Below are 56,783 nucleotides of genomic sequence, written 5' to 3'. Positions count from 1 at the left end.
CATGGCGAAGCCGCCCTGCCGCTGCTGGCGCAGGGCTTCGTCGTCGAGGTCGCGGATGTCCTTGCCCGCGAAGACGATGCTGCCGCCGTTCGTGCGCGCCGGCGGCTTCTGCAGCCGGGTCAGCGCGTAGCCGAGCGTCGACTTGCCGGAACCGGACTCGCCGACCAGGCCGACGAACTCGCCCTTCTTGAGCTGGAACGACACGTGGTCGACGGCCTGGACGGCGCTCTGGCCGGCCGATTCGTAGACGACCGACAGGTCGCGGACGTCGAGCAGGACGGAGGCGTCGCCTTGGTCGTGACGGGCGTCGGACTGGAGGCCCGTGGCGGCGCCGGTGGGCACCTCCAGGCCGTCTGCCGGGTGCGTTTCTGGCAAGCCGCTCATGCGCGCTTCTCCTTACGGGGCCGTGCGCCGTCGCGCAGCCGCGGGTTGGACACGGCGTCGACGCCGAAGTTGATCAGGGTGAGGCTCATCGCCAGCAGCGCGATGCAGAGACCCGGCGCGAAGAGCAGGATCCACTGCCCGGTGAGGAGCGCGTTCGAGTTCTGCGCCCAGTACAGGATCGTGCCCCAGCTGACGATCGACGAGTCGCCGAGTCCGAGGAACTCGAGGCCCGCCTCGGCGAGGATGGCGCTGGTGGCGGCTCCGAAGAAGCTGCCGACGATGAGGCTCGTCATGTTCGGCAGGATCTCGCGGAACACGATGCGGGTCGCGCCCTCCCCCGAGAACTGGGCGGCGGTGACGAAGTCGCGGCCACGCAGCGACTGCGTCTGGCTGCGGAGCACGCGCGCACCCCACGCCCAACCGGTCACGACGATGACCGCGATGATCACCGCGATGCCGCCGTTCTGCAGGTACGCGGCGATGACGATCATGAGCGGCAGGCCCGGGATGACGAGGAACAGGTTCACGATGAACCCGATGACCTCGGCAATCCAGCCGCGGACGTAGCCCCAGCTGAGGCCGATCGCGACGGCGACGAGCGTGGACAGGATGCCCGCGACCGCGCCGACCATGACCGAGATGCGGGCGCCGTAGATGATCTGGGACAGGACGTCCTCGCCGGCGGCGGTGGTGCCCATCCAGTGGTCGGGCGTTGCGTCGGCAGAGCGGGCGAAGCCGTTCTGGCTGGCGCCGTACGGAGCCAGGAGCGGGGCGAAGACCGCGACGAACACGAAGACGCCGAGGATGATGATGCCGGTCCGGGCCTTCCCGTTCGACCAGACGACGCCGAACTGGCGGGCGGCGGCGCGCCACTTGGACGGCGCTTGGGCTTCTTCTTGGGTACGTACTGCGATCGTGGTCATCGACGCGTCCTCGGGTCCAGGACGCCGTACATGACGTCCACGATGAAGTTGGCGATGAGCACCGACACGGTGATCATCAGGAAGAGGGCCTGCATGAGCGGGTAGTCCTGCCCGATCACGGCGTTGAACAGCAGGTAGCCGATGCCCGGGTAGCCGAAGACCTGCTCGACCAGGACGGAACCGCCGACCACGCCACCGAGCGCCAGACCGAAGCCGGTCAGGTTCGGCAGGATCGCGTTGCGGGCCGCGTAGCGGATGGCGACGGTGCGCCCGCGGAGGCCGTTGGCCTCGGCGAAGGTCACGTAGTCGTCACCGAGCGTGTTGATCATCGCGTTGCGCATGCCGATGATCCAGCCGCCGAGGCTCGTCACCAGGATCGTGACCGCCGGCAGCACCGCGTGCTGCAGTGCGTCGCCGAAGAACGCACCGTTCAGGCCCGGCGTCGTCGTGGCCGAGTAGGCGCCCGTGGTCGGGAACCAGTGCAGCACGTAGCCGAGGAAGAACAACAGCAGCAGGGCGGTCCAGAAGTACGGGAACGTCGACATGAAGCTGCCCGACAGGGTGGGCAGCGAGTCGAGCCAGGTGCCGCGCTTCCACGCCGCCGCGACACCGATCAGGGTGCCGAGGACGAACGCCAGGATCGTGACGACCCCGACGAGGATCAGCGTGTAGGGCAGGGCCTTCGACACGAGGTCACCGACGGGCTGCGGGTAGAACGTGTAGCTCGTGCCGAAGTCGAGGGTGATGACCTGGTGCAGGTAGCTGACGTACTGGTCCCAGAGGTTGCCGGTCGGCACCCCGAGCTGGGCCTCGATGGCCTTCTTTGTGGCGTCGGTGACCGGGCCGTTCTGGCTGAGCTTCGCGAGTGCGGCGTCGGCCGGGCTGCCCGGCATCAGGCGCGGGAGCACGAAGTTCAGCGTGACCGCTGCCCAGAGGGTCAGGACGAAGAGGACGAGTTTCTGGAGGATGTACTTCACTTCTGGTCCTCCTGCTCCGCGGCGTTCTGCTCCTGCAGGATCTGCTTGCCGGCGGCGCTGTCGCGGAGCCGGAGCTTGGTGAAGATGAGCAGCGGAGCCGAGTCGTAGTTCTGCGGTGCCATGTAGGGGTCCTTCGCGCTCGGCCAGCCGACGAACTTGCCGGTGTTGAACAGGCCCCAGAGCCCGCCGTAGTACATGCCGATGACGGGGAGCTCGTCGTAGACGGTCTGCTGCAGCTGGTCGAGGATCTCCTGCTGCTTCGCGGTGTCCGTCGTCGCCTTGTACTCGTCGAGGAGCTTCTGGGTGTCGGCGTTCTTGTACCGCTCGTAGTTGTTGACCGTCGACTTGCCGACGGGCTGGTAGAACTCGCTGCTGAGCAGGGAGTTGAACGCCTGGTAGACGTCGCCGTTGCCCATGCCGCCCATCGCCATGTCGAACGTGCCGTTGTTGATGTTCTGCTGGTACCCGGCGGGCTGCGGCGCCTGGATCGTCACCTTGATGCCGATGGCCGTCAGTTCGCGGCGGACCTCCTGCGCGGCGCGGAGCCAGTCGGAGTAGCCGTTCGCGGTCATGATCGTGATCGCGAGCTGCTTGCCGTCCTTGACGACCTTGCCGCCCTGCACGGTGTAGCCGGACTTCTCGAGGCTGGCGAGCGCCGCCTTCGTGTCCTGCGTGATCATGCCCTTGTCGGGGATGTCCGGGTTGAGGTAGCGCTCCTGGTTCGGCAGGATCAGGCCGGTCTGACCCGCCGCCGACAGGTTGCCCTCGGACGCGGTCTCGGCGATGGCGTCGCGGTCGAGCGCGAGCGAGATGCCCCGGCGGACGTTGACGTCGTTGTACGGCGCCTTCGTGAGGTTCGGGATGAGGCCGATCACACCGCCGGCCGGGAACCACCACTCGTTCGTCTTCGACGCGGCACCCCAGGTGCCCTTGACGTCGGAGATGAACGAGTACGCCCAGTCGTAGCCGCGGGTGACGGTGTCGAGCTGCGTGTTCGTCGCCGGCAGGATGAGGTGCTTGATGGCGATCTTGTCGGCCTGCCAGTACTTCGGGTTCTTGTTCATCGAGTACTGCTGGTCGGTGTAGTTGCCGAGGACGAACGGCCCGGTGCCGACCGGGTTCGGGTCGCGCCAGGTCGTCGGGTCCTTCACACCGCTCCAGTGGTCCTCACCCAGGATGTACGTCTGCCCGATGATCGTCAGGCTCGGGACGTCCTCGCTCTTGAGGTGGAAGACGACGTGGTCGCCGTCCTGCTCGATGCTCTTGATGTGCTGCCAGGCCCCCTTGACGTCCATGGCGGGGAACTTCTTGAGCAGGTCGAAGGTGAAGACGACGTCCTTCGCGCTGAACGGCGACCCGTCGGACCACTCGACACCCGAGCGGATCGTCATGTCGATCGTCTTCGCGTCGGGCTGGCTCCACGCGCTGGCGAGCCAGGGGTTGCGCTTGCCGTCGAGGGGGTTCACCTCGATGAGGGGCTCGTACATCCACTTGGAGGCCGTGCGGGCGTTCGCGATGTACGGGTTGAAGTTGCGGTCGAACAGCGGGTTGCCGCGGTCCGCGTTGATGAGCATCGTGTCCTTGCCGATGGTGGGATCGGGTTCGGAACGGACCTGGATGCTGCAGCCGGTGGCCACGAGGGCCACTGCGGCGAGGCCGGCGATGGCCGCGACGAGGCGGCCTCGGCGGCGGGGGCCTGGGTCACGCGTGCCGCGCGTGCGCTGTGGGGGAAGCGTCATTGCTCGGTCGACCTCCATGTCGATTCGGTACGTGCACAATGTATGCGCTTACATCGTGGCGTGCAAGCGCGGGCGTTGTTTCGCGGGGCGGCACGGTGGAGTGGGGGCGGCGGCGGCGAGCGTCGCATGGTGCGGCCGTCATCATTCGGTGCGAGGTTGCCGTCCTGAGGGCGGGCGGCGCACGGTGCGAGGTGCGCCGACTGGTGCAAGGTTGCCCGCTCTGTGCACTGCTGCGGCCTCGCACGGGGCGCGGAAGGCCGCACGGGATGCGCAACGCCGCACCGTGCGACCTCGCGACGGCACGCCCGCTACAGCGCGGGCGGGCAACTCTCGCGCAGCAGCACCTCGACGGGCAGACGCACCGCGCGCGGCGGCCCCTCGCGGCGTTCGAGCCGGTCGACGATCGCCAGCACGGCAGCACGCCCGAGCGCCCCCATCGGCTGGTGCACCGTGGTGAGCCGCGGCGACGAGAACCGACCGGCGTCGATCCCGTCGAACCCGGTCACGACGAGGTCCTCGGGCACGCGGAGCCCCCGGGCAGCGGCGGCGTCGAGCACCCCGAGGGCAGACTGGTCGTTCGAGCAGACGACGGCGCGCGGCACGTCGTCCGACAGCAGCGACGCCGCGAGCTCCCGCGCCCGGGCCCGCCCGAAGTCGCCGTGCACGATCCGCACCGCCGAGGCCGGCACCCCATGGTCGGCCAGCGCCGCGCGGAAGCCCGCCGAGCGCTCCATGTCATCCGGCGAGTCGATCGGACCCGCGACGTACGCGAGGGACCGGATGCCGAGGCGCCCGATCACGTGCGACGCCAGGGTCCGCATGCCCGCGGCGTTGTCCACGCTGACGGAGTCGAACCCGTGCGAGCGCCGGTCGTCGGCGAGCACCACGACGGGGATGCGGCGGGCGACGTGCTCGAGCAGGTCGTCGGGGACGGTCTGCGCCAGCACGGCGAGGCCGTCGACGCGGCCGGCGACGTCGTTCACGATGACGTCGCGCGACGATCCCCGGCCGGCGGCGACCATGAGCGCGAGACCGCGCTGCCAGGCCTCGGTCTCGGCGCCGCGCAGGACCTCGTCGAAGTACAGGTTGGACGAGAACGGCTGCGTCACGTGGCGCCGGTCGTCGACCACGCGGACGCCGCCGTCGGTGACCAGGTCAGGCCGCTCGTCGGGCACCACGTCGAACCCGGGCAGCAGCAGTCCGACGACGCCGGTGCGCTTGCCGGCGAGGGCCCGGGCGTTGCCGGACGGGACGTACCCGAGGCTCCGGATCGCCGCCTGCACGCGGTCCCGGGTGCCCTCGCGGACGGCGTCGGGGGTGCGGAGCACGCGCGAGACGGTGGCGATGGAGACGCCGGCTGCAGAGGCGACGTCGTAGACCGTGGGAGGTGCGGTGCGCTGGTCGGCCAACCCGTGCCTCCCCTTCGACGTCCGCTGGTGCCGCGCCTCGCGCTGTGCGGCCGGACCATCCTAGGCATGCCGTGTCCCGGGAGTTCTCCACACGGTGCCGGAAACGCTTGCGGGACAGCGGGGGTCGCGCGACACTGTTCCGACCTCAGTACGTCCCGTGAGGAAGCGCACCAGCGGGCCGCGTGCCCGCACCGATCAGGTTGCCCACACGCAGGGGAAGGACACGACATGTCACAGTCGACACGTTCCGGGAGCAAGCTCGCACTCCGCGCGAGCCACGACGAGGCCGAGGTGCGCGACGCGCTGCTCGAACGCACGGATTCGATCCGCACGTTCGACGACCTCGACGCGTCGCAGGAGACGACGGAGCTGCGCTAGCGGCTCGCGTCGGGCCTCCCCCGTCACGGCCAGGAGGCCCGGCGCACCTCGCACACGCCGCCAGCGTCAGCGCTCGGTCGCGCCCACGATCGTCATGCCCGCACCGCGCAGGCGTCGGCGCTCCTGGGCGATCCAGCTGAGCAGCCGGTCGTTCGTGCCGGCGACGTGCGCGGCCACGAGTTCCGCCGCTCGGTCGGCGTCGCCGTCCCGCACCGCGTCGATGATGGCGCTGTGCTCATCCCAGGCGGCGTCGCGCGCCTCGGGAGTACGGACCTCGATCCACCGGGTGCGCTCGAGCCGCGTCAGGGCGTCGGCGATGGCGTCGGTGACGAACCGGTTGCCCCCGAGCGCGGCGAGGTCGAGGTGGAACGTCGACCCCATCCGGATCCCGGCCTGCTGGTCGGGGGTGGGCCGGAGCGCATCGAGGTGCCCGCGGACATCGGCGAGCTGCTCGGGGGTGGCGCGCTGGACGGCCAACCGCGCAGCAGCGGGTTCGAGGATGCCGCGCAGTTCGGCGAGCGAGGCGATCTCGTCGAGGTCGATGGGCGTGACCGTCCACGAGCGCCCCTCGTGCAGGATGAGGCCCTCGCGCTCGAGCCGCGACAGTGCAGCGCGGACGGGTGTGCGTGAGGCGTGGAACCGCGCCTCGAGGCCGCGCTCGGAGATGCGCTCACCCGGTGCGATGTCGAGGGTCAGGATGGCCGCGCGCAGGTTGTCGTAGAGCTGCGCCGTCTGCGACACGGGGGCATCGTCGGTCGGGTCGGTCACGGCGGACAAGCCTAGCGGCGGGATGGCGGGAATGGTATACCGTGATGGTATACCAATCCGTTCCGTGACGAAACGATGCCATGTCGACGACCGACGCCCCGCACCGGAGCACTCCGACGACGCCGGTCACCGGCCGCGCCTGGACGATGCTCGCGCTCGGGGTCGCGGCCCAGGCGGCGGGGACGCTCGTCGTGTCCGCGCCGGCGCTCCTCATCCCCCACCTGCTCACCCGCGGCACGTCCCTGCCGGTCGCCGGGGTCCTCGCCGCCGCCCCGACCTTCGGCATGGTCCTCACGCTCATCGCCTGGGGCGCGATCACCGACCGCTTCGGCGAGCGCATCGTCATCGCCGGCGGACTCGTGCTCACCACGCTGGCCGTGGTCGGCGCCTGGCTGGCTGCGGGTGACCCGGTGCTGCTCGGCCTCGCGTTCCTGGCCGGCGGCATGACGAGCGCCTCGACGAACGCGGCGAGCGGCCGGGTCGTGGTGGGGTGGTTCCCGAAGGAGCGCCGAGGACTCGCGATGGGGATCCGGCAGATGTCGCAGCCGCTCGGGGTGACGCTCGCGGCGGTCACGGTGCCGCAGCTCGCCGAGGGCTCCGGGATCCGCGCGGCCCTGGTGCTGCCGATCGTGCTGTGCGCGGTGCTCGCCGTCTGCTGCGCGATCGGGATCACCGACCCGCCACGCCCTGCCCGAGCCGCGGTGGCGACGACGGCGACCGCGAACCCCTACCGCTCGAGCAGCTTCCTGTGGCGGGTGCACGCGGTGTCGGTCCTGCTCGTGGTGCCGCAGTTCACGCTGTCGACGTACGGACTCGTCTGGCTCGTCGGTCTCGGCTGGTCGACGCCGGCGGCCGGGCTGCTGGTCGGCGCGGCGCAGTTCGTCGGGGCGATCGGCCGGATCCTGGTCGGTGGTTGGAGCGACCGGGCCGGGTCGCGCGTCGGGCCATTGCGCATCGTCGCGGTGAGCGCGGCGGTGGTGATGGCGGTGCTCGCGGTCGTCGACGCGACGCACCTGGCCGGGGCTGCGGTGTTCCTGGTGCTCGCGACGAGCGTGACGGTCGCCGACAACGGGCTGGCGTACACGTCGGTCGCCGAGGCAGCCGGACCGTTCTGGTCGGGGCGCGCGCTCGGGACGCAGAACACCGGGCAGTTCATCGCGGCGAGCGCCGTCGGTCCGGGCATCGGGGCGCTGGTCGGTGCGCTCGGCTTCGCGGCGTCGTTCGGCATCGTGGCGGTGCTCCCGCTGCTCGCGGTCCCGCTGGTGCCCCGACGCGACCGTTCGCACGACTGACCGTTCGCGCCGCCCCCGTCAGCCCTGTTCGTGGTCGGCGCGCTCGGGATCGTCCTGGGACTCCCGTCGGCGGTCCTGCATGAGCTCCTTCGTCCGGAGCAGGCGCAGCGCCGTCACGAGCACCAGCCCACCGAGGACGTTGAACAGCAGCGTGTACCCGAACCAGCCGAGCCACTGCCCGTAGGTGATGTCCGCGCCCGACTGGATCGCCCCGAAGACGAGCAGCGAGTCGAGGATCGAGTGGAAGAGCTGCAGCCCGGCGAGCAGGAAGCCTCCGGCGACGGCGGCGACGAGCTTCGCGGGGTCCGAGTCGGTGCCCTGCTGCATCCGCGTCATCAGGGTGATGGTGCTGCCGCCCAGGACCGCCAGCACGATGCTCTGCAGTCCGAACGGCGCATCGACGTAGTGTTGTGCCGACTCCGAGAGCGTGGCGTGCCACTGTGGGAACGCCTGGACGACGAGCCACATGAACACCCATCCCCCGGCCAAGTTCGCCACGAGCGTGCCGCCCCACAGTCGCACGAGCTGCAGCACGGTCCCCTCGCGGGCGACCACGGCGGCGACCGGCATCAGGAAGTTCTCGGTGAAGAGTTCGCTGTGCGCCAGGTGCAGCGCGATGAAGCCGATGCCGAAGGCCAGCCCGGCGAGCAGGTGGCTGTCGGTCTCGGTGAGCACGGCGAGGTACGCCATCACCCCGAGACCGACCTCGAGGCCGCCGAAGAACCCCGTGACGAGGACGGCCCGGGTCGTCCGTTGCAGCCGCTCCGCGCCCTCCTCGATGGTCGCGTCGAAGGACTCCGCGAGTTCGTCCTCCACGGGTGCGTCGCTGGTGCCGAGCTCACGTCGGCGGTCGTCGGTCATGGCCGGGACGCTATACGCGGCCGTCGTGGCGGCCCGCAGGATCGCGCCGAGACGGACGGGAGGCCCGGTACCAGCTGGCACCGGGCCTCCCGTCCGTCGTCCGGTCACCACTCAGGCGGCCGGCACCGCCGGTCCCACCGGCCACCGCAGCAACGCCGCGGCCGGCGCGCCGTTCGGCAGCGACGCGGCGTTCACGAGCAGCAGCTCCGCGTCGGTGAGGGCGATCGCCCGCACGAGCGCGCACACGGCCGGGACCGGTCCGATGACCGGCGCCCCGGCCGCCTGCTCCGGTGCCGTGGCGATCCACGGCACCGCTCCCAGCGCGAGCAGGGTGCGGTCGCCGATCGCGGCGGCGTCGATCGCGACGACCGAGGCCTGCGCCTGCTGCAGCGCCTCGACCACGGAGCCGATGCCGGCGACCGTCTGGTTGTCACCGCGACCGACGTGCGTGCGGAGCAGGTCCTCGAAGTCGTGCCGCCGGGTCGCGATCACCCGGGCGAGCGCGATGTCGACGTGCTCGACGAGGGCGGTCTCGGACGCGTCCGACGCCCGGGTGTCGACCGGGACCTCGGAGACGACCGCGCGCGCCTCGGTGGACAGCTGGTCGAGCAGGAGGCCCCGTGCGCGGATGTCCCCCGCAACGACGATGAGTTTCGGCTGCAGCCGTCGGAACGCCTCGTCGATGGCGGTCGCGACCTCGTTCTGGTTGTCGCGCCAGATCTCCTCGGTGTGGTGCTGCCACCGCAGGTGCGCCCAGCCACCGCCCTGGAACTTGTGGAGCGTGTCGGTGCGGCCCTGCACGCGGTGCTCGTCGCGCTGGTCCGGCACGTCGGCGTGGCCGAGGCGGTAGGCGCGGTAGCCACCGCCCTCGCGACCGACCTCGACGACCAGGAACGGCAGGTCGAGCGGCCGGTGCGCCAGGAGCGGCAGCAGGTCGGGCACGGGGTCGTGGCCGATCGAGGTCGGTGCGTGCATCGCGCCGGGCAGGACCTCGCTGAGCACGAGCTCGCCGTCGTGCACGAGCACGTACCGACTGACCGGCGCCGGCACCCCGGGCGTCTCCTCGAGCTCGGCCATCACGGTGTCGATGACGTCGGCGTCCGCACCGGCCGACCGGAGCACGTCCTCGGCCTTCCGGCGCTGCAGCGCGGCGAGGTGCTGCGGGTCCTCGCGGTCGCCCGATGCGTCCACGTACGCCCAGGTCCAGGTGCCGCCACGCTTCAGCCGCTCGGCGATGCCGGACTGCAGGTGCGGTGCCTCATTCTGCGTCAGTGCCATCGGTGCTGCCCTCCCCGGTCTCGGTGCGGTACACGGTGGCGTCGGCCCCGTCGCCCTCGCCGGAGGGCAGGGGGTCGGCCAGGTCCGCGTCGTCCTCGGGGAGGACGTTGGTGGCGTCGTCCTGCAGTTCGCCCTCGAGTTCGCCGTCGTACCCGGAGGCGGTGACCGTCTCCGGGGCGTCGGTGTCGTCGGGGACGGGCTCCGACTGTCGGAACTCCTCGACGTGCGCGTTGCTGCCGTGCCCCTGGACGATGCTCTGCGCCTCGTGCGCGAGCTGCTCGTCGAGTTCGGCGCGGTGGGTGGTGTTCCCGCGTTCGATCATCGCTTCTCCTCCCGGTCGTGCCACCGGCGGCCTTCGCCGTCCGGGGCGTCGGTGTCTGCTGGACCCACCGTCCGCGCCCGGGCCTGGGGCCGTTCCAAGGTCAGCCGGGAATGCGCAGTGTCGGTACGGTCACGAAACCACACCGCTGTTCGGTTCTGTGGTTGGGTGTGGGCAACCCCGATCAACGACGAACGGAGTGTGGCAATGGCGCCACCGGAACGACCCATCACGAGACGACACCTGTTGGGCTTCGGCCTCGGCACGGCAGCGGCGGGGCTCCTCGCCGGCTGCGCGGTCCCTGGCTCGACCAACGTGAACAAGGCGGCCCTCGTGCCCGCCGCGGCGTCGGGTGAGACCGTCCAGCTCACCTACTGGGCCTGGCTGAAGGACCTGCAGAAGGTCTGCGACGTCTGGAACAGGACGCACCCGGACATCCAGGTGACCGCGAACTGGATCCCCGGCGGCAACAGCGGCGGGTACCAGAAGATGTACTCCGCGCTCGCGGCCGGCGGCGGCCCGGACATCGGGCAGGTCGAGCTCCGGCAGATCCCCGAGTTCATGCTCGCGAACGGCCTGGTCGACCTGGCCCGGTACGGCGCGAAGGACTTCGAGTCGAAGTACGACGAGGCCGCGTGGGCGCAGGTGTCGTTCGTCGACGGCATCTACGGCATCCCGCAGGACACCGGCCCGATGGGCTTCTACTACCAGACCGCGATCCTCGAGCAGGCCGGCGGCGAACCCCCGACGACGTGGGACGAGTGGCGCGACCTGGCCGACAAGGTCCGGAGCACCGGCGGGCAGAACTACCTCGAGGTGTTCCCGGTCGCCGACGCGTCGCCGTTCGCCGCGTACGCGCAGCAGGCCGGTGCGCGCTGGTTCAAGGTGGACGGCGACGAGTGGGTCGTCGACATGACCGACGACAAGACCCTCATGGTCGCCGACTTCTTCGACGGGGTGATCGACGACGAGCTGGTCGACACGAGTGCCGGCGCGTACTCCCCCGGGTGGTACGCCGCGGCCGCGAGCGGCAAGATCGCCGCGGTCACGAGCGCGAGCTGGGGCGACGCCCTGATCGAGTCGGTGCAGGGCGGCGAGGGCAAGTGGAAGGTCGCCCCGATGCAGAAGTGGGGCGCCGACGGCTTCGGCTCGAGCGCCATCGGCGGGTCGACCGCCGCGGTCCTGGCGAACGCGAAGCACCCGAAGGAGGCGCTCGAGTTCATCACGTGGATGACCACCTCGAAGGCGGGCATCGACGCGATGATCAAGTACTGCGGCATCGGCTGGTCGCCCGCCGTCGACTACATCGGGGCACAGCGCCAGCAGCCGTCGAAGTGGTTCTCCGGGCAGAACTACAACGAAGAGGTCTTCGTGCCGGCGTCCCAGGAGCAGAACGTCGAGTGGTCGTGGTCCCCCGTGACCCAGTCGGCCTTCACGTCACTGCAGAACCAGTTCCGCCGCAAGCTCACCTCGGGCCTGAAGCTCAGTGACGCGGTGGAGCTCGCACAGCGGGAGATTGTCCAGTCCTTCAAGGACAAGGGCCTCAGCGTCAGGACGGCACGATGACCCAGCAGACCACGACCCGGCCGACGACCGGCCGGGCGACGACCACGACGCCTGCCTTCCGCACGAGCACGAAGGCCACGAGCGCGCAGAAGCGTGCCCCGTGGATCCTGCTCGCTCCGTTCCTGGCCCTGTTCCTGCTGACGTTCGTCATCCCGATCATCAGCGCCCTGTTCCAGTCGTTCACGACCGTCGACCGCGAGGGCCTGTTCGGCGAGGACGGCGTGGTCGGCCGGTTCGCCGGGTTCGACAACTACGCGATCGCCCTGCAGGACAGCGGGTTCGTCGCCTCGATCGGCCGCATGCTGCTGTTCGGCATCGTCCAGGTCCCGGTGATGATCATCGCCTGCACGATCCTCGCGCTGCTGCTCGAGTCGGCGAGCGCCCGCTGGCCGGGCTTCTTCCGGGCGATCTACTTCATGCCCTACGGCGTCCCCGGGGTCATCGCCACGATCCTGTGGTCGTTCCTGTACGTGCCCGGCCTGTCGCCGATCGTGTCGCTGCTGCAGTCGATGGGGCTGCAGCCGGACTTCCTCGGCGCGAACAGCGTGCTCTGGTCGATCGCGAACATCGTCACGTGGACCTACACCGGCTACAACATGCTCATCATCGTGGCGCAGCTGAAGTCGATCCCCGGCGAGGTCTACGAGGCCGCGAAGGTCGACGGCGCGAACGCGTTCCAGGTCGCGTGGCGGATCCAGATCCCGCTCATCGCACCGGCCCTGGTGCTCACGACGGTGTTCTCGATCATCGGCACCCTGCAGCTCTTCGCGGAGCCGCAGATCCTGTCGACGGTCGCCCCGGCGATCGACACCGAGTACACGCCGAACTACGCCGCCTACACGAACGCGTTCGCGTTCAACGAGTACGGCGTCGCGAGTGCGCAGGCGGTCATCATCGCGCTGGCCGCGTTCATCCTGTCGTTCACGTTCCTCGCGCTGACGAACCGACCACCCAAGGACGAACGCGACCGCCGCAAGCGCGCACGGCGCGACGGCCGGGAGGCCCGCACCGCGCTCCAGACGCGCGCTGCGGCGGGCAGCACGGTCACCACCCAAGCCGACCCGGGCCTCTCCCCAATGGCACGGCCGGAACGTCGCTCCGCCAGCTCCGCGACGCTCCGGAACCGGCCACCGGGGGCCCAGGCCAGGTCCGGTCTGCAGAACGGAACGAAGGGGGCGGACGCATGACCAGCGAAGCCATCGAAGCGCCGGCCACGGCGAAGACCGCCGTCCCCGTCGACACCACGTCGATCTCGGCGCACCAGCGACGGAAGCTCGACCGGTCGCCGCGCTCGCAGATCGTCGTGACGGGGATCCTCGTCGTCGTCGCGCTGTACTTCATCGTCCCGCTGTACTGGGTCGTCATCGCCGCGACGAAGACCACGGGCGCGCTGTTCTCGACCAACGGGTTCTGGTTCGGCGGCGAGTTCGCGCTCTGGAGCAACCTGCAGCAGGTGTTCACCTACGACGGCGGCATCTTCGTCCGGTGGATCGCGAACAGCGTCCTGTACTCCGGCGTCGGTGCGGTCCTGGCGACCTACTTCGCCGCGGCCGGCGGGTACGCGCTGGCGAAGTACGACTTCCGGGGGCGGCAGTTCGTGTTCGGCACGATCCTCGGCGGCGTGCTCGTGCCCGGCACCGCGACGGCGCTGCCGCTGTTCCTGCTGTTCTCGTCGATGGGCCTGACCGACACGTACTGGAGCGTGCTCATCCCGAGCCTGGTGTCCCCGTTCGGCCTGTTCCTGTGCCGCGTGTACGCCCAGGCCTCGGTGGACACGACCCTGCTCGAACAGGCCCGCATCGACGGCGCCGGGGAACTGCGGATCTTCCACACCGTGGTGCTCCGGCAGATGACCCCGGCGCTCGTCACCGTGTTCCTGTTCCAGGTGGTCGGGATCTGGAACAACTTCTTCCTGCCGCTCATCATGCTGGCAGACCAGAAGCTGTACCCGATAACACTGGGACTGAACAACTGGCGCTCGCAGGTCGACCGCCTGCCGGAGTTCTACCAGCTCACCACCGGCGGGGTGCTCGTGTCGGTCATCCCGCTCGTCATCGCCATCATCGTCCTCCAGCGCTTCTGGCGCGGAGGCCTCACGGAAGGATCGGTCAAGGGTTGACCCACTCCGCACTCTCGTCCACCGCACCCGGCTCCGACTCGCGGCTGGCACCCCGTGCCTGGCTGCACACCGACGCCCCGTCGCTGTCACTGAACGGCGACTGGCGGTTCCGGTGGTCGCCCGTCGCCTCGGTCTCCGAGGACTTCGCGACCGAGGGCGGGGAGGACGACGACCCGGCCTGGGGCGAGCTCCCGGTGCCGTCGCACTGGGTGCTGCACGGGCACGGGGCACCGAGCTACACGAACCTGCAGTACCCGTTCCCCATCGACCCGCCGCACCCGCCGGAGGAGAACCCGACCGGTGACCACCGCCGCACGTTCGAGCTGCCGTCGTCGTTCGCCGCGGCGGGCCGGGTGCTGCTGCGGTTCGACGGGGTCGAGTCGCACTTCCGGGTGTGGCTGAACGGGACGCTCGTGGGGTGGTCGACGGGCTCGCGCCTGGCGACCGAGTTCGACGTCACCGACCTGCTGCGGTCGGGGGCGAACGAGCTCGCGGTCCGGGTGCACCAGTGGTCGGCGGCGTCCTACCTGGAGGACCAGGACCAGTGGTGGCTGCCGGGCATCTTCCGCGACGTCACCCTGCTCGCCCGGCCCACGGCGCCGATCGACGACGTGTTCGTGCGCGCCGGTTGGCGAGCGGCGCTCGGCACGGCTGCCTCGGCGGGTACCGCGGCGTCGGGACGGCCGGAGACGGGGACCGGCACGATCACGTTCCCGACGCTCGACGCGGTGTTCCCGGTGCGGTTCGCGGTGCCCGACCTGGGCGTCGACGTGACCTGGGCCACGGCGGACGACGTCGCGCCGGTCGAGGTCGAGGGCGTCGAACCGTGGAGCGCCGAGCTGCCGAAGCTGTACGACGCGACGCTGTCGACGGGGAGCGCCTCGGACGGTGAGACGGTCTCGCTCCGGCTCGGGTTCCGCACCGTGTCGATCGTCGGCGACCGGTTCCTGGTGAACGGCGAGCGTGTGGTCTTCCACGGCGTGAACCGGCACGAGACCCACCCCGTGCGCGGCCGGGTGTTCGACGAGGAGCACGCCCGCGCCGACATGGCGCTGATGAAGCGGAACAACGTCAACGCCATCCGCACCTCGCACTACCCGCCGCACCCCCGCGTGCTCGACCTGGCCGACGAACTCGGGTTCTGGGTGATCCTGGAGTGCGACCTGGAGACCCACGGGTTCCTGTTCACCGACTGGGTCGGCAACCCCTCCGACGACCCGGCGTGGGCCGAGGCCTACCTCGACCGGATCGCCCGCACCGTCGAGCGCGACAAGAACCACGCGTCGATCGTGATGTGGTCGCTCGGCAACGAGTCCGGCACCGGCCGGAACCTCGCGGCGATGTCGCAGTGGGTGCACGACCGCGACCCCGAGCGTCCGGTCCACTACGAGGGCGACTACACGGGCGAGTACACCGACGTCTACTCGCGGATGTACCCGACGCTGCAGGAGACCGAGTCGATCGGCGGCGGCACCCCGACTCCCCTGCTCGGCTGCGGCCCGGCCGAGGCCGCACGGCAGCGGTCGAAGCCCTTCATCCACTGCGAGTACGTGCACGCGATGGGCAACGGCCCCGGGCAGATCGCCGAGTACGAGGCCCTGGTCGACCGCTACCCACGACTGCACGGCGGGTTCGTGTGGGAGTGGCGGGACCACGGCCTGCTCGCCAAGACACCCACCGGCGAGGACTACTACGCCTACGGCGGGGACTTCGGCGAGGTCGTGCACGACGGCAACTTCGTGATGGACGGCCTGGTGCTGCCCGACGACACCCCGACCCCGGGGCTCGCCGAGTTCGCGGCCGTCGTGGCCCCGATCCGCCTGGCGGTCTCGGACACCACGGTGCTGGTCGAGAACCGGTACCACTCGGCCTCGACCGCCGGGCTCCGGCTGTGCTGGACCCTGTCGCGCAACGGCGTCGTCGAGGCATCGGGGCGCCTGTCCACGGGCATCGTCGCGGCCCGGGAGTCGGCGACGGTCCCGGTGCCCTCGGAGGTGCTCGACGCGGCCACGTCCGAACTCGCACCCGGCGACGAGCTCTGGTTCGACCTGACCGTGGAACTGGCGGGGCCGACCGCGTGGGCGGACACCGGCCACGTCGTCGCACGCACCCAGCGGCTCGTCGCGGCGCGCGCTGCGGACGCACCACGTGCCTCCCGGCAGGGGTGGGACGGCGACCGACTCGGCGAAGGCGAGTTCACCCCCCGCGGGGACCTAGTGTCCTGGAAGGGCCACGAGGTCGCGGGGCCCCGGCTGGAGCTCTGGCGTGCACCGACCGATAACGACCGCCTGGCGTCGCAGGGCGGCTACGAGACCGCGGACCCGGTGCTCACGCACGGGGTCGGCGACCCGACCGCTCCCCCGTCGGCGTCGCGCTGGCGCGACCGAGGGCTGGACCGGCTGACGCACCGGCTGGTGTCGGTGTCGCGCACCGACTCCGGTCTGGAGCAGCGGGTGCGCGTCGCGGCGGCGAACAGCGGGTGGGGCCTCGAGGTCACGCACCGCTGGACCCTGACCTCCGACGGGCTCGTGCTGCAGACCGACGCCGTGCCGTTCGGCGCGTGGGACGTCACGTGGCCGCGGATCGGGGTGCGGTTCGACCTGCCGTCGTCACTGGCCGATGCGGACGCCACCTGGTTCGGGACCGGACCGCTGGAGTCGTACGCCGATTCTTCGCACGCTGCCCGTGTGGGCCGGTTCACCGCTCCGGTGCGGTCACTCGGGGTGGAGTACTCGCGGCCGCAGGAGACCGGGCACCGGCCCGGCCTGCGTTCGTTGTCCGTCGGGCCGTTCACCGTGTCGACGGTCGGGTCGCACCGTGCGGGGTTCACCCTGTCGCCGTGGACCGCGCAGCAGGTCGACCGGGCCGAGCACCCGTACGAGCTGCCGACGTCCGACCACCTGTACCTGTACCTCGACGCCGCGCAGCACGGGCTCGGCAGCCGGGCGTGCGGGCTCGACGTGCTGCCCGAGCACCAGCTCTGGCCGCAGGCCTTCAGTTGGAGCGTGCTGCTGGGCTAGGCGGCCCCCCGCAAAACACCGGTGTTCGCACGTTGCACACCCGCATCCCGCGGCGTGCAGTGCGAACACCGGTGTTTTGCGACCAGGCCCTAGGCGTCGGCGGACAGGGCGGGCAGCGCCTCGGGGTCGCTCGCGTTCAGGAAGTCGGTCAGGCGCTCGGCCTCGCCCGGCTCCTCGATCGCCTCGGCCGCACGGCGCAGGGCGAACAGGGCGCGCAGCACGCCACGGTTGGGCTCGTGCGACCACGGCACCGGCCCGACACCGCGCCAGCCGGCCTTGCGCAGGGCATCGAGCCCGCGGTGGTACCCGACACGGGCGTACGCGTAGGACTCGAGGGTCGCGCCGCGCGCCCACGCCTCGTCGGCGAGCAGCGCCCACGCCAGACTCGACGACGGGTAGGACACCACCACGCTGGCGACGGGGGCCTCCGCCTCGAGCGCGGCGGTCACCTCCGGCTCGGCGGGCAGCAGGGTCTCGGGGTTCGACGACGGGGTCGGCAACAGGTTCTCCGGCATGCCCCCAGCCTGTCATCCCTTGCGGGTGCGCGTGTCACGGGATTACCGTGGAGGTCACCTCGTCGTCATCGCGGGGCCGCCGGGGCGGGAGACCGACCGGCGGAACGGATGGCGGTCACGGGGGTCCCCCGACGGAAGCAGACGGATTGCTGTCGATCACCGGTACCGCTCAGCCCACGCGCTGACATCGTGATCGCGCGCCCCGTCGGGCGCTCCACCGCACCGCGGTGGCCTCGGTGTCGTGCGCCCAGCATCGACACCGGGAGACACCCCCATGCCCACCAGTCCGTCCGTCGTCCTGCACGACGTCACCTTCGCCTGGCCCGACGGCACCGTCGCGCTCGACCACCTCACCGCCGCCTTCGGGCGTGGCCGGACCGGCCTGGTCGGGAGGAACGGGGCCGGCAAGTCCACGCTGGTCCGGCTCGCGACCGGCCGGCTCCACCCCACGTCGGGCAGCATCGCGACGTCGGGTCCGGTCGACCACCTGCCGCAGCGCATCGCGACCGGGAGGGACGACACCGTCGCCGACCTGCTCGGCGTCCGGCCCACACTCACCGCGCTCCGGGCCGTCCTGGCCGGCGACGCCACGGCCGCACAGCTCGAGGCAGTCGGCGACGACTGGGACCTGGAGGAACGGGCCGCCGCGGTGCTCGACCGGGTCGGGCTCGACGGCGCCGACCTCGACCGGCCGGTGTCGACGCTGTCCGGCGGGCAGGCGGTGCTCGTCGCCGTCGCCGGGGTTCGGTTGCGCGCCCGACCGATCGTGTTCCTGGACGAGCCGACGAACAACCTGGACCGCCGGGCCCGCGGACTGCTCCTCGACCTGGTCGACGACTGGCGCGGCACCCTGGTGCTCGTCAGCCACGACCGGGAGCTCCTCGAGCACGTCGACGAGACCGTGGAGCTCCGCGCCGGGGCGATGACCGTGTTCGGCGGGACCTTCAGCGCGTTCGAGGAGCACCTCGCCGTGCAGCAGGCAGCCGTCGAGCGCGAGGTCCGGGTCGCCGAACAGCGGCACCGCACCGAGAAGCGGCAGCGCATCGAGGCGGAGACCAAGATCGCGCGACGTGCGAAGGCCGGCGAGAAAGCGGGCCGCTCGATGCCGAAGATCCTGGCGAACGAGCAGCGGAAGAAGGCGCAGGAGACCGCCGGCCGACTGCGCGTCGGGTACGCGGGCGACGAAGCTGCCGCCCTCGCCACCAAGCGCGAGGCCGAGCTCCGTCTGCGCGACGACGAGTCGATCCGCGTCACCCTGCCCGACCCGGACGTGCCGGCCTCGCGTCGGATCGCCACCGTGACCGTCCGCGGACGGGACGTCGTCGTGCAGGGGCCGGAACGGATCGCCGTCATCGGGGACAACGGGGTCGGCAAGTCCACCCTGCTCGAGCAGCTCGTCGGCGATCCCGCAGCGCGTGAGCATCCGCTACCGGACACCGGGGCCGTCGCCCACGTCGACCGGATCGCGTACCTGCCGCAGCGGAAGGACAGCCTGGACGACACCGCCACGGTGCTCGACAACGTGCGCCGGGACGCCCCGCACGTCCCCGTCGCCGAGGTCCGCAACCGGCTGGCGAAGTTCCTGGTGCGCGGGGACACCGTCGACCGGCCGGCCGGGGACCTGTCCGGCGGGGAGCGGTTCCGGGTGGCGCTGGCGGCCCTGGTGCTCGCCGACCCGCCGCCGCAGCTGCTCGTGCTCGACGAGCCGACGAACGACCTCGACCTGACGAGCGTCGACCAGCTCGTCGACGCGCTCCGGGCCTACCGGGGAGCGCTCGTCGTGGTGAGCCACGACGAGACGTTCCTGGAACGGCTCGAGCTCGACGACCGGATCGAGCTGCGGTAGCCGATGGTCGCCGTTAGCGTGTCAGCGCCGTCGGGTCGGCCGGATCGCGAGTGACTCGACGGTGCCGCGCTCGGGCAGGTCGACGACGGTGCGGACCGCGGCGGCCACGTCCTCGGGCGCCAGGTAGTAGTCGGTGTCGTAGGACTCCCCGAGCTTCGCCACGAGCTGCCGCTGCATGTCTGAGTCGGTCCGGCCCGGGTGCACGCTCGACACCCGCACGCCGTTCGCCCGCTCCTCTTCACGTAGGGCGTCGGCGAAGGCCCGCAGCGCGAACTTCGACGCCGCGTACACGCCACCGCCGGGGCCGGAGTGGAACCCGGAGCCGCTGTTGATCGGCACCACGATGCCCCGCGCCGCACGGAGTGCCGGCAGCGCCAACCGGGTGAGGTCGGCGACCGCGAACACGTTCGTCGCGAAGACCTGCTCCCACACCGCGCGCGGGGTGTCGGCGACGGTGGTGCCCTGCTCGACACCGGCCGAGTGCACCAGGACGTCGAGCCGATCGGGCAGCGCGGGGACCTCGCCCGCGCCCAGGTCACCGACGAACGGCGCCGCGCTCGGCAGCTCCTGGACGAGGGCGTCCACGGCGTCGGCGGACCGACCGCCCACGAGCACGTGGTGGGTGCGGCCGAGGTCGGCGGCGATCGCGCGGCCGATACCGCGGGTGGCTCCGGTCACCAGGGCGACCGGACGGTTCTGGAGCTGGTCTGTCGTCACGGAGGTCAGCCTACGGAAGCCGGGCCGGGCCTCCTGTGCGGTCGCGGCGACGACGCAGGACCGTCAGCGCGACGACGGCGGCGACCACGAGACCCGCGAGCGCCGCGATGCCCCACGGCGAGCCGGCGAGCGCCGCGACGACCGCCCAGAAGACGGCGAGCCCGACGGTCGCGTACAGGAAGGCCCACGCGACGCACCCCGGCACCATCGCGATCGTGTACCGCCACCAGGCGACCCGGGCGAGCCCCGCTGCGGCGTTCATCACCGTCTGCAACCCGACCACGACGAAGCTCACCGTCACGACGGGCAGGCCCCAGCGTTCGAGCAGCGCCGAACCGCGACGGACGGCCGGCGACCGCAGCCAGCCACCCCACCGCGATCGGGACGCACCCGTCACCGCGAGCCGCGCGACCCAGTACGTGGCCTGCGCGCGGCAGAACACGATCACGAAGAGCGCGAGGACGAGCCACCGGAACGGGAGCCCCTCGAGAAAGGACGGCACGCTCGCACCGTAGCGCCCCGACCCGGAGAGCGCCCGTCAGCGCCGATCGGACGCGCGACGGTCAGTCGTTGTCGACGTTCTGGCGGATGCGGATGCCCTCGAGCACGTCCTGCGCGCGCTTCTCGTCCTGCTTCTCGATCTGGCGGGTGTCGCGCTCGGGGAGCTGGATGTCCTCCTCCGCGCGGATGCCAGCCTGCAGTTCGCGGCCCCGCTCGATCTCGGCGTCGAACTCGGCACCGAAGAGGAGAGCGTTGTTCGTGATCCAGATCCACAGCAGGAACACGATGACCCCACCGAGGGAGCCGTACGTGGCGTTGTAGTTCGAGAAGTTCCCGACGTAGAACCCGAAGCCGACGCTGGCGATGATCCAGATGAGGAGCGCCAGGATCGAGCCGCCGCTGACCCAGGTGAACTTCGGCTGCTTGACGTTCGGCGACCAGTAGTAGAGCACCGCGACGACGATGATCGCGATGACGAGCAGGATCGGCCACTGCACGATCGACAGGACGGTGACGGCCACGTCGCCGAGGCCGATGACGTCGCCGAAGCTGCGGGCGAGCGGAGCGCTCACCAGGACCAGCAGACCGATCACGAGCAGGACGACGGTGGTCACCGTGACCCCGAGCATGGTCGGGCGGAGCTTCCAGATCGGACGGCCCTCGCGGACGTTGTAGATCCGGTTCATGGCACGGCCGAACGCGCCCACGTAGCCGGAGGCCGACCAGAGGGCACCGACGACACCGACGATGAACGTGATGGGAGCGGCGGGCGAGCGGACGAGTCCCTCGAGCGGCTCCCTGATCAGGTCCACGACCTGGTCGGACCCGATGTTGCCGATGATCTGCAGCAGGGTCTTGATCGTGTTGTCGGCCTGACCGACCAGGCCGAGCAGCGACACGACCGCCAGCAGCCCGGGGAACAGCGCGAGCACCGAGTAGTACGTCAGGCTCGCCGCCAGGTCGGTGCACTGGTCGCTCGTGAACTCGCGCAGCGTCTTCTTGAGCGTGTAGACGAGCGTCGGCTTCTTGAGGTCGGTGGGGTTGTCGGGCTTCCGGGAGTCGTCCGGATCCGGCTTCTGCTCTTCGTGCGCCATGTGCCTACCCTCTCGCCTTCGCGGCCTGCTTCGACCGCTTGACCGCCTGCTTGCGGTTCTTGGTCGCCCGTCGCTGGACCGCCGCGATGCCGACCTGCTGCTTCACCCGCGCCTTGTGCGCCGGGTCACGCTCGAGGGCTTCCTCGGCGGCCTTCGCCCGCGCCTTGCGGCCTTTCCGTCCACCCTGCGCCTGCTCCTTCGCCGAGGGGGCATCGCCGCGCACGCCGAACGGCAGCAACGCGGTGAACGCCGAGTTCGCGGGCGGCGCGGCGAGGTGCCCGGCCGGGCGGTTCCGCAGCGCGATGCCGAGGACGATCGCCGCGACACCGGTCAGCCCGGTGATGCCCATCGCCACCAGGGGCGTGGGGTCGCGGTGCCACCGCTGCTTCGTCTTGGCGACCGCGAGCCGCGTCCGGGCGGGCAGGTCCGCACGCCGCTTCAGCTCCGTCACGGTGTCCGTGATGCCCTCGCGGGTGCGCACGTTGGCGAGTTCGAGCTCGGGCAGACTGTCCTTGGCCATTCCCCATTTCGTACACGTCCCACCCGGGATCGTGCCCAGCAGGCCGCGTCTACCGTGCCGCACATGCTCTTCCGGGACGCCGCCGAGGGGATCCACCGCCTCGAGATCGCACACACCAACACGTACCTCGTCGAGACCGGCGATCAGTTGCTCGTCGTCGACGCGGGGTTGCCCGCCGCGTGGCCGCACCTGCAGCTCGCCGTGCACGACCTGGGCTACACCCCCGACCGGGTCGAGGGGCTCCTGCTCACGCACGGGCACTTCGACCACGTCGGCACCGCCGCACGCATGCACCGCGACTGGGGCACGCCCGTGTTCGTCCACCCGGGCGATCGGCACCTCGCCGCGCACCCGTACTCGTACCGACCGCAGACGAACCGCTTCGGGTTCGTCGCGCTCCACCCGGGTGGTCTGCGCCCCCTGGGCCGGATGCTGCTCGCCGGTGCGGTCACGGTCGACGGCATCGCGGACACCGAACCGCTGGAGAGCCGCGCCGACGTGCCGGGCAACCCGTGGATCATCGAGACCCCGGGGCACACCGACGGCCACGTGGCACTGCACTTCGCCGACCGCGACGCCGTGATCGCCGGGGACGCGCTCGTCACCTTCGACCCGTACACCGGCGGGATCGGGCCCCGGATCGTGGCACCCGCGGCGACCTCCGACGTGGACACGGCGGTGGCGTCGCTCGACCGGCTCGCGGACACCGAGGCGAAGCACGTGCTGCCCGGCCACGGGCCGGGCTGGTCACTCGGCGTGCGGCGGGCGGTCGCGCAGGCGCGGCGGGTGGCCGGCGCCGCCTGACGCGCGACCAGCTCGCGAGTCCACGCGCGCAGCGACACCTCACGGGCGCTCCGACGCGTGGACTGTCGGTCAGCGCGAAACGTCGCCGACGCGGTGGACGCGACCAGGGCCGGCCTGGAGGCACGGTGCGGGCCCGCCCCGCGCCTCCAGGCCGGCAGCCGGTGCGGTCAGGACGGGACGACGACGTCCTCGGGCAGGCCGGACGCCGCGGAGCGGCCTGCGGCCTCCATCAGGGCGAGGCTCCGCAGGTTGTCGCGGCCGCTCGTCTCCGGCGCCGGACCACCCTGCACGGAGCGTGCGAAGGCCTGCAGACCGCCCTGGCGGTCGGTGTGCGCGAGCACGGGGAGCTCGACCGGCTCGGCCGCGTCGTCCTGGGTTCGGCGGAGGGTGACCCGGTCGCCCTCCACGGCGTTCGGCTCGCCGTCGCGGCTCGTGAACCAGAGTTCGCCGTCCTCGCCCTCGATGCTCCACTCGCCCGCCCAGGCGGTTCGCGGGCCACGGCTCAGCCAGCTGCCGCGGTAGTTGACGACCGTGCCGCCGTCGAGCTCGATGATCATCGAGGCGACCGCTTCGTCCTGGTACTTGCTGTACGCCGGGTAGCTCGCCTTGGCGAAGACCCGCACGGCTTCCTGTCCGGTGATCATCCGGAGCAGGTCGAAGTGGTGGATCGCCATGTCGTTGATCATCGCGTGGGGGAACCGGTAGTGCGGGTACGTCGCCGCGGGCTGGTCGTTGTCCCACTGCCGGAAGTCGACGTTGATCGCGGAGACCTCGCCGACGACGTCCGCCTCGAGCATCTCCTGCACGACCCGGGGCGCCGGGTACCAGCGGTAGTTCTGGCTGACCTGCAGCACCAGGCCGAGCTGCTCGGCGCGACGGACCGCGACGACGGCCTCGGCCGTGGTGTTCGCGAACGGCTTCTCGACCAGGACGTGCTTGCCGGCCTCGAGGGCCTCGAGGGCGAGCGGCACGTGGGTGACCGCGGGTGCCGTGATGACGACGGCGTCGGCCTCGACCCCGGCGAGCGCCTCGGTGAGGGACGCGAACGCAGCGGAGGCCGGGAGCCCGAGGTCGGTCCGCACGGCCTCGAGCGTCGGCGCCGACGGGTCGACGATCCCGACCACCTGCACTTCCGACACCTCGGGGATGGCGGTGCGGGCCCAGTTGCCGCCCCACCCTCCGAGACCGACGTGGATGATCCGGACGCTCATGCGTGCACTCCTTCGTGGCTGCCGTCGTGGCTGGTGTCACACCACGGTCGCCGCGGTGCGTGCGTCCAGTCTGTCAGTGCGTGAAGGCGTAGGCGATGAGTGCCATGGTGACGATGAACCCGGCCAGGTAGTTGATCCAGAGGAACCGCTTCCAGCCGGCGTTCGCGGCCTCGGCCCCCTGGTCCGTGATGTTCCACCACGGCAGCACGTTGAGCGCGTAGGGGATCACGACGACGGCGGCGATCGGCCCCGGGAACGCCGAGAACAGCAGCGCGACCCCGGCGACCAGGTAGGCGACGAAGGCCAGGCGGACGGTGGCCCGGGCGCCGATCACGGTCGCGACGGATCCGATGCCGCCGGCCCGGTCGGCCAGGACGTCCTGCACGGCACCGAACGCGTGCGAGGCCACGCCCCACAGGAAGAACGCGATGCACACCGCGACGAGCTCGCCGGTCCAGTGCGGACCCGCCAGGGCGAGGCCGTAGACCGCCGGCGAGACGAAGTGGGTGCTCGACGTGAGCGAGTCGAGGAACGGCTTCTCCTTGAACCGCAGCCCCGGCGCCGAGTACGCGATGACCGCGAACACGCTGATCGCCAGGACGAGCCACGACCACGGGCCGTTGCCGCTCATCGCGCCGAGCACCACGAGGGCCACCAGGAACGGCACGTTCGTGACGACGACGGCCCACAGTGTCGTGCGGTGGACGCTCTTGTCGAGCAGGGCCCCCTCGACGCCGCCCTTCCGCGGGTTGCGCAGGTCGGACTCGTAGTCGAAGACGTCGTTGATGCCGTACATCGCCAGGTTGTAGGGCACCAGGAAGTACACGACGCCGACGAGGAACGCGACGAGCGAGAACCCGCCGCCGCCCTCGACGCCGACCCCGCTGCCGAGCAGGTACGCGGCGCCGAACGGGTAGGCGGTGTTCACCCAGCTGATCGGGCGCGACGACACGAACAGGGCACGCATGGTCGACGGCCTGGAGGCGGTGCTGGCGTTCACTTCGTGTCCTCCGCTGGTGCTGGGGTCGGGTCGGGCGCGGGGCGCGCGCCGGTCCGGTCGCGTCCGCCCGTCCGGTCGTGTCCGCCTGTCCGGTCGTGTCCGCCCGTCCGGTCGTGTCCGCCCGTCCGGTCGTGTCCGCCCGTCCGGTCGAACAGGACCCACAGGCTGGGCAGCAGCACGATGGCCGACATCGCGTAGGCGAGGTCCTCGACCGGGATCGCACCGATCTTCGCACCGCTGATGAGCGAGGGGTCGTAGGCGACGATGCGCAGGGTGACGATGACGTTGTCGAACACGATCGTCATCACCAGCAGCGCGACGCCGGCGATCACCGACGTGAGCACCGCAACCCGGCGCCCGATCGCAGGCCGTCGACCCGCCGCCCGGGCCCGGCGGGCGGCGACGATGCCGGCGACCACGGCCACGACGGCCGTGACGGCGAAGAACGGCAGGGCGAGGAGCGCGTACGCCCCGGCCCCGGTCACGAGCGCCGCCGATCGGTCGCGCGCTGCACGAGGGGCCGGACGAACCCGACCAGGTCCATCGTCGAGTAGCAGAGCAGCAGCAGGAAGAAGAGCTCCTCGAGCGGGACCTCGGGCGCCAGGAGCACCCCGGTGAGCAGGTTCTGCGGACCGATGAAGAAGATGCCGGCAGCGACACCGGCGACGTCCCACACCATGAAGAACGCGACACCGACCACCATCACGGCCGCCGCCCGCCACGGTGCCCGCCAGAAGAACAGGCGGAAGCGGGCGTCCAGCACGGTCGTGCCGACCAGGGACACCACCAGGCCGGCGAGGTAGAGCCCGGGCATCAGGCGGTCTCGGTCCGGTCCCGCGGAGCCCCGAGGGGTGTCGGCAGCGGCTCGGTGCTCCGGTCGCCGTGGATGCGCTTGAGCAGGACCTCGGCGCTGATCAGGCACATCGGCAGACCGATGCCCGGGATCGTCGAGGCGCCCACGTAGTACAAGCCCTCGACCTTCTTCGACGCGTTCTTCTCGCGGAAGAACGCGCTCTGCTTCAGGGTGTGCGCCGGCCCGAGCATCGAGCCGCTCCAAGCGTTCAGGTCGTCGGCGAAGTCGCGCGGTCCGATCGTGCGACGGACCCGGATCCGGTCGCGGAGGTCGGGGACCCCCGCTCGCTCGGCCAGCACGTCGATGGCCCGGTCGGCGATCTGCTCGACCTGGTAGTCCCCGGCACCGTCGATGCCGCCCTTGCCGATCGAGAGGTCGGCGGGCAGCGGCACCAGGATGAACAGGTTGCTGGTGCCGGGCGGGGAGACGGTCGGGTCGATGCCGGAGGGGGCGCAGACGTAGATCGAGGCGGGGTCCGGCACGTGCCGGTCGTCGCCGAAGATCGCGCCGAAGTTCGCCTTCCAGTCCGCGGTGAACATCAGTGTGTGGTGCAGCAGGCCCGGCGTCGGACCGTCGATGCCGAGGTACACGAGCACGGCGCTCGGGCCCGGGTCGCGCTTCTTCCAGTGGTCGGCGCCGTGGGTGCGGTGCTCACGGTCGAGCAGCTGCATCTCGGTGTGCTGCAGGTCGGCGGCGCTGACCACGAGGTCGGCCGGTGCCGTGTGCTGCACGCCGTCGCGGTCGCGGTGGACGACCCCGGTGGCGACGCCGTCCTCGACGACGATCCGCTCGACCTTCGCACCGGCGATGATCTTCGCGCCCTCGGCCCGGGCGACCCGCTCGACGGCGGAGATCACCTCGGTGATGCCGCCCTTCGGGTAGAGCACGCCGTCGGCGAGGTCGAGGTGGCTCATCAGGTGGTACATGCTCGGCGCCGCGTACGGGCTCGTGCCGAGGAACACCGCCGGGTAGCCGAGGATCTGCCAGAGCCGCCGGTCGCGCACGGCGGTCTCGGCGAAGGTGGAGAGCGGCTCGAGGAGCAGTCGCGCGAGCTTGGGCAGGCGACGCAGGACGTCGGGCGCCGCGAGCTTCGTGAGGTCCTGGAACGTCGTGTAGAGGAACCGGCGCACGGCCATCGTGTAGGTGTCCTCGGCCGACGCGAGGTACTTGCGCATCCGCTCCCCGGCACCGGGCTCGATCGACTCGAACAGCGCGATGTTGGCCTCGGCGTCGGCGCGCAGGTCGATCGGCTCGTCGTGGCCCTCGCTGTAGACGCGGTAGCCGGGGTCGAGCTTCACCAGGTCGAGCTCGGCCTCGGCAGAAGTACCGAGCAGCTGGAAGAAGTGGTCGAAGACCTCGGGCATGAGGTACCACGACGGCCCGGTGTCGAACCGGAAGCCGTCCTGCTCCCACGACCCGGCACGACCGCCGAGCTGCGTCCGCTGCTCGAGCACGGTCACCGAGAAGCCGTCGCGCGCGAGCAGCGCGGCGGCGGCGAGGCCGCTGATGCCGCCGCCGATGACGACGGCGCGTCGGGCGGGCACCTTGCGCCGGGTGGTGGTGGCGACCGCGTTCGGTCGGGAGGCGCGGGGCGGGGTCATGACGAGCCTCCCGGCCGGTGGGTGGTTGCGCGCGACCGCAGCGGTGCGCGTCCGGCGAGGACCTGCGCCGCGAGGCGCACCTTCACCGGGTTGGGCACGCGCACGCGTGTCGTCACCAGGCGGGTGGCCGGGGTGCGCGCGAGACGGTCGTTGAGTTCCTGGAACAGCGCGTGCGCGAGCCCGACCGCGTTGCGGGCGTCGGCCGGCAGGAGCCGGATCGTCCGTGCGGCGTGGTCGAGGTCGGCCTGCACGTCGGCGACCAGGCGGTCCTTCGTGGCCTCGTCGAACGAGCGGATGTCGACGCCCGGGAAGTACGAGCGACCGAGCACCTCGAAGTCGGCGTGCAGGTCGCGCAGGAAGTTCACCTTCTGGAACGCCGCACCCAGCGCGCGCGCACCGGCGACGAGCTCGGCCTGGTCGAACGTCGGGCGACCGGCGCGGTACACGAACGCACGCAGGCACATCAGCCCGACGACCTCCGCCGAGCCGTACACGTACGCGTCGAACGAGGCGTCGTCGTGCTCGGTGCGCTCGAGGTCCATGCGCATCGAGGCGAAGAACGGGGCGGTGAGCTCGGCGCCGAAGCCGGTGGTGCGGGCGGTCCGGGCGAACGCGTGGACGACAGGGTTCACCGAGAAGCCGAGCGCGATGGCCCGTTCGGTGTCGGCCTCGAGTTCGTCGAGCACCGTCCGGGCGAGCTCGCGGTCGAGTCCGGCCTCGGTCGCCGGGCCGTCGACGACCTCGTCGGCGACACGGACCAGGGCGTAGACGTTCCGGATGTGTTCGCGCGTGTCGCGGGAGAGCATCCTGCTCGCCAGGCCGAACGAGGTGGAGTAGCGGTCGATGACGACACCCGAGGCAGCCTCGGCCGTGGCGTCGTAGAGCTGGAGGCGAGCCGGACGGGATCCGGTCGCCGTGGTGGTGCTGTGGGTCACCGGGCGCGCTCCACGAGTTCGGTCACGAGGGCCTCCAGGCGGTCGGCGAGGTCGTACGGCAGCCGGGCGAGCTCGGCCCGGGCGAGTGCGGTGTGCTCCGCCACCCGCGCTTCGGCGGCGGCACGGGCACCGCAGGACACCAGGGTCGCACGGACCTCGTCGGCGCGGGCCTCGGTGAGGTCCGGGTCGCCGAGGTACGGCTCGAGGTCGGGCCAGCAATCGGTGGTCGCGGCGTAGGCGATGAGCATGGTGCGCTTGCCCTCGCGCAGGTCCCCGAGGACGGTCTTGCCGGTCATGGTCTCGTCGCCGAACACCCCGAGCAGGTCGTCGACGATCTGGTAGGCGATGCCGATCTCGCGGCCGAAGGCGCCGAGGGCCGTGACGACTTCCTCGTCGGCGCCGGCCAGCACGGCACCGGACTGCAGCGGCGCCTCGAACGAGTACACGCTCGTCTTCGCTCGCTCCATCGCCAGGACCTCGTCGACCGTCGGCATCACACCGAGGGCCAGGTCGACGTCGGTCATCTCACCGGCGGCGCTGGCGAACACGGCCTCGTCGAGCAGTTCGAGCAGTCGCTCGCGGCGGGTGCCGTCGACGCCCGCGGCCTCGATGAACCGGGGCGCACCGGCGAGCGCGAGGTCACCGGCGATGACGGCGGCGCTCATCCCCCGGTGTTCGGCGGTCGGCAGCGGGAGTCCGCCGGTGGTGCCCGTGTCGCGGAAGGACCCGGCGACGTTCGGCTGACCACGGCGCGACCAGTCACGGTCGATGACGTCGTCGTGCACCACGAGTGCGGTGTGCAGCAGTTCGTAGGCGGCAGCGACGTGGGCGCCGGCGTGCGCGTCGGTGCCGCCCATGCCGGCGTACGCCGTGAGGACCATGCGGGGGCGGAAGCGCTTGCCGCCCATGCTCGCCTTGCGGAGCACACGCCACAGTTCTTCCGACGGGCGGCCGTACCGAGCGGCGCGTGCCGACGACACGGTGAAGAAGCGCTCGAGGCAGTCGTCGACGAGCGCGAGGTCGATGTGCGGCACGGTGGTCGCTTCCTCGCTCATTGGCCTAACCTATCGACACAGATGAACGCTTTCCCTGAATCCGTGGTGCTCCTGGCCGACGACCGTACCCCGATCGGCACGGCTGACAAGTTCACGGTCCACACCGCCCACACGCCCCTGCACCTGGCGTTCTCGTGCCACGTCCGGAACACCGACGGCGACGTCCTGGTGACCCGACGAGCACTGTCGAAGAAGACCTGGCCGGGGGTGTGGACGAACACCTTCTGCGGCCACCCCGGGCCGGACGAGTCCTTCGAGGACGCCATCGCCCGTCGGGCCTCCCGCGAGCTCGGCATCACCGTGCGCGACGTCGAGGTCGTGCTGCCGGAGTTCCGGTACCGCGCGGTCGACGCCTCGGGCATCGTGGAGAACGAGGTCTGCCCCGTCTTCCGCGCCGTGACCGACAACACCCCGGCGCCCGCGGACGACGAGGTCGCCGAATGGGCATGGGTGTCCGAGGACTCTCTCAGACAGGCCGTCGCCGGCGCGCCGTTCGCCTGGAGCCCGTGGCTCGGGTGGCAGCTCGCCGAACTCGAGACCGCCGGGCTGCACGTCACGCGCTGACGCTCCTGCGCCTGCCGCTGTGCGGTTGCACCCTGCCGGCGCTTTGCTCATGCACGAGGTCGTTCGGGCCTGACAGGTGCGCAAGCGGCACCTGCCAGGCCACGGCTTGTCCGCTCAGGACCAGGCGTTCGACACGCACTTCGCGATGGTGCCCGTCGTGAAGCCCGCCGCCGCGGCGAGACACGGAGCGCACAGCACCATGGTCGCGCAGGCTGCGCCACACGCGACGCCGAGGACTGCGATCACCGCCCAACTGATCCCGATGCTGTTGAGGCAGTTGTTCAGCCGCTTCCAATCGAGGCCGTACGTCCCGATCGACGACGCCCGCTCCGCGTCGGATCCCTGCGTGAGGTCCACGTTCTTGGTCAGCTGACCGTCCTGCCACATGGCGAAGTGCACCACGGTGGTCGACGTCATGGCGGATGCCATCTCGGTGATCGCCGTCTCACCGTCCACGGTCACGAACGAGAGCTTCGTCATCTCCGGCACGTCGGTCCCGAGCAGCGGGACCGACACGACGTCCGCGCCCTCGTACGAGTACGCGGACGCACCGGCCCAGTCGGGTTCCAGCCCCGAACGCACGGAGTACCCCGTCTCCCGAGCCGCCGAGACCGCACTCGAGCCCCGGCTGCCGCCCTCGGCTCGGAGCTGAGACGCGAGCTGGACGAGATGTCCTGTGCCAGAGCGGTCCGTGGCCGTCACGGCACTCGACGCATCGGCCCGCGCCGGCGCAACGACGCCGACGAGCGCGATCGCCGCAGTGGCCGCGGCGACGAACGCCACCCCCGACAGTGCCAGTGTCCTCGTCCGGCGCCGCCGCCTCGGTCGTATTGCGCGCATCCACGCCGTGGTGACCCCGGCGGCGCCCAGGAGCCACCACACGACAGCGACGTCGCGGAATCCCGGGGCGAACGACAGGGCGATGCACCCGACTGACGCGACGATGATGCCGACGGTGGGCGATTGCTTCTTGACCATGACACTCCTTCGTGTTCGCATCCAGTGTTCTGGATATCAGGACATTAGCGTCCTCCCTGGTGTGCGGCAAGGGTCTTCGCGGCCATGTGGAACGTGGTGGTCGGTGTTGTCCGACCCGCGCCGCAGGCGTACGCTCGACCGTCGGCAGCGCTCTGGGCGCCGCCACGACGAGACGAGAAGGGCAGGTGAGGCGCGATGTCGGGTGACCATCCTCGATCGGGCCGGCCGCCCGTGTCGGTCGTCGCGCCCGCTCGCTGACCCTGCCCCGCCCCGGATCGCCTCCGGAGCGCCATCGCGCCCGCCTGCCCCCCACCGAAGGAGCACGCACATGGCACTGATCGACAACGCGATCTACGTCCGGGGACGCCGCGTGGAGTCTCCGTCGACCCTGTCACGCCCGGCTCGTGGCGACCTGACGTGGATCGGGCTGCTCCGGCCCGACCCGCACGAGCTCGAGGCCGTCGCCACCGAGTTCGACCTGCACGAGAACGCCGTCGAGGACGCCCGCAAGGGACACCAGCGCACCAAGCTCGAGCGCTACGGCGACACCCTGTTCCTGGTGCTCCGGCCGGCCTGGTTCGACCCGTCCGAGGGCACCGTCGAGTTCGGCGAGGTGCACCTGTTCGTCGGCGACCACTTCGTCGTGAGTGTCCGGCACGCCGCCCGACCCGACCTGGCGGTGCTGCGCGCACAGGTCGAGGCGGACCCGGAGTTCCTGGCGAAGGGGTCCGAGGCCGTGACCGCGGCCGTGCTCGACGAGGTCGTCGACGGCTACGGCCCCGTCGTCCAGGTGCTGCAGGAGCAGATCGACGCCATCGAGGACCAGCTGTTCGCCGGGCAGGTCGACCCCGGGGTCTCGAAGCGCATCTACCAGCTGCTCAGCGAGGCCCTGGCGTTCCAGCGCGCCACCACCCCGGTGCCGGCGATGGTCACGGGGCTGCTCCGCGGTGCCGACAAGTACGGCGTGGACGACGACGTCCAGCACCGACTCCGCAACGTGCACGACCACGCGCTCCGTGTCACCGAGCGGGTCGACTCGTTCCGCGCCCTGCTCGAGAACGCCCTGACCCTGCACGCCACCCTGGTGTCGCAGGAGCAGAACGAGGCGATGCGCCGGATGACCAGCGCGAGCCTGGCCCAGGGTGAGGAGAGCCGGCAACTCGCCCGGGCAGCACACCGCCAGGGCGAGGAGGTCAAGAAGATCTCGTCGTGGGCGGCGATCCTGTTCGCGCCCGGCCTGATAGCAGGTGTGTACGGGATGAACTTCGACCACATGCCCGAGCTGCACTGGCACTACGGGTACCCGGTCGCGATCCTCGGCATGCTCCTGCTGATGGGCGTGCTCCGGGCGATCTTCCGCAAGCGCAACTGGCTCTGAGCGGACGGCGGATCGGCGCACAGGTGGCGTCGATCCGCCGGACGTGCATAATGATCTGGCCCGGATGTGAACGTGCACATCGATGTGCCACGACACCCGGGCGGAAACGAGCAGCAATGGCGTCATCGCGGACACAGCAACCGCGTTCGCCCAGCATCCGTGACGTCGCACGGATCGCGGGCGTCTCACACCAGACCGTCTCGCGGGTGCTGAACAACTCGGACGCGATCCGGGCCGAGACACGCGACAAGGTCCTGGCGGCCATGGAGCAGCTGCAGTACCGGCCGAACCGGGCCGCACGCGCCCTGGTCACGAGCCGGACCCACACGATCGGCGTCCTGACGGCCCGCCGCGCCCACTACGGTCCCGCCGTCGCACTGCAGGCGATCGAGGACGCCGCGATGCTCCGCGGCTACTCGGTCACGACGGCGAACATCGCTGAGGCGACCGACGCCGCCGTGCGTGAGGGACTCGGGCACCTGCTCGACCTCGACGTCGAGGGCATCGTCGTCATCGCGCCCCAGCAGCGGGTCTTCGACCTGATCGCGGAGCTCGGCATCCGCACCCCCTACGTCACCATGCGCGCCAGCGTCGGCGAGGACCCGACGGCCCTGTGGGTGGACCAGATGGAGGGTGCACGACTCGCAACCGCGCACCTGCTCGACCTCGGTCACGAGTACGTGCGGCACATCGCCGGACCACAGGACTGGATCGAGGCCGACGCCCGCATGCAGGGGTTCCTGCGGGAGATGTCCGACCGCGACAAGGCCGTCTCCCCGCCGATCCTGGGCGACTGGACCGCCGACTTCGGCTACCACGCCGGCCGCGAGCTGCTGCGGTGGCGGGACTGCACCGCGATCTTCTGCTCGAACGACCAGATGGCGCTCGGCGTGATGCACGCGGCGCGCTCGTACGGACTCGACGTGCCGGGCGACCTGTCCGTGGTCGGCTACGACGACATCCCCGAGGCGAAGCACTTCTGGCCACCGCTCACCACGGTGCAGGTCGACTTCGCCGAGCTCGGGCGGCGCTGCGTGGACCTGCTGCTGCCGAGTGAGGGCGAACTGCTCCGCCCGATCGACATCGTCCCGCAGCTGGTCGTGCGCGCCTCCACGAGCGCGCCCCGCACGCGCTGACGGAGCTCCGGCCCCGGCGCCCCGGGGTACCTGCCACGAACTTCCGACCAGGTAGGCCCGAAACGACTGGGTACGCCCGGAACCACCAGGTACGCCCGGAACCACCCGGCCGCCCCGGAGTACCTGCCACAAACGGGCATACCTGCCACGAACTTCCGACCAGGGACGCCCGAAACGACTGAGTACGCCCGAAACGACCAGGTACGCCCGGAACCACCCGGCCGCCCCGGAGTACCTGCCACAAACGGGCGTACCTGCCACGAACTTCCGACCAGGGACGCCCGAAACGACTGAGTACGCCCGAAACGTCCCGGTACACCCGGAACCACCCGGCCGCCCCGCAGTACCTGCCAGGAACGGGCATACCTGCCACGAACTTCCGACCAGGTACGCCCGGAAGCACCAGCCAAGCCCGCTCCGACGAGGCGAGCGGGGCTCCGGACGCGACCACGAAGCGGAGGGGAGGCCCGTGGCGGGCCCGCCACGGGCCTCCCGTCCGCGCATGCGGATCCGCGCAACGAAACGGCCGCTCCCGAGCGCCCTGGCCCCAACCCGGGGGACGTTCCCTCCGGATCACGCAGCCCGTTACGAAAACGCGACCAAACCGAATTGACAGCCGCACCGAGGCTGTGCGTAAATTGCCTCCGTCCAGCCGATGTGACCGTTCACATGAGCGTCACACCGAGCCGGATCCGGACGCGACAACGAAGTCCACACAGGCCCCCTGTGCTTTCGCTGCCGCAGCAGAACCACCCGAACACACTGCCGCACCGAAGCGGCAGAAGGAGATGCACTGTGGCGTCAACCCCGATCGACACCGGCCTCGAGACCCGGTCGATCACCGCACCCGAGACGATCCTCGAGATGCGCTCGATCACCAAGGAGTTCCCTGGTGTGAAGGCGCTGTCCGACGTCTCGCTCAGCGTCCGTGCCGGCGAGATCCACGCGATCTGCGGCGAGAACGGCGCCGGCAAGTCGACCCTGATGAAGGTCCTGTCGGGCGTCTACCCCTACGGCACCTACGAGGGCGAGATCGTCTACGAGGGCGAGGAAGTCCGCTTCTCGAACATCAAGCAGTCCGAGCAGGCCGGCATCGTCATCATCCACCAGGAGCTGGCGCTCGTCCCGGAGCTCTCGATCACCGAGAACCTGTTCCTGGGCAACGAGCCGAGCCGCGGTGGCGTCATCAACTGGACCGCCGCGCAGCTCCGTGCGCAGGACCTGCTCGCCCGCGTCGGCCTGGCCGACGACCCGGACACGCAGATCAAGAACATCGGTGTCGGCAAGCAGCAGCTCGTCGAGATCGCGAAGGCCCTGCACAAGGACGTCAAGCTCCTGATCCTCGACGAGCCGACCGCCGCGCTCAACGAGAACGACTCGCAGCACCTGCTCGACCTGATCGTCGGGCTGAAGGCCAAGGGCATCGCGAGCATCATCATCAGCCACAAGCTCAACGAGATCGAGCAGATCGCGGACGAGATCACGATCATCCGCGACGGCAAGACCATCGAGACGCTCAACGTCAAGGCGGACGGCGTCAACGAGGACCGCATCATCCGCGGCATGGTCGGCCGCTCGCTCGAGTCGCGCTTCCCCGACCGCACCCCGAAGATCGGCGAGACGTTCTTCGAGGTCCGCAACTGGACCGTGCAGCACCCGATCGACCCGTCGCGTCTGGTCTGCAAGGCGTCGAACTTCCACGTCCGCAAGGGCGAGATCGTCGGCTTCGCCGGTCTGATGGGCGCCGGCCGCACCGAGCTCGCGATGAGCCTGTTCGGTCGTTCCTACGGCACCTGGCTCGACGGCCAGATCATCAAGGACGGCCGCGAGATCAAGGTCACCAACGTCCAGCAGGCGATCGAGAACGGCCTCGGCTACGTCTCCGAGGACCGCAAGGCGCTCGGCCTGAACCTGCTCGACACCGTGAAGCGCTCGACGGTCGCCGCCGACCTGAAGAAGATCTCGAAGGCCGGTGTCGTCGACTCGCTCGAGGAGTACTCGGTCGCCGAGAAGTACCGCAAGATGCTCCGCACGAAGGTGCCGAGCGTCGAGGACAACGTCGGCAAGCTCTCCGGCGGAAACCAGCAGAAGGTCGTCCTGTCCAAGTGGATGTTCACCGACCCGGACATCCTGATCCTCGACGAGCCCACCCGCGGCATCGACGTGGGTGCCAAGTTCGAGATCTACGGGATCATCCAGCAGCTCGCGGCCGAGGGGAAGGGCATCATCCTCATCTCGTCCGAGCTCCCCGAACTCCTCGGTCTCTCCGACCGGATCTACACCATCTTCGAGGGCCAGATCACCGCTGACCTCCCGGCCGACCAGGCCGATCCCGAATCGCTCATGCGCAGCATGACCTCCGCGCGGAAGGGCGCCACCGCCTCATGAACAACCTGAAACTGCTCTTCGGCAAGGGCAACAGCATCGGCCAGTACGGCATGATCATCGCCCTCATCGTGCTGCTGATCTTCTTCTCGATCACGACGAACGGGCTCATCCTCGAGCCGACCAACGTCATCAACCTGTTCCTGCAGTACTCCTACATCCTGATCCTGGCGCTCGGCATGGTCATGGTCATCATCGCGGGGCACATCGACCTGTCGGTCGGATCGGTTGCAGCGGTCGTCGGCATCGTCGTGGCACAGTCCATGGCCGTATGGGACTTCCCGGTGTGGGCCGCGATCATCCTGGGCCTCGCCTGCGGTGCCGCGATCGGTGCCTGGCAGGGCTTCTGGGTGGCGTTCGTGAAGGTCCCGGCCTTCATCGTGACGCTCGCCGGTCAGCTCATCTTCCGCGGTGTGAACCAGATCATCGGCAACTCGACGTCCGTCCCCGTGCCGGACGACTTCACCCCGATCGGCGCCGGCTTCCTCGGCGACTTCGGCCCCGACTTCGGCTTCAGCAACGGCACGCTGCTCATCGGTCTCGTCACGATCCTCGCGCTCATCATCATCGAGGCCCGTGGCCGTGCCCGCCGCAAGAAGATGCAGGCAGAGGTCCCGCCGCTGTGGGTCTCGATCGTCCGCACCGGCATCCTGGTCGCCGTCACCCTCGTCGCCACGTACCTGTTCGCCGCCGGCCCGGCCGGCACCTCGGTCCCGATCGTCGCGATCATCCTCGGTGTCCTGACCATCGTCTACGGCTTCGTCACGAAGAACACGATCTTCGGTCGCCAGGTCTACGCCGTCGGTGGCAACGCCAACGCCGCGGTCCTCTCCGGCGTCTCCGCGAAGAAGGTCAACTTCTTCGTCATGATGAACATGTCGGTCCTCGCCGCGATCGCCGGCATGGTGTTCGTCGCCTACTCCGGCGCCTCGGGCCCCGCGGACGGCACCGGCTGGGAGCTCGACGCGATCGCCGCCGTGTTCGTCGGTGGTGCAGCGGTCGCCGGTGGTGTCGGCACGATCTCCGGCTCGATCATCGGTGGTCTCGTGATGGCGCTGCTGTCGAACGGCCTGCAGCTGATGGGCCTCGAGTCCAACCAGGTGCAGATCATCCGCGGTCTGGTCCTGCTCGTCGCCGTCGCCTTCGACGTCTACTCGAAGTCGCAGGGTCGTCCGTCCCTCATCGGCGGCATGATGCGGCAGTTCCAGCGGAAGGACACCGAGGAGAACACGGTGTCCGCCCAGCAGCCGCGGTCCATCGAGGACCAGCCGGACAAGATCACCCTCCCCTAGTCCCAACTCCCCACACCGGGGCCCCGGCCCCACACCTCCTCAACGAAGAGAAAGCACTCACATGCGCAAGAAGATCGTCGCCGGCCTCAGCCTGGCGCTCATCGCGGGCCTCGCCCTCAGCGGTTGCTCGGCCCGCGGCTCGTCCGACGACGCCGGCAGCACCAGCACCATCAAGAAGGGCGACCTCATCGGCGTCGCCCTGCCGGCCAAGACCTCGCAGAACTGGGTCCTCGCGGGCGCAGCGTTCAAGAAGTCGATCGAGGACGCCGGCTTCAAGGCCGACATCCAGTACGCCAACGCTGGCAACCCGGTCCCGGACCAGCAGTCGCAGATCTCGGGCATGATCACCAAGGGCGCCAAGGCCGTCATCATCGGTGCCGCCGACGGTTCGCAGCTGACCGCGCAGGTCAAGTCCGCCAAGGACCGCGGCGCCGTCGTCATCGCCTGGGACCGCAACATCCTGAACACGAAGAACGTCGACTACTACGTGGCGTTCAACAACTTCAAGGTCGGCCAGCTCCAGGCCGAGGCGCTGCTCCAGGGCCTCGAGGAGAAGAAGGGCGACAAGCCGTACAACGTCGAGCTCTTCGCCGGTTCGCCGGACGACGCCAACGCCACCGTCTTCTTCAACGGTGCGATGGACGTCCTCCAGCCGAAGATCGACGACGGCACCATCAAGGTCGTCTCCGGCCAGACCACGTTCCAGAAGGCCGTCACGCAGGGCTGGCTCGCGCAGAAGGCCCAGTCGCGCATGACCGACCTGCTCGCGCAGTACTACACGGGTGACACCGAGCTCGACGGCGTCCTGTCGCCGAACGACACCCTCGCCCGTGCGATCCTCACCGCGACCAAGGCCGCCGGCAAGGAGAACCCCGTCGTGACCGGGCAGGACTCGGAGACCGCGTCGATCCCGCTCATCATGCAGGGCACGCAGTACTCGACGATCTTCAAGGACACCACGAAGGAAGCCCAGGCTGCCGTCGACCTCGTCTCCACCCTGTCGAAGGGCGACAAGCCCGAGACCAAGATGGACAAGACGAACAACTACAACGGCGTGAAGACGGTCCCCGCGATCGAGCTCGCACCGGTCCTCGTCACCAAGGACAACGCCGTCGAGGCCTACAAGGGCAACGACACCCTCGAGGAGCTCGCCAAGAAGGGCTGATCTCCCCAGCACCACGGACGGCCCCGTCTCGCCTCGGCGAGACGGGGCCGTCCTGCGTCGTCCGGTGGCCGGCCCCGGGCGGACGGGAGGCGCGGTGCACGTGGCGATCCGTGCCTCCCGTCCGACGCGTGGTCCGGCCAGTTCGCGCGATCGCGCCCGGTCCTCCGGAGCCGGTGGTCAGGGGTGGGCTGCGCGCAGCCGCCGAGCCGCGGCGGCGAGGTGCGGGACGTCGGTCCGTGCCGTCCCGAACACCAGCGCGCGGGTCGTGTCGAAGTAGCGGCGGGTGAGCCGCTCCCCCAGGTCGGACACCCGCAACCACGGGATGCTGGGTTCGACCGCGGTCACCGCCGCGGGGAGCACGCGGACGGCCTCGCCGATCTCGACCAGGCGCATCCGGACCGCGTCGTGCACCAGGTCCTCGGGCAGCCGCTCGTCGTCGACGTAGCGCCGGATCGCCTCGCAGGCTCGGATGACGTCGTCGAGGCGGTCCCGGACGTCGCGACCGGCGACCGGGATCACAGGGGCACCGCTGTCCGGACGACGGCGTCGCTCATGCCGGCCGCGTCGACCACGTCCACCCGGACCTCGAGCAGCCGCTCGGCGGCGTCCTGGATCCGCATCAACGCGAAGATGCCGAGCCCCGGGTCGACGTCGATCATCAGGTCGACGTCGCTGTCCGGACCGTCCTCGCCCCGGGCGACGCTGCCGAAGAGGCGGGGGTTCCGCCCACCGAACCGTTCGACGATCGCGACGAGGTCCTGCCGGTGGCCCGCGACGCGGTCACGGAGCGGCGGCGGCTCCTGCACCGGCTGCAGGTCGATCGTGGTCGTGAAGCCCGCGGCGCGGAGCATGCGCTGCAGCGCGGCGAGCGACGGTTCGCGCCGACCGTTCTCGTAGGTGCTGATGACGCTCTGCGTCACACCCGCACGCCGGGCGAGCTGGACCTGGGTCAGTTCGGCACGTTCGCGGGCGTCGCGGATGAGCAGTGCTGCCGACAGTGGCGGAGCGGACCGTGGGAGATCAGCGGACATGCTGCAACGATACACAGCATGCAACATTTCGTCCGCGCCGGAGCGGCGCGGGCTCAGTGGCGCCCGGAGACGTCCGCGCGGTGGAAGTTCTGCGCCGAGCGGGACGCGGTCGGGCCGCGCTGGCCCTGGTAGCGAGACTGGTACTCGGCGGAACCGTAGGGCTTCTCAGCCGGGCTCGACAGCTGGAAGAAGCAGAGCTGGCCGATCTTCATCCCCGGCCAGAGCTTGATCGGCAGGGTCGCGACGTTCGACAGCTCGAGGGTCACGTGCCCCGAGAACCCCGGGTCGATGAACCCGGCGGTCGAGTGCGTCAGCAGCCCGAGGCGACCGAGCGAGCTCTTGCCCTCGAGTCGCGCGGCGATGTCGTCGGGCAGCGTCACGACCTCGAACGTGGAGCCGAGGACGAACTCGCCCGGGTGCAGCACGAACGCCTCGTCCGGGTCGGTCTCGACCAGGCGGGTCAGGTCGGGCTGGTCCACCGCCGGGTCGATGTGGGGGTACTTGTGGTTGTCGAACAGCCGGAAGAACTTGTCGAGCCGGACGTCGATGCTCGACGGCTGCACGAGCGAAGCGTCGTACGGGTCGAGGCCGATCCGGCCTTCGGCGAGCTGGGCGGTGATGTCGCGGTCGGAGAGCAGCACGCACGAAGCCTAGCGGCAGCCGTCGCGACGCCGGTATGCTGCCAGGCTGCCCACCACCCGGGCGGGCGGCGTTCGGAGCAGTCATGACCACGTACACCGTCGACGAGATCACGGTCCCCGCCACCATGGATGACGACCCCGCGACGGTGGCGACCTTCGCCGCGTGGCTCGCCGTGTCCGACGGGGCCGAGGCCGCCGTGCACGGGCTGCGCGAGCTCGCTTGGACCCCGGAGGAGTACCTGCCGCTGTGCCGCGAGCCGGGTGCCCCGAGCCGGCTCGTCGTCGCGCGGGACGAGCACGGCACCGTGGTGGGTGCGGGCTCCTACGACACCAAGCAGGAGCCGGGCACGACGAACTGCTGGATGTCGGTCGGCGTCGCCCCCGAGCACCAGCGCCGTGGCGTCGGGACGCTGCTCGCCGACCACCTCGAGGCGATGGCCCGTGCGGACGGCCGGACGCAGTGGAAGACCTACGCCGTCTCACGGCAGGTCGGCCCCGCCTCGGGACCCGGGTACGTGCAGGCCCCGACGGGGTTCGGCGCAGTCCCCGAGGACGAGGCCGGGGTGCGCTTCCTGACCGCTCGCGGCTGGCACTTCGGCCAGGTGAACCGGATCAGCCGGCTCCCGCTGCCCGCCGACGCGTCCGTGGTGGGCGGCCTGCACGACCGGGCGTCCGCCGCCGCGGGTCCCCAGTACCGCGTGCACGCCTGGACCGGGCGTACCCCGGAACAGTGGCTGGACGGCATCGCGCTGCTCGAGACCCGGATGAGCACCGACGCACCCGCTGGGGACATGGAGGAGCCCGAGGACGTCTGGACCGCCGAACGCCTCCGGGAGCACGAGGACGAACTCGCCACGGCCCCGCGCGCCCTGCTGACCGTGGCCGTCGAGCACGTGCCCAGCACCGCCCTGGCCGGTTTCACGCAGCTGTCGGTGCCGAACGACCCCGCTCGTCCGGCACAGCAGTGGGACACCCTGGTGCTGCGCGAACACCGTGGGCACCGGCTCGGCTGGCTGCTCAAGGTCGTCGGGATCCAGGAGCTCGAGCGACGGTTCCCGGGGCGCCCCTCGATCATCACGTTCAACGCGGAGGAGAACCGCCACATGCTCGACGTGAACGAGGCCGTCGGGTTCGTCGGCGTCGGCTGCGAGGGCATCTGGGAACGGCGGGTCTGAGCGCGCATCCGAGGGGCCGGTTGCCAGCCGACGCGCCTACCATTGGACGGTCATGACCGTCACGTCACCCGAAACCCAGCCCACCGGGTCAGCGCCGGACGCCGCCCCCACCACCGGGCGCTCGTCCACGGTCGCGACGGTCCTCGTCATCGCGATCCCGCTCGCCGTCGCGTGCTCGATCCTCGGGCTGACGATCACCGGTGCCTTCAGCGCCAGTCAGCAGCTGGTGTCCGCCGGCGAGGTCGTCGAGTACGGCCTGCCGATCGCCCGCGTCGTGCACGACACGATGGCGGCACTCACCGTCGGGCTCCTCATCGTCGCCGCCTTCGCGCTGCCCGCGCAGAAGAAGGACCACGGTGCCCTGTCGAGCGTGCAGCACCGGGCCACCCGGTGGGCCGCAGCGACCGGTGCCGTCTGGTTCCTGGCGGCCGCGGTGAGCATCGTGCTGACCGGCGCGAACACCCTGGGCGTCCCGCTCACCAGCCCGGTGTTCGCGCGCAACTTCATGCTCTTCGCGTTCCAGGTCGAGATCGGCCAGGCCCTCGTCGTGTCCGCCGTCGCGATCCTGGTCGCCACGGTGATCGCCGCCTTCGCCACCCGGGTCACGTCCCTGGCGTTCGCCACCGTGATCGGCCTGTTCGCCCTGCTCCCGCTGGCGTTGTCCGGCCACGCTGCCGGGTCGCTCGAGCACGCGAACGCGGTGAACTCGCTCGCGATCCACCTGGTCGGGGTGTGCGTGTGGGCCGGCGGCCTGGTCGCCGTGGTCCTGCTCCGCACCCGTACCAAGGGTGCGACCGGCCGCGTGATCGCCCGGTACTCGACGCTCGCCGGCTGGTCGTTCGGGGCCGTGGCGTTCTCCGGCATCGTCAACGCGTCGCTGCGTCTGACCGGCCCGCTCGACCTCGTCACGACGACGTACGGCTGGCTCATCACCGTCAAGGCGCTCATCCTCGTGCTTCTGGGCATCGCCGGTGTCGTGCAGCGTCGGAAGCTCGTGCCCGGGCTGCTCCGCGCGCCGCTCGACCGCCGCCTGTTCACCCGGTTCGCCCTGGCCGAGATCGTGTTCATGGCGGTGGCCATCGGTGTCTCGGTCGCCGTGTCCCGCTCGCAGCCGCCGATCCCGCAGACCCCCGCGACGGGCGAGGACACCCGCTCCGGCCTGATCGGGTTCCCGTTCCCGCCGGCACAGACCACGCAGACCTACCTGACCCAGTGGCACATCGACTGGGTGTGGCTCGGCCTGGCCGTCGTCGGGGCCGTCTGGTACCTGCTGGCGGTGCGCAAGCTCAGGAAGCGCGGCGACGCCTGGCCCGTCGGTCGCACCATCGCCTGGCTGATCGGCTGCGCCCTGTTCATCTGGACCACGTCGGCCGGTCCTGCCGTGTACGGCATGATCCACTTCTCGTCGCACATGCTCCAGCACATGCTGCTGATGATGTTCGTCCCGCTGCCGCTCGTGCTCGGCGGCCCGGTGCTGCTCGCGCTCCGCACCCTGCCCGTCCGCAACGACGGCTCACGCGGAGCCCGCGAGTGGCTCATGCTCTTCGTGCACTCCCGCTGGATGCAGTTCCTCGGCAAGCCGGCCGTCGCGGGGATCATCTTCGCCGGGTCCCTCGTGGTGTTCTACTTCACGCCGGCGTACCAGGCCGCGATGCAGTCGCACGAGTGGCACGTCGCGATGATCATCCACTTCGTCCTGAGCGGGTACCTGTTCTTCTGGGTCTTCGTCGGGGTCGACCCGGGCCCGCAGCGTCCGCCGTACCCGATGCTCATCATCACCCTGCTGGCCACCCTGGCGTTCCACGCGTTCTTCGGCGTCGCGGTCATGACGTCGCAGTCGGTGTTCGCGATCGACTGGTTCCACGCGCTGGGCCAGACGAACGACGCCGCACTGCTCGACGACCAGCACACCGGTGGCGGCATCGCCTGGGGTGCATCCGAGCTGCCGATGGTGTTCGTGGCGCTGCTCGTCGTGCGGAACTGGATGCGTTCGGACAAGCGCGACGCGAAGCGCCTGGACCGCAAGGCCGAGCGCGACGGCGACGCCGACCTCAAGGCGTACAACGAGCGCCTCGCAGCGATGAGCAAGCGGGACTGAGCCGCACCGGGCCCGGGGTGAGTGCGGCCGCGCTCAGTCCCCGTGGACGATGCAGACCGCGTCGAGGTCCATCGCGGCCTCGAGCGCGGCCGAGATCCCGGACTCGCCGTCCGGGCCGGCGGGGATCACGGTGTCGACCCACCACAGCGGCGTCGCCAGGGTCGGGGCGTCCGGGAGGATCCGCTCGACCTCGTCGAAGGAGTCCACCCGGCGCACGCCGAGCACGGTGATCACGGGGTGCGTGGCGTCACGGCAGACCTGCATCATCGGACCGTCGTCGAGTGCCCGGACTCCCCAGGTCTCGTCGTGCAGCAGGAGCGCCTCGGCGACGTCGCGCGCCTCCACCGGCTGCCGGCAGAGGATGGTGACGTCACGCGGCACCGTGGCCGCCCACCATCCGGTCGTCACGGACGTGGCCGTCGAGCGTGCCCTCGTCGTGCGCGGGGTCGAGCGGCGCGCCGCCGACCAGCTGCAGGAAGCGGTCCTCGTCGATGCGGTCGAGGAACGCCTCGAGCGCTTCCCAACCGTCCTCGAAGCGGACGATCATCCCGGCGTCGGCATCGGAATCCGGGCGGGTCGACGGGCCGGTGCCGGCTGCGAACGTGGCGGTCGTGGTGCGCGGCGGCGGCCAGACGCCGTCGCGGTCCAGGAAGCCAGCGGCCTCGGGTCCGATGACGACGGCGAGTGGTGACGGTTCGCCGTGCGAGACGGCCCGCACCAGGTGGTCGGCGTCGCCGCGGCGCTGCATGACGACGCCGAAGACGGGGACGACCTGGTCGGCGACCCGCTGCACCGCGTCGAACATGCGGTTGGCCAGGCCCGGATCGGTGTTCTCCTCGGGCACGGTGAGCACGGCAGACATGGTCTCGACGACCACTCCGCCCACCAGGTGCGCGGTCATCGTCGCGGAGAAGCCCTCGCCGACGGCGTACGAGGTCGAGATGCCGGGCGCCTCGTGCTTCGCGTACTGCGTGACGACCCAGCGGTCCCACGGCACGGTGAGTGGTTCTGCGGTGCCCCACCGGGTCGGGCAGGTGCCGACGGTGTGGCACAGCGCCTCGATGGCGGACCCCATGTCGACCGCGCGGCCCGGGTGGTGGCGGAGGGTCAGGTCGATGCTGATCTGACGCACCGAGTCGGCCGAGACCGGGTGCTCGGGCGACGGCGTGCCCACGAGCTCGGGGCCGCGGTGCACGAAGTCCTCGATGCCCGATGCGGCGACGCCCGTCCGGCCGTCCCGCAGCGTGCCGTCGAAGTCGGAGACGGCCCACGCGGCACCGTACGCACCGAGTGCGTGCCGGAGCGCCGGGGTGATCGCCGCCGAACGTCCGGTGCGGAGCACGACCGTCCGTCCGGCGTCCGCCGACCGGCGGAGCAGCGAGGCGAGCGCGTCGGTCAGCCACACGACGGGCGAGGCCGACTCGACCACGATGGCGGGGCCGACCACGTCGTCGATGAGGGGATGCCTGACCATCCGGGGCCTCCTCGGGTTCGGGGCTGGAACTCCCTGGACGGTACACACGGGTGCGACACCTGTCCGTCAGGCTCGCACCCTCACAGCGGAGACTCGGGAGGCGCGACACACGCCCGGCAGGAGGCGTACGGTGCGCGGTCGGCTGGCTTCCAGGCGAGAATCCGCTAGGCTTGCCGAGTCCCGTTCACCGGGGCGCGCGAGTGTAGTTCAATGGTAGAACTCCAGCTTCCCAAGCTGGTAGCGCGGGTTCGATTCCCGTCACTCGCTCCGTCGGACGTACGCTCGCCGCATGTCCTCCTCTCCCGGTTCCCCCGAACACGTCGCACCCGTGGTCGTCATCGGTGCCGGGGTCGTCGGCGCTGCGACCGCGTTCGCCCTCACCGCCCGCGGCGAGCGCGTCCTGCTTCTGGAACAGCACGCCCGCGGACACCACCTCGGCTCCTCGCACGGTGCGACCCGGATCTTCCGGCAGGGCTACGCCGACGCGGAGTACGTCGCCCTGACCACCCGGGCGCTGGAACTGTGGGAAGCGCTCGAGGCCGCTGCCTGCGAGGAGCTCATCGTCCGCACGGGGGCCGTCGACCACGGTCGGCCCGAGGTCGTCGACGCGATCGCCGCGGCCCTCACCGACGCGGACATCCCGCACGAGGTGCTGGCCCCGGACGACGCAGCGGCGCGCTGGCCCGGCATCGCGTTCGAGGGGCGCGTGCTGACCCATGCCTCCGCCGGACGCATCCGCGCCGATCGGGCGATCGAGGTCTTCCTGACGCTGGCCGAGCGGACCGGTCTCGCCGACCTGCGGTTCGACACCGGGGTCGCCGGGCTCGAGGACCACGGTGACGACGTCACCGTGGTCCTGTCCGACGGCACCGCCATCCGCACCGCGTCCGCGGTGGCCGCCGTGGGGTCGTGGGCCCCCGTGCTGGTCGGTGAGCTGCTCGCCGGACGCGGGGCGGGCCTCCCGGCCATCCGCGTCACCCAGGAGCAGCCCGCCCACTTCCCCAGCCACCTGCCGGACGAGGCCTGGCCGAGCTTCGTGCACTGGGCCGACGGTGACGACGTGTACGGGCTGCTGACGCCCGGCGAGGGTGTCAAGGTCGGGTTCCACGGCACCGGTCCCGTCGTCGAACCGGACAACCGGGACTTCGCACCCGTGCCGACCGAGGCCGAGCGGCTGCAGGCGTACGTCGCGCGGTACGTGCCGGGGGTCGACGCGACCCGGCCGACGTTCATCAGCTGCCTGTACGACAACTCCCCCGACGAGGACTTCGTGATGGACCGGGTGGGGCCGCTCACCGTGGCGACCGGGTTCTCCGGGCACGGCTTCAAGTTCGCGCCGCTGCTCGGCGAGATGCTCGCTGACCTGGCGACGGGCGGCGCACCGCACCCGCGCTTCGCCCTGCCCGAGCCGGTGCCCGCGCACTGACGCCAGCCCGGGTCGTTCGCGAGACGCCGGCGTGTTCGTTCGACGCCGCCATGTCGTCGAGACGCCGCCGGATCCGGAGGCGTCTCGCGGACAACGCGGCGTCCTGCGCACACGCCGGCGTCTCGCAACGGGCCACTACGGTGGGAGCCGTGCGCATCATCGTGGCTCCGGACTCGTTCAAGGGCACCGCGACCGCGGCGTCGATCGCTGCGGCCGTCCGCGACGGCTGGCTGACCGAACGCCCCGACGACGACGTGGTGCTCGTCCCGATGGCCGACGGCGGCGAGGGCACGCTCGACGCCTTCGAGACCGCCGTCCCCGGAGCCGTCCGGGTACCCGTCACCGTGACCGGGCCGGGCGGCACGCCGGTCGACACCCACTGGCTGCGGCTGCCCGACGGTCGCGCGGTGGTGGAGCTCGCGGCGACGAGCGGCCTCCCCCTGCTCGACGCACCGATGCCGGACACGGCGACGAGCCGTGGGTTCGGCGAGGCGATCGCCGCCGCGCTCGACGCCGGTGCCACGGGGCTCGTGCTCGGCATCGGGGGCAGCGCGTCCACCGACGGCGGGCGTCCGGTGCTCGAGGCGCTCGGCCTCGACAGCGAAGGCGCCGGCGGCCTCCGCGCACTCCCCCCGCTCGGCGTCACCGTGCTCACCGACGTCACCTCGCCGTTGCTCGGCCAGACCGGTGCCGCCGCCGTGTTCGGCCCGCAGAAGGGCATCACGCCGGACCGGGTGGCGTCCTTCGACGAGCGGCTCGCCTCCTGGGCCGCACGCTTCCCCCACGTCGACCCGAGCACGCCGGGTGCCGGAGCCGCGGGCGGTGTCGGGTTCGGCCTGCTGGTGTGGGGCGCCACGCTCGCCGGTGGGGCCGCGGCCGTCGCCGAGGTCCTCGGGCTGCCGGCGCTGCTCGACGGCGCCGATGTGGTGATCAGCGGCGAGGGGCGCTTCGACGGGCAGAGCGCCGTCGGCAAGGTGCCCTCGGTGGTCCGCGACCTGGCCGTGGCGCACGCTCCCGGAGCCCGGTCGATGCTCGTCGCCGGCGCGATCGAGGCGCCGCTCGACGACTACGCCGCTGCCGCCTCGCTCACCGTCCTCGCGACGCAGACCACCGGCGAGCCCGACGACGCCCTGGCCGACCCGCTGCGCTTCGCCACGATCGCGGGGCAGCGGCTGGCCCGGCTCGCCTGAGCGAGCGCAGCACAGCGCAGCGCAGCACAGCACAGCACAGCACAGCACAGCACAGCACAGCACAGCACAGCGCAGCACAGCACAGCGCACGGCACCGCCGCGCCGCGACTCGCCCGTCCGCGGGCACAGGGGTGTCCTGGTTGTACCTCCCACCCGGCCACGGCTGCGCGCACACTGGTTCCGGGCCGGAACCGGCCCGCAACGCACCACCCCCACGAGGAGATCATTGCGCACCGTCAACGCGTACGCGGCACCGTCAGCCACCGAGCCGCTCGTCAAGACCACCATCACCCGTCGTGACGTCGGCCCGGACGACGTCGCGATCGACATCGCCTACGCCGGCATCTGCCACTCGGACATCCACACCGTCCGCGGTGAGTGGGGCCCGATCCAGTACCCGCAGGTCGTCGGCCACGAGATCGTCGGCCACGTCACCGAGGTCGGCGAGAACGTCACCAAGCACCAGGTCGGCGACCGCGTCGGCGTCGGCTGCATGGTGAACTCGTGCGGCGAGTGCGAGAACTGCGTCGCCGGCCAGGAGCAGTACTGCCTCAAGGGCAACATCGGCACCTACGCCAGCGTCGACCCGGCCGACGGCTCGATCACCCAGGGCGGGTACTCGCAGGCTGTCGTGGTGAACGAGGACTTCGTCCTCCGCGTCCCCGAGTCGCTCGACATCGAGAAGGTCGCGCCGCTGCTCTGCGCCGGCATCACCACCTACTCGCCGCTGCACCACTGGAACGCCGGCCCCGGCACCAAGGTCGCCGTCGTCGGCATGGGCGGACTCGGTCACATGGCCGTCAAGATCGCCGTCGCGCTCGGCGCCGAGGTCACCGTCCTGTCGCAGACGACCTCGAAGCAGGAGGACTCGCTCCGCTACGGTGCCAAGGCCCACTACGCGACCAAGGACCCGGAGACGTTCGAGAAGCTCGCGAACTCCTTCGAGCTCATCATCAACACCGTCTCGGCGAAGATCCCGATGGGTGCCTACCTCGGCCTGCTCAAGGTCGACGGCACGCTCGTCAACGTGGGTGCTCCGGCCGAGCCGCTCGAGGTGCCGGCCTTCGCGCTCATCCCGCGTCGGCTCAGCTGGGCCGGTTCCGCCATCGGCGGCATCCAGGAGACCCAGGAGATGCTCGACTTCTGCGCCGAGCACGGGATCCTCCCGGAGACCGAGCTCATCAGCGCCGACCAGATCAACGAGGCCTACGAGCGCGTGCTGTCCTCGGACGTCCGCTACCGCTTCGTGATCGACGCGGCCACGCTGGCGTAGTCGTCACCACCTGACAGACGGGAGGCCCGCTGCCGGCTGGCAACGGGCCTCCCGTCTGTGGTCTCGGTGCCGTCAGCCGACCTCGTCACCGGACGGCAGCGCGCCGCACCAGTCGACGGAGCCCGCGTCGATGCTCGCCTCGAGCGCGCCGGAGGCCGCGTCGACGATGCTCACGAGCTCGCCGGTCGCCGACTTCGTCGCGACCGCGACGAACTGGCTGTTCGGGGACGGGCAGACCGCGGTGACGCTCGCGTCGTCCGGGATGGTCACCGGCAGCCGGGAGGCCCGTCCTCCGTCCACACGCACGATCCGTGCCGAGATCGTGCCGTCCGACCGCACGTCCCCCAGCACGCGCAGGTACGTGTCGTCGGTCAGCTGGGCGATGCGGCCGAGGACGGCCGCGTCGGTGCTCGCGGCGGGGGCCTGCAACGCCGACTTCGACCCGTCGGTGAGGTCCAGCCGCTCGATGCCGGTGCCCGTCTCGACGACGGCCGTGGTGCCGGTGCCGACGAAGCCGTGCAGGTACGTGGCGCTGCCGAGCCGGACCGGGTCGGCACGTCCGCTCATGTCGACCAGCACCAGGTCGTCGCTGCCCGTCCGGACGAGTGCGCTCTCAGTACGCGGCACGTAGGCCCACTGGGCCACCGTCATCGGGACGGCACCCGTCGTCGGCTTGCCGTTCGCAGCGATGGCGGTGGGCAGGTGCGTGCCCGTCATGTCGACCACGTACAGGCCGGTGTTCCGGGACTGCCCGGTGGAGGTGTCGGCGTACTCGAACCCGAACGAGGCACCGTCGTCGGCGACGTGCAGCGCGGTGACCCGCCCCTCGGAGGTCGGCAGCGTGAGGTGTTCGACGGGGGCGTCGTCGTCCTGCACGCCCCCGCTCAGGGCCACCACGTCGACCGACGAGCTGGCGTCCGTGCCGCTCACGACCACCAGGGATCGGCCGAGTCGGGCGTACTCCGAGATCGCGGTGCCCTCGTAGACGGTGGTCGCGCCGCCGGCGTCGAGGGAACGCCGGACGATGCGGTCCTTCGCCCCGGCCTGCCCGGGGACGAGTGCGAGCACGTCGGTGCTGCCGGTGCGGATCGACGCCGTCAGGTCCGACGTCGCGCGCTGCCCGGGCGCCCGGACGCCCGCGACCGTGACCGTGTAGTCGCGGTCGTAGGCCAGGGGTCCGGCGAACTCCACGGCGATGGTGTTGCCGCTCGAGGTCACGGTGTGCGCCGCTGTCGGGCTGACCCGGACGTCGGCGGCGGAGACCTTCTGCAGGGCCTGGTTGGCCGTCAGGATGACGCGCTGGGCCGGGCGGGTGACGAGACCCGTGGCGTCGTAGGACACGTCGCGGAGCCGCGGGCCCTGCTGCGAGCCGACGACCGCGGCGAGCGCTGCCACCACGGCCAGCACCACCACGACGGCCACGTACCGGCGGTGGAACCGGTGCGCGACCGGGCGGCGCTCGCGGCGCTGGTCACCGCGCCGCTCGCGGGGCTGGTCACCGCGGCGCTCAGAACTCATACGGGTCCTCGGGCTGCGCGATGTCGGTGATCTTCGCGGCCCTGACGACGATGCGGGCGTCGGCGGACTGGTCCGGGTTGGCCGCGAGGGCTCCGCGGACGGTGACCCACTGGCCCTCGTCGGGGACGGAGCCGTCGCCGGTCACGACGCCGAGGCCGACCGGCTGCGCGTCGACGGCGCAGCAGCTGATCACGAAGCGGGTGAGGGTGAAGGACCCGTCGGCGCCGGGCACCACGAAGCCGGTCAGCTCGACCTGCTTGCCGACCAGCGCCGTGGTGTCGGTGGTCTGCCGGATCAGGGCGGCCCAGTCCTTGACGCCGTACTCCGAGGTGTCGACGCCCTCGCTGCCGAGCAGCGACACCGCGGCCTCGGAACCGGTGGCGTTCGACAGGGTCGCCGAGTCGACGCTCCGCTGCTGTGCGGTGCGGGCGGACAGGGTCGTCGGGGGCAGGACGAGCATCGCGACGGTGACGCCGATCGTGACGATGGCCGCTGCTCCGCCGAGGGCGATGCGGACGGCGCGACCGCGGCCTCCCGTCCGCTGCTGCTGGTGCAGATCGAGGTCGTCGTCGTCGCCGTGGGTGTGGCCGTGGCCCCGGGCGATGACGACGAGGGCGGCGATCGACGCGGGCACGCCCACGGCCGCGAGCACGACCGTGAACACCGAGTACCGCGGGTTGATGTACAGGTCGAGGTGCCCGACCAGTGCGAGCCACAGCGTGCAGAGCGCCGCGGCCAGCACCGACCCGAGGCCCAGGTACGCGGCCGCGTTGTTGCGTGCATCAGACGAGGACATTCATCACCAACCCGACGGCTCCGGCGAACAGGACGCACACGACCGACAGCAGCACCAGGAACCGGACCCGGAAGGTCGTGCGCAGCAGGGCGATCATCTTGACGTCGATGATCGGCCCGATGATCAGGAAGGCCGTGATCGACCCCGGCAGGAACGTCGACGCGAACGACAGCGCGAAGAAGGCGTCGACGTTCGAGCAGAGCGACACCGTCATCGCCAGCAGCATCATCGCCGCGACGGACAGCACCGGGTTCGAGCCGATGGCCACCAGGGTCGAGCGGGGGACGGCGACCTGGATCGCGGCGGCCAGCCCGGCACCGACGAACAGCGCCGGCATCATCGTCGCCGTCTCGCCGCCGAACTGTGCGGCGCTCTGCCGCCAGCGGTGCAGGCCTCGAGGTGCTCCGACGGCAGCGCGGCACCGGGCCTCGAAGGCGGGGAGCAGCAGGTCGGCCGGACGGCGGTGCGCGGCGACGATCCAGCCGACGAGGTTCGCGATGACGAACCCGCCGACGATGCGTACCGGCAGGATCCAGCCCGACCAGCCGAACGCCTGCGCGGTGCTGATGATGACGAGCGGGTTGAGGATCGGGGCCGCGACCAGGAACGTGACGGCCTCGGCGGGGGTGAACCCGCGCATCATCAGGCCGCGGGCGAGCGGGACGTTGCCGCACTCGCACACCGGGAAGAGCATGCCGATCAGGGAGATCACGGCGCGGCGACCGAAGGCGTTCTGCGGCAGGACCCGCTCGAGCGCGCCGACCGGGACCCAGACCTCGACGACGATCGACAGCACGATGCCGAGCACCACGAACGGCAGGGACTCGACGACGACGCTGATCGCCAGCGTGAGGAAGTCCTGCACGACGTTCGGCAGCCCCGCGGTCCCGATGCTCGGCGAGAACAGCCGGATCCCCAGCAGGACGACGACGGCGAGCAGCACCAGCCCGGGGCCGGTGAGGCTCCGGGTGCGCTGCGGCGGCCGCGTGGTCGTCGTCACCGGGACAGGATAGGCGACGCGTGCCGCGGGGGGCTGCGCACGCGCCACCGCACGGTGCGAGGGGGGGCGAGCTCAGCCTGCGGCGACGCCGTCCAGGTGTCGGTCGACCACGTCGATCGCCCAGTCACCGGACTCCCCCGGAGCCAGCCGGACGACCTGCATCGCGAGCCCGTCGAGGAGGGCGTGCAGGCGGCACGCCTCGTACTCCCGGTCACCCGCCGGTACCCCGAGCAGCCGGAGGACCTCCTCGCACCAGGTCCGCATCGCCGCGACGACGCGGTCGAGCGTCGGTCGGAGCCCGACGTCGGTGAGCGCGGCGTTCCCGAGTGCAAGGTAGACCTCGAGCTCGATGACCCGCTCCTCGTCGAGGGGCAGCAGCTCGAGCACGATCCGGCGTGCGCGTCGGACCGGTGCCAGATCAGCCGGGATGGCGTCGATGCGCTCCCGGATCCGATCGAACACGAGGGTGATGGTGTGCTCGCGGACGCTCGCCTGGGTCGGGAACGTGTAGCGGACCGTACTCGGCGGCAGCCCCGCCTCGGCGGCGACGTTCCGCACGCTGAGTGCCCCGAGGCCGTCGCGGGCGAGGACCCGGCACGCCGCCTCGGACACGGTGCGGCGCCGTTCGTCGACGTCCATGCTCCTGGCCACACGCCATACTCGCACAGTCGTACGAACTCGTGCTACCGTCGTGGTCGTTGTCGCACAGTCGTGCGAGAACGACACCGACAACGACTTCCGCAGGAAAGGACATCGTCATGGCATGGGTGATCCTCGTGCTGAGCGGCGTGCTCGAGGCCGTCTGGGCCACCGCCCTCGGCGCCTCGAACGGCTTCAAGAAGGTGGTCCCGACGATCGTGTTCGTCGCCGGGATGGCACTGAGCATGGTGGGGCTGGCGTTCGCGATGAAGAGCATCCCGGTCGGCACCGCCTACGCGGTCTGGGTCGGAATCGGGGCGTCACTGACCGTGGTCGTCGCGATACTCCGACGTCAGGAGGCCGCGTCCTTCGCCCGCCTCGCCCTCGTCTTCGGCCTGGTGGCGTGCGTCATCGGCCTCAAGGTGGTGAGCTGACGTGGCCTGGATCGTCCTGTTCGTCAGCGCCGCGCTCGAGACCGTCTGGGCGACCGCCCTCGGCGAGAGCGACGGCTTCACCGAACTCCGCCCGACGATCGTGTTCGGCGTCACGATCGTGATCAGCCTCGTCGCGTTCGGCTACGTCCTCAAGCACATCCCGATCAGCACTGCGTACGCGGTGTGGACCGGCACCGGCGCCGCACTCACGGTGCTGTGGGGCATGGCCACCGGTGCCGAGCCCGTCACCGTGCTGCGCCTGCTGTTCATCGCCGGCATCGTCGGCTGCGTGGTCGGCCTCAAGCTCGTGCCGGCCCGCCCCGTCGCGGAGCCCAGCGCCGAGCTCACGCGCTGAGCGACAGCTCACGCGCCGGCAGCCCCGTGAGGTGTCGCTCACCCCGTGACGTCGGCGCGGGCCCGAGAACGCGCGCCGAGACGGACGGGAGGCCCGGTGCCAGCTGGCACCGGGCCTCCCGTCCGCGCGTGGTGGCGCTCACGGCACTCGTCAGACGGACGCGCCCGTCCACTCGTCCTCGGCGGCGACGTGGTCGCTGCCGAGGGTGCCGGCAGCCATCGCGGCAGCGGCACGCGCCGCGTGCGACGGCGGGTCCGACGGCACGTCGGCCGGGCGACCCTCGTCGTTCAGCTTGCGCAGCTCCGGCACGATGTCCTCCGCCAGGATGTCGATCTGCTCGAGCACGGTCTTGAGCGGCAGCCCCGCGTGGTCGATGAGGAACAGCTGGCGCTGGTAGTGCCCCACGTGGTCCTTCATGGCGGCGTACCGGTCGACGACCTGCTGCGGCGAGCCGACGGTGAGCGGGGTCTGGGCGGTGAAGTCCTCCATCGAGGGGCCGTGGCCGTAGACCGGGGCGTTGTCGAAGTACGGGCGGAACTCGTCGATTGCGTCCTGCGAGTTCTTCCGCGCGAAGAACTGTCCGCCGAGCCCGACGATCGCCTGGTCGGCGCGGCCGTGTCCGTAGTGCTCGAAGCGCTGGCGGTACAGGCCGACCATCTGCTCGGTGTGCTGGATCGGCCAGAAGATGTTGTTGTGGAAGAAGCCGTCACCGTAGTAGGCGGCCTGCTCGGCGATCTCCGGCGTGCGGATCGAGCCGTGCCAGACGAACGGCGGGACACCGTCGAGCGGACGCGGGGTCGAGGTGAAGCCCTGCAGCGGCGTGCGGAACTTGCCCTGCCAGTTGACGACGTCGTTCTCCCACAGCTGGCGGACGAGCGCGTAGTTCTCGATCGCCAGGTTGACGCCCTGGCGGATGTCCTGACCGAACCACGGGTACACGGGGCCGGTGTTGCCGCGGCCCATCATCAGGTCCATGCGGCCGTCGGAGACGACCTGGAGCATCGCGTACTCCTCGGCGATGCGCACCGGGTCGTTCGTGGTGATCAGGGTCGTCGACGTGGACAGGGTGATGTCCTTCGTCTTCGCCGCGAGGTAGGCGAGCAACGTGGTCGGCGACGAGGCGACGAACGGCGGGTTGTGGTGCTCACCGGTCGCGAAGACGTCGAGCCCGGCCTGGTCGGCGTGCTCGGCGATCGTCAGGATGTCGCGGACGCGCCGGGTGTCGTCCGGCGTCGTTCCGGTGGTGGGGTCGGTCGTGACGTCACTGACCGTGAAGATGCCGAACTGCATGATGCGCCGCCTTTCGCGATATCGATGCGTTTGCATCGACTTGCTCGGTACAACGTAGCGCACGCGTGAGCATTCCCGCCAGGCTCGCGCCCGTCGGACGGGCTGTTCGTGCCGCCCGTCGGACGGCCCGTTCGGGCCGGCCGTCGGGACGGCCCGTTCGGGCGGACTGGAGGCCCGGCTCGGCTCGGCCGGTCAGCGTGCGGTCGGCAGCGTGGCCGGGTCGGTCCGCGCCGCGTGGTGCATCCCGTCGAGGAACCACACCACGGTCACGACGGCGAGGACGCTCGCACTCGAGGCCATCCGCCCCGCGACGAGGATCGCCGCGTGGTCGTGCGCGCCCTCCCCGGTCAGTCCGAGGACGAGCGCGGTGACACCGACCGCCAGCGTCACCCCGGTCGCGACGAGGAGCACGACGCTCACCACGCGGCGCGGACCCCGCCGGCCGTTGCGGTCGCCCCGGAGTCCGCGGTCGACCCGAGGACCGGCGGCACGGACGATCCCGAGCCAGAACATCGCGATCGCACACGCGCCGATGATGTCGCTGACCCGGTGCCACCCGTAGACCACGGTCTGGTTCGCCACGAAGACCGCGTACCCGGCGCCGACGATCGTCACGAGGGGCCGGAACCGGCGTGGCGTCACCATCAGGACCGCGAACAGCGCCGCCAGCGCGATCGTCGCGTGCCCCGACGGGAACGAGTTCGGCGTCGTTGACTGAGCGATCTCCGGGCGCACGGCGATACGCTTCACGAGCGTCGAGGTGGCCGCCGACGCGAGCACCACGACCCCCGCGCCGAGCCCCACCGAGAGCCGCCGTCTGGCGAACGCCACGGCTGCGATCACGACGACGAGCAACAGGATCACCGGCACCGAGATGACGTTGAGCGCAGTGTCCGAGCTGAACAGGTCGGACTCCCGGACCCCGCCGAGCGCGGCGTCCTCCGCTTTCTGACCGACCGGCGTCAGCACCGCGACCCAGTAGACGAGAGGCACGATCACGAACCCCAGAGCCGCCAGCGCAGCCCACCGCACCCGCCGCGAGACCCACGGTCCGCGCGACTCGGATGCACTGCGCTCGGGTGTCAAGGTCACCGGGCTGGTCCTCCTCGGAGTGGTCGTCGTCGGGCTCGTCGCACGACTGGCGGCGGCGCTGCGATTGGGTCGGTCGGGGTCCGACACGATACCGTTGGAGCACCGGCCGGAGGCTGGGAACCGCACCCCCGTCGGCCGCGCGCCCCGCGCCGGGACGACCGGATCAGTGGTCCCCGCCGGGCCGTCGCACCACGCGGGACCGACGCACGTCGCGTCGGCAGTGTACGAGGAGGAAACCGAAGTGGCCATCAAGGAACCGGGCATCACCGCCTCGCCGAACCGGGGTCTCGCGCTCACGGCCGGCAGCGTCCTCGCACTCTGGGGCATCCTGGGCTTCTTCTTCGCCGCCGACGGCGACCCGGGCTTCTTCAGCCGTCAGGGCGGCATGCTCTGGAACGCGTTCGGCGTCAACCCGGCGCTGTGCCTGGTCTGGGTGCTGCTCGCCGTCGTGCTGCTCATCACGGGTCTCGGCAACACCATCGGCTCGCGCAACGGCAACCTGCTCGTCGGTGCCCTGCTCGTCGTCTTCGCGGTGTACGGCTTCGTCTTCGTGGACACCTCGGCGAACGTCTTCGCGCTGAACACCACGGACAACGTGTTCCACGCGATCGTCGGTGTGCTCCTGCTGCTCACCGCGCTCGGTGCCGACAAGGAGAACCTCCGCGCGCTGCGTGCGGCGCGCGCCTGACGCACCCGCTCCACTCGACTCACCGCCCGTCTGCCGCTCCGGCAGGCGGGCGTCGTCGTGTGTGCGGGCGGGGGCGGTGG

The 56,783-nt window shown here is 70.9% G+C and carries 54 protein-coding genes, 1 tRNA gene and 1 pseudogene (1 of these 56 running past the window's edge); 23 read left to right on the top strand and 33 right to left on the bottom strand.

The window, feature by feature from the left end; all coding sequences use genetic code 11:
* The 5 genes from KK097_RS12955 to KK097_RS12935 form a co-directional block, all read right to left on the bottom strand.
* Positions 1–384 carry the beginning of an ABC transporter ATP-binding protein gene (locus KK097_RS12955; RefSeq protein ID WP_214529975.1) on the bottom strand. It extends 1,413 nt beyond the left edge of the window, so only the first 384 of its 1,797 coding nucleotides appear in the window; it begins with the start codon at positions 382–384; its stop codon lies off the left edge, out of view.
* Positions 381–1,307, bottom strand: a complete 927-nt coding sequence (locus tag KK097_RS12950) for an ABC transporter permease (RefSeq protein ID WP_214545101.1) — start codon at positions 1,305–1,307, stop codon at positions 381–383. The genes KK097_RS12955 and KK097_RS12950 overlap by 4 nt, the downstream gene beginning before the upstream one ends.
* On the bottom strand, positions 1,304–2,284 hold the full coding sequence (locus KK097_RS12945; RefSeq protein WP_017886395.1) for an ABC transporter permease: 981 nt from the start codon (positions 2,282–2,284) through the stop codon (positions 1,304–1,306). The genes KK097_RS12950 and KK097_RS12945 overlap by 4 nt, the downstream gene beginning before the upstream one ends.
* Positions 2,281–4,023, bottom strand: coding sequence for an ABC transporter substrate-binding protein (locus KK097_RS12940; RefSeq protein ID WP_250896732.1), 1,743 nt, complete (start codon positions 4,021–4,023; stop codon positions 2,281–2,283). Before KK097_RS12940 ends, KK097_RS12945 begins: the two co-directional genes overlap by 4 nt.
* Positions 4,024–4,331: 308 nt before the next feature.
* Positions 4,332–5,432 carry a LacI family DNA-binding transcriptional regulator gene (locus KK097_RS12935; protein ID WP_214545100.1) on the bottom strand — a complete coding sequence of 367 codons (1,101 nt, stop codon included), beginning with the start codon at positions 5,430–5,432 and terminating at the stop codon, positions 4,332–4,334.
* A 228-nt stretch (positions 5,433–5,660) separates the two neighbouring features.
* On the opposite strand from KK097_RS12935, the gene KK097_RS12930 reads away from it, so the two are divergent.
* The gene (locus tag KK097_RS12930; RefSeq protein ID WP_214529978.1) at positions 5,661–5,810 is read left to right on the top strand and encodes a hypothetical protein; all 150 of its coding nucleotides are present in this window, start codon (positions 5,661–5,663) and stop codon (positions 5,808–5,810) included.
* A 66-nt stretch (positions 5,811–5,876) separates the two neighbouring features.
* On the opposite strand, the gene KK097_RS12925 is transcribed toward KK097_RS12930, so the two are convergent.
* A complete protein-coding gene (locus tag KK097_RS12925; protein WP_307858382.1) occupies positions 5,877–6,578 on the bottom strand; it encodes a GntR family transcriptional regulator in 702 nt (233 codons plus the stop codon).
* Between the two features lie 80 nt (positions 6,579–6,658).
* On the opposite strand from KK097_RS12925, the gene KK097_RS12920 reads away from it, so the two are divergent.
* On the top strand, positions 6,659–7,870 hold the full coding sequence (locus KK097_RS12920; protein WP_214545099.1) for an MFS transporter: 1,212 nt from the start codon (positions 6,659–6,661) through the stop codon (positions 7,868–7,870).
* 18 nt (positions 7,871–7,888) lie between these two features.
* Here KK097_RS12920 and KK097_RS12915 read toward each other — a convergent pair whose 3' ends face one another.
* The 3 genes from KK097_RS12915 to KK097_RS12905 all read right to left on the bottom strand — a co-directional run bounded on the left by KK097_RS12915 (position 7,889) and on the right by KK097_RS12905 (position 10,331).
* Positions 7,889–8,731, bottom strand: coding sequence for a formate/nitrite transporter family protein (locus KK097_RS12915; protein WP_214545098.1), 843 nt, complete (start codon positions 8,729–8,731; stop codon positions 7,889–7,891).
* Between the two features lie 111 nt (positions 8,732–8,842).
* Positions 8,843–10,009 carry a baeRF2 domain-containing protein gene (locus KK097_RS12910; protein ID WP_214529982.1) on the bottom strand — a complete coding sequence of 389 codons (1,167 nt, stop codon included), beginning with the start codon at positions 10,007–10,009 and terminating at the stop codon, positions 8,843–8,845.
* Positions 9,990–10,331 (bottom strand): hypothetical protein, encoded by a 342-nt coding sequence (locus KK097_RS12905; RefSeq protein ID WP_111224780.1) that lies wholly within the window; start codon positions 10,329–10,331, stop codon positions 9,990–9,992. The genes KK097_RS12910 and KK097_RS12905 overlap by 20 nt, the downstream gene beginning before the upstream one ends.
* 204 nt (positions 10,332–10,535) lie before the next feature.
* On the opposite strand from KK097_RS12905, the gene KK097_RS12900 reads away from it, so the two are divergent.
* The 4 genes and pseudogenes from KK097_RS12900 (at position 10,536) to KK097_RS12885 (ending at position 17,033) form a co-directional block, all read left to right on the top strand.
* A complete protein-coding gene (locus tag KK097_RS12900; RefSeq protein WP_214545097.1) occupies positions 10,536–11,894 on the top strand; it encodes an ABC transporter substrate-binding protein in 1,359 nt (452 codons plus the stop codon).
* Positions 11,891–12,841 (top strand): annotated as a pseudogene (locus tag KK097_RS12895) (carbohydrate ABC transporter permease); the annotation flags it as partial. The gene KK097_RS12900 and the pseudogene KK097_RS12895, both read left to right, overlap by 4 nt.
* Before the next feature lie 236 nt (positions 12,842–13,077).
* Entirely contained in the window at positions 13,078–14,013 is a 936-nt protein-coding gene (locus KK097_RS12890) for a carbohydrate ABC transporter permease (protein ID WP_250896731.1), read from the top strand.
* Positions 14,010–17,033, top strand: a complete 3,024-nt coding sequence (locus KK097_RS12885; protein ID WP_214545096.1) for a glycoside hydrolase family 2 TIM barrel-domain containing protein — start codon at positions 14,010–14,012, stop codon at positions 17,031–17,033. Before KK097_RS12890 ends, KK097_RS12885 begins: the two co-directional genes overlap by 4 nt.
* 89 nt (positions 17,034–17,122) lie before the next feature.
* Here KK097_RS12885 and KK097_RS12880 read toward each other — a convergent pair whose 3' ends face one another.
* Positions 17,123–17,548 (bottom strand): DUF3151 domain-containing protein, encoded by a 426-nt coding sequence (locus tag KK097_RS12880; protein ID WP_214545095.1) that lies wholly within the window; start codon positions 17,546–17,548, stop codon positions 17,123–17,125.
* Between the two features lie 274 nt (positions 17,549–17,822).
* Here KK097_RS12880 and KK097_RS12875 point away from each other — a divergent pair, with 274 nt between their 5' ends.
* Positions 17,823–19,394, top strand: a complete 1,572-nt coding sequence (locus KK097_RS12875; protein ID WP_214545094.1) for an ABC-F family ATP-binding cassette domain-containing protein — start codon at positions 17,823–17,825, stop codon at positions 19,392–19,394.
* A 21-nt stretch (positions 19,395–19,415) separates the two neighbouring features.
* On the opposite strand, the gene KK097_RS12870 is transcribed toward KK097_RS12875, so the two are convergent.
* From KK097_RS12870 to KK097_RS12855, 4 genes are all read right to left on the bottom strand, one after another.
* Positions 19,416–20,111, bottom strand: a complete 696-nt coding sequence (locus KK097_RS12870) for an SDR family oxidoreductase (protein WP_214545093.1) — start codon at positions 20,109–20,111, stop codon at positions 19,416–19,418.
* A 10-nt stretch (positions 20,112–20,121) separates the two neighbouring features.
* Positions 20,122–20,613 (bottom strand): VTT domain-containing protein, encoded by a 492-nt coding sequence (locus tag KK097_RS12865; RefSeq protein ID WP_214545092.1) that lies wholly within the window; start codon positions 20,611–20,613, stop codon positions 20,122–20,124.
* Between the two features lie 61 nt (positions 20,614–20,674).
* On the bottom strand, positions 20,675–21,706 hold the full coding sequence (locus tag KK097_RS12860; protein WP_214545091.1) for a YihY/virulence factor BrkB family protein: 1,032 nt from the start codon (positions 21,704–21,706) through the stop codon (positions 20,675–20,677).
* Between the two features lie 4 nt (positions 21,707–21,710).
* A complete protein-coding gene (locus KK097_RS12855; RefSeq protein ID WP_214545090.1) occupies positions 21,711–22,226 on the bottom strand; it encodes a hypothetical protein in 516 nt (171 codons plus the stop codon).
* 63 nt (positions 22,227–22,289) lie between these two features.
* On the opposite strand from KK097_RS12855, the gene KK097_RS12850 reads away from it, so the two are divergent.
* Positions 22,290–23,030, top strand: a complete 741-nt coding sequence (locus KK097_RS12850; protein WP_214545089.1) for an MBL fold metallo-hydrolase — start codon at positions 22,290–22,292, stop codon at positions 23,028–23,030.
* 167 nt (positions 23,031–23,197) lie between these two features.
* On the opposite strand, the gene KK097_RS12845 is transcribed toward KK097_RS12850, so the two are convergent.
* The 7 genes from KK097_RS12845 to KK097_RS12815 all read right to left on the bottom strand — a co-directional run bounded on the left by KK097_RS12845 (position 23,198) and on the right by KK097_RS12815 (position 29,685).
* The gene (locus KK097_RS12845) at positions 23,198–24,241 is read right to left on the bottom strand and encodes a Gfo/Idh/MocA family protein (RefSeq protein ID WP_214545088.1); all 1,044 of its coding nucleotides are present in this window, start codon (positions 24,239–24,241) and stop codon (positions 23,198–23,200) included.
* A gap of 73 nt (positions 24,242–24,314) precedes the next feature.
* Positions 24,315–25,208, bottom strand: coding sequence for a prenyltransferase (locus tag KK097_RS12840; protein WP_214545112.1), 894 nt, complete (start codon positions 25,206–25,208; stop codon positions 24,315–24,317).
* A gap of 29 nt (positions 25,209–25,237) precedes the next feature.
* Entirely contained in the window at positions 25,238–25,726 is a 489-nt protein-coding gene (locus tag KK097_RS12835) for a lycopene cyclase domain-containing protein (RefSeq protein ID WP_214545087.1), read from the bottom strand.
* Positions 25,723–26,055, bottom strand: coding sequence for a lycopene cyclase domain-containing protein (locus KK097_RS12830; RefSeq protein WP_214529993.1), 333 nt, complete (start codon positions 26,053–26,055; stop codon positions 25,723–25,725). Before KK097_RS12830 ends, KK097_RS12835 begins: the two co-directional genes overlap by 4 nt.
* Positions 26,055–27,695 (bottom strand): phytoene desaturase family protein, encoded by a 1,641-nt coding sequence (gene crtI, locus KK097_RS12825; protein ID WP_250896730.1) that lies wholly within the window; start codon positions 27,693–27,695, stop codon positions 26,055–26,057. Before crtI ends, KK097_RS12830 begins: the two co-directional genes overlap by 1 nt.
* Positions 27,692–28,630 (bottom strand): phytoene/squalene synthase family protein, encoded by a 939-nt coding sequence (locus tag KK097_RS12820; protein ID WP_214529994.1) that lies wholly within the window; start codon positions 28,628–28,630, stop codon positions 27,692–27,694. Before KK097_RS12820 ends, crtI begins: the two co-directional genes overlap by 4 nt.
* Complete coding sequence (locus KK097_RS12815; protein WP_214529995.1) at positions 28,627–29,685, bottom strand: polyprenyl synthetase family protein; 1,059 nt, start codon at positions 29,683–29,685, stop codon at positions 28,627–28,629. Before KK097_RS12815 ends, KK097_RS12820 begins: the two co-directional genes overlap by 4 nt.
* 21 nt (positions 29,686–29,706) lie before the next feature.
* Here KK097_RS12815 and idi point away from each other — a divergent pair, with 21 nt between their 5' ends.
* Entirely contained in the window at positions 29,707–30,249 is a 543-nt protein-coding gene (gene idi / locus KK097_RS12810) for an isopentenyl-diphosphate Delta-isomerase (RefSeq protein WP_214545086.1), read from the top strand.
* A 114-nt stretch (positions 30,250–30,363) separates the two neighbouring features.
* On the opposite strand, the gene KK097_RS12805 is transcribed toward idi, so the two are convergent.
* Positions 30,364–31,227: a hypothetical protein gene (locus KK097_RS12805; protein ID WP_214545085.1), complete on the bottom strand. Its 864-nt coding sequence runs from the start codon at positions 31,225–31,227 to the stop codon at positions 30,364–30,366.
* 328 nt (positions 31,228–31,555) lie between these two features.
* Between KK097_RS12805 and KK097_RS12800 the strand changes: the two genes are divergently transcribed.
* From KK097_RS12800 to KK097_RS12780, 5 genes are all read left to right on the top strand, one after another.
* A complete protein-coding gene (locus KK097_RS12800) occupies positions 31,556–32,605 on the top strand; it encodes a magnesium and cobalt transport protein CorA (RefSeq protein ID WP_214545084.1) in 1,050 nt (349 codons plus the stop codon).
* A 116-nt stretch (positions 32,606–32,721) separates the two neighbouring features.
* Positions 32,722–33,741 (top strand): LacI family DNA-binding transcriptional regulator, encoded by a 1,020-nt coding sequence (locus KK097_RS12795; protein ID WP_214545083.1) that lies wholly within the window; start codon positions 32,722–32,724, stop codon positions 33,739–33,741.
* Between the two features lie 864 nt (positions 33,742–34,605).
* A complete protein-coding gene (gene mmsA / locus KK097_RS12790; protein WP_214530041.1) occupies positions 34,606–36,129 on the top strand; it encodes a multiple monosaccharide ABC transporter ATP-binding protein in 1,524 nt (507 codons plus the stop codon).
* Entirely contained in the window at positions 36,126–37,418 is a 1,293-nt protein-coding gene (mmsB, locus tag KK097_RS12785) for a multiple monosaccharide ABC transporter permease (protein ID WP_214545082.1), read from the top strand. Before mmsA ends, mmsB begins: the two co-directional genes overlap by 4 nt.
* A gap of 61 nt (positions 37,419–37,479) precedes the next feature.
* Positions 37,480–38,583, top strand: a complete 1,104-nt coding sequence (locus KK097_RS12780) for a substrate-binding domain-containing protein (RefSeq protein ID WP_214529999.1) — start codon at positions 37,480–37,482, stop codon at positions 38,581–38,583.
* A gap of 177 nt (positions 38,584–38,760) precedes the next feature.
* Here KK097_RS12780 and KK097_RS12775 read toward each other — a convergent pair whose 3' ends face one another.
* From KK097_RS12775 to dcd, 3 genes are read right to left on the bottom strand one after another with little or no spacing between them, the layout of a single operon-like run.
* On the bottom strand, positions 38,761–39,102 hold the full coding sequence (locus KK097_RS12775) for a HepT-like ribonuclease domain-containing protein (protein ID WP_214545081.1): 342 nt from the start codon (positions 39,100–39,102) through the stop codon (positions 38,761–38,763).
* Positions 39,099–39,614, bottom strand: coding sequence for a type II toxin-antitoxin system RelB family anti-toxin (locus KK097_RS12770; RefSeq protein WP_214545080.1), 516 nt, complete (start codon positions 39,612–39,614; stop codon positions 39,099–39,101). Before KK097_RS12770 ends, KK097_RS12775 begins: the two co-directional genes overlap by 4 nt.
* Positions 39,615–39,667: 53 nt before the next feature.
* Positions 39,668–40,255: a dCTP deaminase gene (gene dcd / locus KK097_RS12765; protein WP_214530002.1), complete on the bottom strand. Its 588-nt coding sequence runs from the start codon at positions 40,253–40,255 to the stop codon at positions 39,668–39,670.
* A gap of 83 nt (positions 40,256–40,338) precedes the next feature.
* Here dcd and KK097_RS12760 point away from each other — a divergent pair, with 83 nt between their 5' ends.
* Both KK097_RS12760 and KK097_RS12755 read left to right on the top strand, forming a co-directional pair.
* Positions 40,339–41,430, top strand: coding sequence for a GNAT family N-acetyltransferase (locus KK097_RS12760; RefSeq protein WP_214545079.1), 1,092 nt, complete (start codon positions 40,339–40,341; stop codon positions 41,428–41,430).
* Positions 41,431–41,482: 52 nt separating this feature from the next.
* On the top strand, positions 41,483–43,528 hold the full coding sequence (locus KK097_RS12755) for a bifunctional copper resistance protein CopD/cytochrome c oxidase assembly protein (RefSeq protein WP_214545078.1): 2,046 nt from the start codon (positions 41,483–41,485) through the stop codon (positions 43,526–43,528).
* 33 nt (positions 43,529–43,561) lie between these two features.
* Here the strand turns inward: KK097_RS12755 and KK097_RS12750 are convergent, their stop codons facing one another.
* Positions 43,562–43,936 carry a hypothetical protein gene (locus KK097_RS12750; protein ID WP_214530005.1) on the bottom strand — a complete coding sequence of 125 codons (375 nt, stop codon included), beginning with the start codon at positions 43,934–43,936 and terminating at the stop codon, positions 43,562–43,564.
* Complete coding sequence (locus tag KK097_RS12745; protein ID WP_214545077.1) at positions 43,899–45,002, bottom strand: DUF6177 family protein; 1,104 nt, start codon at positions 45,000–45,002, stop codon at positions 43,899–43,901. The genes KK097_RS12750 and KK097_RS12745 overlap by 38 nt, the downstream gene beginning before the upstream one ends.
* 196 nt (positions 45,003–45,198) lie before the next feature.
* On the opposite strand from KK097_RS12745, the gene KK097_RS12740 reads away from it, so the two are divergent.
* The 4 genes from KK097_RS12740 (at position 45,199) to KK097_RS12725 (ending at position 48,891) form a co-directional block, all read left to right on the top strand.
* A tRNA-Gly gene (locus KK097_RS12740) sits at positions 45,199–45,269 on the top strand.
* A 22-nt stretch (positions 45,270–45,291) separates the two neighbouring features.
* Positions 45,292–46,428, top strand: a complete 1,137-nt coding sequence (locus KK097_RS12735; RefSeq protein ID WP_214545076.1) for an FAD-dependent oxidoreductase — start codon at positions 45,292–45,294, stop codon at positions 46,426–46,428.
* A gap of 149 nt (positions 46,429–46,577) precedes the next feature.
* A complete protein-coding gene (locus tag KK097_RS12730) occupies positions 46,578–47,618 on the top strand; it encodes a glycerate kinase (protein WP_307858384.1) in 1,041 nt (346 codons plus the stop codon).
* Positions 47,619–47,844: 226 nt separating this feature from the next.
* Positions 47,845–48,891: an NAD(P)-dependent alcohol dehydrogenase gene (locus tag KK097_RS12725; protein WP_214545074.1), complete on the top strand. Its 1,047-nt coding sequence runs from the start codon at positions 47,845–47,847 to the stop codon at positions 48,889–48,891.
* Positions 48,892–48,963: 72 nt separating this feature from the next.
* Here KK097_RS12725 and KK097_RS12720 read toward each other — a convergent pair whose 3' ends face one another.
* The 4 genes from KK097_RS12720 to KK097_RS12705 form a co-directional block, all read right to left on the bottom strand.
* On the bottom strand, positions 48,964–50,409 hold the full coding sequence (locus tag KK097_RS12720) for a hypothetical protein (RefSeq protein ID WP_214545073.1): 1,446 nt from the start codon (positions 50,407–50,409) through the stop codon (positions 48,964–48,966).
* Positions 50,399–51,205 (bottom strand): TIGR03943 family putative permease subunit, encoded by an 807-nt coding sequence (locus KK097_RS12715; protein WP_214545072.1) that lies wholly within the window; start codon positions 51,203–51,205, stop codon positions 50,399–50,401. Before KK097_RS12715 ends, KK097_RS12720 begins: the two co-directional genes overlap by 11 nt.
* Complete coding sequence (locus KK097_RS12710; protein WP_214545071.1) at positions 51,192–52,205, bottom strand: permease; 1,014 nt, start codon at positions 52,203–52,205, stop codon at positions 51,192–51,194. Before KK097_RS12710 ends, KK097_RS12715 begins: the two co-directional genes overlap by 14 nt.
* A 72-nt stretch (positions 52,206–52,277) precedes the next feature.
* Positions 52,278–52,856, bottom strand: coding sequence for a TetR/AcrR family transcriptional regulator (locus KK097_RS12705; protein WP_307858385.1), 579 nt, complete (start codon positions 52,854–52,856; stop codon positions 52,278–52,280).
* Positions 52,857–52,963: 107 nt separating this feature from the next.
* Between KK097_RS12705 and KK097_RS12700 the strand changes: the two genes are divergently transcribed.
* Together KK097_RS12700 and KK097_RS12695 are read left to right on the top strand one after the other, a co-directional pair.
* Complete coding sequence (locus KK097_RS12700; protein WP_214530013.1) at positions 52,964–53,278, top strand: DMT family transporter; 315 nt, start codon at positions 52,964–52,966, stop codon at positions 53,276–53,278.
* Position 53,279: 1 nt separating this feature from the next.
* Complete coding sequence (locus tag KK097_RS12695; protein WP_214545070.1) at positions 53,280–53,633, top strand: DMT family transporter; 354 nt, start codon at positions 53,280–53,282, stop codon at positions 53,631–53,633.
* A gap of 150 nt (positions 53,634–53,783) precedes the next feature.
* On the opposite strand, the gene KK097_RS12690 is transcribed toward KK097_RS12695, so the two are convergent.
* Together KK097_RS12690 and KK097_RS12685 are read right to left on the bottom strand one after the other, a co-directional pair.
* The gene (locus tag KK097_RS12690) at positions 53,784–54,923 is read right to left on the bottom strand and encodes a CE1758 family FMN-dependent luciferase-like monooxygenase (protein ID WP_214545069.1); all 1,140 of its coding nucleotides are present in this window, start codon (positions 54,921–54,923) and stop codon (positions 53,784–53,786) included.
* A gap of 192 nt (positions 54,924–55,115) precedes the next feature.
* Complete coding sequence (locus tag KK097_RS12685; protein ID WP_214530016.1) at positions 55,116–56,015, bottom strand: phosphatase PAP2 family protein; 900 nt, start codon at positions 56,013–56,015, stop codon at positions 55,116–55,118.
* A 241-nt stretch (positions 56,016–56,256) separates the two neighbouring features.
* Here KK097_RS12685 and KK097_RS12680 point away from each other — a divergent pair, with 241 nt between their 5' ends.
* Positions 56,257–56,703, top strand: a complete 447-nt coding sequence (locus KK097_RS12680) for a DUF4383 domain-containing protein (protein WP_214530017.1) — start codon at positions 56,257–56,259, stop codon at positions 56,701–56,703.
* Positions 56,704–56,783 lie beyond the last annotated feature (80 nt).

Source organism: Curtobacterium flaccumfaciens (assembly GCF_018598405.1).
Classification (GTDB): Bacteria; Actinomycetota; Actinomycetes; order Actinomycetales; family Microbacteriaceae; genus Curtobacterium; species Curtobacterium aurantiacum.
Note: the sequence above shows the minus strand (reverse complement) of the source record. Positions and strands in the feature narration are given on the sequence as shown.

Bases quoted from the DNA above. Each gene is read 5' to 3' on its own strand.
- KK097_RS12950 (WP_214545101.1), bottom strand. From the start codon at position 1,307: ATGACCACGATCGCAGTACGTACCCAAGAAGAAGCCCAAGCGCCGTCC.
- KK097_RS12940 (WP_250896732.1), bottom strand. From the start codon at position 4,023: ATGACGCTTCCCCCACAGCGCACGCGCGGCACGCGTGACCCAGGCCCC.
- KK097_RS12930 (WP_214529978.1), top strand. From the start codon at position 5,661: ATGTCACAGTCGACACGTTCCGGGAGCAAGCTCGCACTCCGCGCGAGC.
- KK097_RS12920 (WP_214545099.1), top strand. From the start codon at position 6,659: ATGTCGACGACCGACGCCCCGCACCGGAGCACTCCGACGACGCCGGTC.
- KK097_RS12915 (WP_214545098.1), bottom strand. From the start codon at position 8,731: ATGACCGACGACCGCCGACGTGAGCTCGGCACCAGCGACGCACCCGTG.
- KK097_RS12910 (WP_214529982.1), bottom strand. From the start codon at position 10,009: ATGGCACTGACGCAGAATGAGGCACCGCACCTGCAGTCCGGCATCGCC.
- KK097_RS12905 (WP_111224780.1), bottom strand. From the start codon at position 10,331: ATGATCGAACGCGGGAACACCACCCACCGCGCCGAACTCGACGAGCAG.
- KK097_RS12900 (WP_214545097.1), top strand. From the start codon at position 10,536: ATGGCGCCACCGGAACGACCCATCACGAGACGACACCTGTTGGGCTTC.
- KK097_RS12890 (WP_250896731.1), top strand. From the start codon at position 13,078: ATGACCAGCGAAGCCATCGAAGCGCCGGCCACGGCGAAGACCGCCGTC.
- KK097_RS12880 (WP_214545095.1), bottom strand. From the start codon at position 17,548: ATGCCGGAGAACCTGTTGCCGACCCCGTCGTCGAACCCCGAGACCCTG.
- KK097_RS12875 (WP_214545094.1), top strand. From the start codon at position 17,823: ATGCCCACCAGTCCGTCCGTCGTCCTGCACGACGTCACCTTCGCCTGG.
- KK097_RS12860 (WP_214545091.1), bottom strand. From the start codon at position 21,706: ATGGCGCACGAAGAGCAGAAGCCGGATCCGGACGACTCCCGGAAGCCC.
- KK097_RS12855 (WP_214545090.1), bottom strand. From the start codon at position 22,226: ATGGCCAAGGACAGTCTGCCCGAGCTCGAACTCGCCAACGTGCGCACC.
- KK097_RS12850 (WP_214545089.1), top strand. From the start codon at position 22,290: ATGCTCTTCCGGGACGCCGCCGAGGGGATCCACCGCCTCGAGATCGCA.
- KK097_RS12845 (WP_214545088.1), bottom strand. From the start codon at position 24,241: ATGAGCGTCCGGATCATCCACGTCGGTCTCGGAGGGTGGGGCGGCAAC.
- KK097_RS12840 (WP_214545112.1), bottom strand. From the start codon at position 25,208: ATGCGTGCCCTGTTCGTGTCGTCGCGCCCGATCAGCTGGGTGAACACC.
- KK097_RS12830 (WP_214529993.1), bottom strand. From the start codon at position 26,055: ATGCCCGGGCTCTACCTCGCCGGCCTGGTGGTGTCCCTGGTCGGCACG.
- crtI (WP_250896730.1), bottom strand. From the start codon at position 27,695: ATGACCCCGCCCCGCGCCTCCCGACCGAACGCGGTCGCCACCACCACC.
- KK097_RS12815 (WP_214529995.1), bottom strand. From the start codon at position 29,685: ATGAGCGAGGAAGCGACCACCGTGCCGCACATCGACCTCGCGCTCGTC.
- idi (WP_214545086.1), top strand. From the start codon at position 29,707: ATGAACGCTTTCCCTGAATCCGTGGTGCTCCTGGCCGACGACCGTACC.
- KK097_RS12805 (WP_214545085.1), bottom strand. From the start codon at position 31,227: ATGGTCAAGAAGCAATCGCCCACCGTCGGCATCATCGTCGCGTCAGTC.
- KK097_RS12800 (WP_214545084.1), top strand. From the start codon at position 31,556: ATGGCACTGATCGACAACGCGATCTACGTCCGGGGACGCCGCGTGGAG.
- KK097_RS12795 (WP_214545083.1), top strand. From the start codon at position 32,722: ATGGCGTCATCGCGGACACAGCAACCGCGTTCGCCCAGCATCCGTGAC.
- mmsA (WP_214530041.1), top strand. From the start codon at position 34,606: ATGCGCTCGATCACCAAGGAGTTCCCTGGTGTGAAGGCGCTGTCCGAC.
- mmsB (WP_214545082.1), top strand. From the start codon at position 36,126: ATGAACAACCTGAAACTGCTCTTCGGCAAGGGCAACAGCATCGGCCAG.
- KK097_RS12780 (WP_214529999.1), top strand. From the start codon at position 37,480: ATGCGCAAGAAGATCGTCGCCGGCCTCAGCCTGGCGCTCATCGCGGGC.
- KK097_RS12770 (WP_214545080.1), bottom strand. From the start codon at position 39,614: ATGTCCGCTGATCTCCCACGGTCCGCTCCGCCACTGTCGGCAGCACTG.
- KK097_RS12760 (WP_214545079.1), top strand. From the start codon at position 40,339: ATGACCACGTACACCGTCGACGAGATCACGGTCCCCGCCACCATGGAT.
- KK097_RS12755 (WP_214545078.1), top strand. From the start codon at position 41,483: ATGACCGTCACGTCACCCGAAACCCAGCCCACCGGGTCAGCGCCGGAC.
- KK097_RS12745 (WP_214545077.1), bottom strand. From the start codon at position 45,002: ATGGTCAGGCATCCCCTCATCGACGACGTGGTCGGCCCCGCCATCGTG.
- KK097_RS12735 (WP_214545076.1), top strand. From the start codon at position 45,292: ATGTCCTCCTCTCCCGGTTCCCCCGAACACGTCGCACCCGTGGTCGTC.
- KK097_RS12720 (WP_214545073.1), bottom strand. From the start codon at position 50,409: ATGAGTTCTGAGCGCCGCGGTGACCAGCCCCGCGAGCGGCGCGGTGAC.
- KK097_RS12715 (WP_214545072.1), bottom strand. From the start codon at position 51,205: ATGTCCTCGTCTGATGCACGCAACAACGCGGCCGCGTACCTGGGCCTC.
- KK097_RS12700 (WP_214530013.1), top strand. From the start codon at position 52,964: ATGGCATGGGTGATCCTCGTGCTGAGCGGCGTGCTCGAGGCCGTCTGG.
- KK097_RS12690 (WP_214545069.1), bottom strand. From the start codon at position 54,923: ATGCAGTTCGGCATCTTCACGGTCAGTGACGTCACGACCGACCCCACC.